The sequence below is a fragment of the Protofrankia sp. Cas3 genome (assembly GCF_963555955.1).
GTDB lineage: Bacteria > Actinomycetota > Actinomycetes > Frankiales > Frankiaceae > Protofrankia.
Map to the genome: position 1 here is coordinate 1 of NZ_CAUVXP010000034.1, position 41,098 is coordinate 41,098.

47 protein-coding genes are annotated in these 41,098 nt (G+C 66.4%); 44 read left to right on the forward strand and 3 right to left on the reverse strand.

Translation table 11 applies throughout. The features are described 5' to 3' along the window. The 6 genes from rplK to U9983_RS09055 all read left to right on the forward strand — a co-directional run. Positions 1 to 386, forward strand: a 386-nt coding sequence (gene rplK, locus U9983_RS09030; RefSeq protein ID WP_322753585.1) for a 50S ribosomal protein L11, incomplete at its 5' end; no start/stop codon positions are given. 70 nt (positions 387 to 456) lie between these two features. Next, a complete protein-coding gene (rplA, locus tag U9983_RS09035; RefSeq protein ID WP_322747910.1) occupies positions 457 to 1,170 on the forward strand; it encodes a 50S ribosomal protein L1 in 714 nt (237 codons plus the stop codon). 334 nt (positions 1,171 to 1,504) lie between these two features. Continuing rightward, positions 1,505 to 2,143: a 50S ribosomal protein L10 gene (gene rplJ, locus U9983_RS09040; protein WP_322753586.1), complete on the forward strand. Its 639-nt coding sequence runs from the start codon at positions 1,505 to 1,507 to the stop codon at positions 2,141 to 2,143. 92 nt (positions 2,144 to 2,235) lie between these two features. Continuing rightward, positions 2,236 to 2,625, forward strand: coding sequence for a 50S ribosomal protein L7/L12 (gene rplL, locus U9983_RS09045; RefSeq protein ID WP_416211325.1), 390 nt, complete (start codon positions 2,236 to 2,238; stop codon positions 2,623 to 2,625). 813 nt (positions 2,626 to 3,438) lie between these two features. After that, positions 3,439 to 6,861, forward strand: coding sequence for a DNA-directed RNA polymerase subunit beta (gene rpoB / locus U9983_RS09050; protein ID WP_322753587.1), 3,423 nt, complete (start codon positions 3,439 to 3,441; stop codon positions 6,859 to 6,861). 294 nt (positions 6,862 to 7,155) lie between these two features. After that, the gene (locus tag U9983_RS09055; RefSeq protein WP_322753588.1) at positions 7,156 to 11,055 is read left to right on the forward strand and encodes a DNA-directed RNA polymerase subunit beta'; all 3,900 of its coding nucleotides are present in this window, start codon (positions 7,156 to 7,158) and stop codon (positions 11,053 to 11,055) included. Positions 11,056 to 11,269: 214 nt separating this feature from the next. Here the strand turns inward: U9983_RS09055 and U9983_RS09060 are convergent, their stop codons facing one another. Together U9983_RS09060 and U9983_RS09065 are read right to left on the reverse strand one after the other, a co-directional pair. Then, complete coding sequence (locus U9983_RS09060; protein ID WP_322753589.1) at positions 11,270 to 13,294, reverse strand: ABC transporter ATP-binding protein; 2,025 nt, start codon at positions 13,292 to 13,294, stop codon at positions 11,270 to 11,272. Positions 13,295 to 13,330: 36 nt separating this feature from the next. Then, positions 13,331 to 13,705: a hypothetical protein gene (locus tag U9983_RS09065; protein WP_322753590.1), complete on the reverse strand. Its 375-nt coding sequence runs from the start codon at positions 13,703 to 13,705 to the stop codon at positions 13,331 to 13,333. Positions 13,706 to 13,942: 237 nt separating this feature from the next. On the opposite strand from U9983_RS09065, the gene U9983_RS09070 reads away from it, so the two are divergent. From U9983_RS09070 to truA, 37 genes are all read left to right on the forward strand, one after another. Beyond that, on the forward strand, positions 13,943 to 15,046 hold the full coding sequence (locus U9983_RS09070) for an RsmB/NOP family class I SAM-dependent RNA methyltransferase (protein ID WP_322753591.1): 1,104 nt from the start codon (positions 13,943 to 13,945) through the stop codon (positions 15,044 to 15,046). Positions 15,047 to 15,383: 337 nt separating this feature from the next. Next, positions 15,384 to 15,758 carry a 30S ribosomal protein S12 gene (gene rpsL, locus U9983_RS09075; protein ID WP_322747152.1) on the forward strand — a complete coding sequence of 125 codons (375 nt, stop codon included), beginning with the start codon at positions 15,384 to 15,386 and terminating at the stop codon, positions 15,756 to 15,758. Then, the gene (gene rpsG / locus U9983_RS09080; RefSeq protein WP_322747153.1) at positions 15,758 to 16,228 is read left to right on the forward strand and encodes a 30S ribosomal protein S7; all 471 of its coding nucleotides are present in this window, start codon (positions 15,758 to 15,760) and stop codon (positions 16,226 to 16,228) included. The genes rpsL and rpsG overlap by 1 nt, the downstream gene beginning before the upstream one ends. Before the next feature lie 5 nt (positions 16,229 to 16,233). Then, positions 16,234 to 18,330 (forward strand): elongation factor G, encoded by a 2,097-nt coding sequence (gene fusA, locus U9983_RS09085; protein ID WP_322753592.1) that lies wholly within the window; start codon positions 16,234 to 16,236, stop codon positions 18,328 to 18,330. A 97-nt stretch (positions 18,331 to 18,427) separates the two neighbouring features. After that, positions 18,428 to 19,621, forward strand: a complete 1,194-nt coding sequence (tuf, locus tag U9983_RS09090) for an elongation factor Tu (RefSeq protein WP_131748559.1) — start codon at positions 18,428 to 18,430, stop codon at positions 19,619 to 19,621. Between the two features lie 165 nt (positions 19,622 to 19,786). Next, positions 19,787 to 20,095 carry a 30S ribosomal protein S10 gene (rpsJ, locus tag U9983_RS09095; protein WP_322747155.1) on the forward strand — a complete coding sequence of 103 codons (309 nt, stop codon included), beginning with the start codon at positions 19,787 to 19,789 and terminating at the stop codon, positions 20,093 to 20,095. Between the two features lie 16 nt (positions 20,096 to 20,111). Further along, positions 20,112 to 20,867 (forward strand): 50S ribosomal protein L3, encoded by a 756-nt coding sequence (gene rplC / locus U9983_RS09100; protein ID WP_322747156.1) that lies wholly within the window; start codon positions 20,112 to 20,114, stop codon positions 20,865 to 20,867. Beyond that, complete coding sequence (gene rplD, locus U9983_RS09105) at positions 20,864 to 21,691, forward strand: 50S ribosomal protein L4 (RefSeq protein ID WP_322753593.1); 828 nt, start codon at positions 20,864 to 20,866, stop codon at positions 21,689 to 21,691. The genes rplC and rplD overlap by 4 nt, the downstream gene beginning before the upstream one ends. Next, on the forward strand, positions 21,688 to 21,984 hold the full coding sequence (gene rplW, locus U9983_RS09110; protein WP_322747158.1) for a 50S ribosomal protein L23: 297 nt from the start codon (positions 21,688 to 21,690) through the stop codon (positions 21,982 to 21,984). Before rplD ends, rplW begins: the two co-directional genes overlap by 4 nt. Positions 21,985 to 22,060: 76 nt before the next feature. Next, a complete protein-coding gene (rplB, locus tag U9983_RS09115; protein ID WP_322753594.1) occupies positions 22,061 to 22,894 on the forward strand; it encodes a 50S ribosomal protein L2 in 834 nt (277 codons plus the stop codon). 71 nt (positions 22,895 to 22,965) lie between these two features. After that, a complete protein-coding gene (gene rpsS / locus U9983_RS09120; RefSeq protein WP_322747160.1) occupies positions 22,966 to 23,247 on the forward strand; it encodes a 30S ribosomal protein S19 in 282 nt (93 codons plus the stop codon). Further along, on the forward strand, positions 23,240 to 23,677 hold the full coding sequence (gene rplV / locus U9983_RS09125) for a 50S ribosomal protein L22 (RefSeq protein ID WP_322753595.1): 438 nt from the start codon (positions 23,240 to 23,242) through the stop codon (positions 23,675 to 23,677). Before rpsS ends, rplV begins: the two co-directional genes overlap by 8 nt. Next, entirely contained in the window at positions 23,677 to 24,819 is a 1,143-nt protein-coding gene (gene rpsC, locus U9983_RS09130; protein ID WP_416211326.1) for a 30S ribosomal protein S3, read from the forward strand. The genes rplV and rpsC overlap by 1 nt, the downstream gene beginning before the upstream one ends. Before the next feature lie 4 nt (positions 24,820 to 24,823). Beyond that, complete coding sequence (gene rplP / locus U9983_RS09135) at positions 24,824 to 25,240, forward strand: 50S ribosomal protein L16 (RefSeq protein WP_322747161.1); 417 nt, start codon at positions 24,824 to 24,826, stop codon at positions 25,238 to 25,240. Next, positions 25,240 to 25,539 carry a 50S ribosomal protein L29 gene (gene rpmC / locus U9983_RS09140; protein ID WP_322747162.1) on the forward strand — a complete coding sequence of 100 codons (300 nt, stop codon included), beginning with the start codon at positions 25,240 to 25,242 and terminating at the stop codon, positions 25,537 to 25,539. The genes rplP and rpmC overlap by 1 nt, the downstream gene beginning before the upstream one ends. A gap of 5 nt (positions 25,540 to 25,544) precedes the next feature. Next, positions 25,545 to 25,907, forward strand: a complete 363-nt coding sequence (gene rpsQ / locus U9983_RS09145) for a 30S ribosomal protein S17 (protein WP_416211327.1) — start codon at positions 25,545 to 25,547, stop codon at positions 25,905 to 25,907. A gap of 130 nt (positions 25,908 to 26,037) precedes the next feature. After that, a complete protein-coding gene (gene rplN, locus U9983_RS09150) occupies positions 26,038 to 26,406 on the forward strand; it encodes a 50S ribosomal protein L14 (protein WP_131748536.1) in 369 nt (122 codons plus the stop codon). 11 nt (positions 26,407 to 26,417) lie between these two features. After that, entirely contained in the window at positions 26,418 to 26,735 is a 318-nt protein-coding gene (gene rplX, locus U9983_RS09155) for a 50S ribosomal protein L24 (RefSeq protein ID WP_322753596.1), read from the forward strand. Between the two features lie 8 nt (positions 26,736 to 26,743). Next, positions 26,744 to 27,328: a 50S ribosomal protein L5 gene (gene rplE / locus U9983_RS09160; protein ID WP_322747164.1), complete on the forward strand. Its 585-nt coding sequence runs from the start codon at positions 26,744 to 26,746 to the stop codon at positions 27,326 to 27,328. Positions 27,329 to 27,394: 66 nt separating this feature from the next. Further along, positions 27,395 to 27,580 (forward strand): type Z 30S ribosomal protein S14, encoded by a 186-nt coding sequence (locus U9983_RS09165; RefSeq protein ID WP_322747165.1) that lies wholly within the window; start codon positions 27,395 to 27,397, stop codon positions 27,578 to 27,580. 96 nt (positions 27,581 to 27,676) lie between these two features. Further along, positions 27,677 to 28,084, forward strand: coding sequence for a 30S ribosomal protein S8 (rpsH, locus tag U9983_RS09170; RefSeq protein WP_322747166.1), 408 nt, complete (start codon positions 27,677 to 27,679; stop codon positions 28,082 to 28,084). A gap of 11 nt (positions 28,085 to 28,095) precedes the next feature. Next, entirely contained in the window at positions 28,096 to 28,632 is a 537-nt protein-coding gene (rplF, locus tag U9983_RS09175; RefSeq protein ID WP_322747167.1) for a 50S ribosomal protein L6, read from the forward strand. Between the two features lie 11 nt (positions 28,633 to 28,643). After that, complete coding sequence (gene rplR, locus U9983_RS09180) at positions 28,644 to 29,012, forward strand: 50S ribosomal protein L18 (RefSeq protein WP_322747168.1); 369 nt, start codon at positions 28,644 to 28,646, stop codon at positions 29,010 to 29,012. A 49-nt stretch (positions 29,013 to 29,061) separates the two neighbouring features. Continuing rightward, a complete protein-coding gene (gene rpsE / locus U9983_RS09185) occupies positions 29,062 to 29,670 on the forward strand; it encodes a 30S ribosomal protein S5 (RefSeq protein WP_322753597.1) in 609 nt (202 codons plus the stop codon). Then, a complete protein-coding gene (gene rpmD, locus U9983_RS09190; RefSeq protein ID WP_322753607.1) occupies positions 29,670 to 29,855 on the forward strand; it encodes a 50S ribosomal protein L30 in 186 nt (61 codons plus the stop codon). Before rpsE ends, rpmD begins: the two co-directional genes overlap by 1 nt. Then, positions 29,852 to 30,346, forward strand: a complete 495-nt coding sequence (gene rplO, locus U9983_RS09195) for a 50S ribosomal protein L15 (RefSeq protein WP_322747171.1) — start codon at positions 29,852 to 29,854, stop codon at positions 30,344 to 30,346. The genes rpmD and rplO overlap by 4 nt, the downstream gene beginning before the upstream one ends. A gap of 399 nt (positions 30,347 to 30,745) precedes the next feature. Continuing rightward, positions 30,746 to 32,038: a preprotein translocase subunit SecY gene (secY, locus tag U9983_RS09200; RefSeq protein WP_322753598.1), complete on the forward strand. Its 1,293-nt coding sequence runs from the start codon at positions 30,746 to 30,748 to the stop codon at positions 32,036 to 32,038. Further along, the gene (locus U9983_RS09205; protein WP_322753599.1) at positions 32,038 to 32,691 is read left to right on the forward strand and encodes an adenylate kinase; all 654 of its coding nucleotides are present in this window, start codon (positions 32,038 to 32,040) and stop codon (positions 32,689 to 32,691) included. Before secY ends, U9983_RS09205 begins: the two co-directional genes overlap by 1 nt. A 403-nt stretch (positions 32,692 to 33,094) precedes the next feature. Next, positions 33,095 to 33,928: a type I methionyl aminopeptidase gene (map, locus tag U9983_RS09210; protein WP_322753600.1), complete on the forward strand. Its 834-nt coding sequence runs from the start codon at positions 33,095 to 33,097 to the stop codon at positions 33,926 to 33,928. A 162-nt stretch (positions 33,929 to 34,090) separates the two neighbouring features. After that, positions 34,091 to 34,312 carry a translation initiation factor IF-1 gene (gene infA, locus U9983_RS09215; protein WP_006541558.1) on the forward strand — a complete coding sequence of 74 codons (222 nt, stop codon included), beginning with the start codon at positions 34,091 to 34,093 and terminating at the stop codon, positions 34,310 to 34,312. Between the two features lie 113 nt (positions 34,313 to 34,425). After that, entirely contained in the window at positions 34,426 to 34,539 is a 114-nt protein-coding gene (gene rpmJ, locus U9983_RS09220) for a 50S ribosomal protein L36 (RefSeq protein WP_322747174.1), read from the forward strand. A gap of 189 nt (positions 34,540 to 34,728) precedes the next feature. Further along, positions 34,729 to 35,109 carry a 30S ribosomal protein S13 gene (gene rpsM, locus U9983_RS09225; protein WP_322747175.1) on the forward strand — a complete coding sequence of 127 codons (381 nt, stop codon included), beginning with the start codon at positions 34,729 to 34,731 and terminating at the stop codon, positions 35,107 to 35,109. Positions 35,110 to 35,199: 90 nt separating this feature from the next. Further along, positions 35,200 to 35,604 (forward strand): 30S ribosomal protein S11, encoded by a 405-nt coding sequence (gene rpsK, locus U9983_RS09230; protein WP_013875088.1) that lies wholly within the window; start codon positions 35,200 to 35,202, stop codon positions 35,602 to 35,604. A 177-nt stretch (positions 35,605 to 35,781) separates the two neighbouring features. Beyond that, complete coding sequence (gene rpsD / locus U9983_RS09235; protein WP_322747176.1) at positions 35,782 to 36,408, forward strand: 30S ribosomal protein S4; 627 nt, start codon at positions 35,782 to 35,784, stop codon at positions 36,406 to 36,408. A 120-nt stretch (positions 36,409 to 36,528) separates the two neighbouring features. Further along, positions 36,529 to 37,578, forward strand: a complete 1,050-nt coding sequence (locus U9983_RS09240; protein WP_322747177.1) for a DNA-directed RNA polymerase subunit alpha — start codon at positions 36,529 to 36,531, stop codon at positions 37,576 to 37,578. 65 nt (positions 37,579 to 37,643) lie between these two features. Continuing rightward, on the forward strand, positions 37,644 to 38,297 hold the full coding sequence (gene rplQ / locus U9983_RS09245) for a 50S ribosomal protein L17 (protein ID WP_322753601.1): 654 nt from the start codon (positions 37,644 to 37,646) through the stop codon (positions 38,295 to 38,297). A gap of 328 nt (positions 38,298 to 38,625) precedes the next feature. After that, complete coding sequence (gene truA, locus U9983_RS09250; protein ID WP_322753602.1) at positions 38,626 to 39,456, forward strand: tRNA pseudouridine(38-40) synthase TruA; 831 nt, start codon at positions 38,626 to 38,628, stop codon at positions 39,454 to 39,456. Positions 39,457 to 39,513: 57 nt separating this feature from the next. On the opposite strand, the gene U9983_RS09255 is transcribed toward truA, so the two are convergent. Beyond that, positions 39,514 to 40,617 (reverse strand): hypothetical protein, encoded by a 1,104-nt coding sequence (locus tag U9983_RS09255; protein ID WP_322753603.1) that lies wholly within the window; start codon positions 40,615 to 40,617, stop codon positions 39,514 to 39,516. A 258-nt stretch (positions 40,618 to 40,875) separates the two neighbouring features. Between U9983_RS09255 and rplM the strand changes: the two genes are divergently transcribed. Beyond that, positions 40,876 to 41,098: 50S ribosomal protein L13 (gene rplM, locus U9983_RS09260; RefSeq protein ID WP_322753604.1), on the forward strand; the 223-nt coding region annotated here is incomplete at its 3' end.

Here is a 41,098-nt window from a genome sequence, read left to right on the forward strand (position 1 = left end):
ACGCCGGTGTGGCGACACCCGCACCTCCGGTGGGCCCGGCGCTCGGCCAGCACGGCGTCAACATCATGGAGTTCTGCAAGCAGTACAACGCGGCCACCGAGTCACAGCGTGGGAATGTCGTCCCGGTCGAGATCACCGTGTACGACGACCGTTCCTTCACCTTTGTCACCAAGACCCCGCCGGCGGCACGGCTCATCCTCAAGGCCGCTGGAATCGAGAAGGGCAGCGGTGTTCCGCACCGCACCAAGGTGGCGAACCTCACCGCGGAGCAGATCCGCCAGATCGCCCAGACCAAGCTGCCCGACCTCAATGCGACCACCCTGGACGCCGCCGAGAAGATCATTGCCGGGACCGCGCGGTCCATGGGCATAACCGTCAGCGGCTGACCGCCAAGGCCGGAACGACTGTGGGAGGGCGCCCGTCCGGGCTGCCCGCCATGACCACAAGGAGACACACATGAAGCGCAGCAAGGCATACCGGGCCGCCTTCGAGAAGATCGAAGCGGACCGCCTGTACACGCCGCTGGAGGCCGTTGCGCTGGCCCGGGAGACGTCCACCACCAAGTACGCCGCGACGGTCGAGGTCGCGCTGCGCCTGGGTGTCGATCCGCGCAAGGCCGACCAGATGGTCCGCGGCACCGTGAACCTGCCGCACGGAACCGGCAAGTCCCCGCGGGTTGCGGTTTTCGCCGTCGGCGAGAAGGCTGACGAGGCCGCCGCGGCGGGTGCGGATATCGTCGGCAGCGACGATCTCGTGCAGCGGATCCAGGAAGGATTCCTGGACTTCGACGCGACGGTCGCGACGCCCGACCAGATGGCGAAGGTCGGCCGTATCGCCCGGATCCTGGGGCCACGCGGACTCATGCCGAACCCCAAGACCGGAACCGTCACCCTTGACATCGCCAAGGCCGTCCGCGACATCAAGGGCGGAAAGATCAACTTTCGGGTGGACAAGCAGGGCAACCTGCATATCGTGATCGGAAAGACCGCTTTCACCGATGAGCAGTTGATCGAGAACTACGGTGTCGCGTTGGACGAGATCGTCCGGGTGAAGCCGTCGGCGTCCAAGGGTCGCTATCTGAGGAAGATCACGTTGACGACGACGATGGGTCCGGGAATCCCGGTCGATCCCAGCCGTACCCGTAACCTTCTCGAGGATGCCACAGTCTGATCTTTCCGGCGGGTCGCGGTCCGGGGCTCCGGGTGTTCGGGGCTCCAGACACCCGGACCTTCGTGGTAGCCGCTTGGCGGCCCGTCGGTCCGTGTCTGGTCGTTGCGTGTACTATCTGACAAGAACCAAACCGAAGACCGCTGGTCGTCGTCCCGTTCCGGGGCGACCGAAGGTCCGGTATGACCGGGCGGCCCGCGCAGGTGAGGGAGCGTTGCCCCGGGGCTGGCGGCTAGCCGCGTACTCCCCGGTACTTCAGCCCCGTGCGCCTGCGCCGGGGCGTTTGTCGTTATCCGGCATCTTTCGGGCGACTGGCCAGACCCCATGAAGGAGCCCGATGGCGAAGCCGGAAAAGGTCGCCGCGGTAACAGAGATCGTAGACTCGTTCCGGGGCGCGTCCGCGGCGGTACTCACCGAGTACCGCGGGTTGACGGTGAGCCAGCTCACCGAGCTACGCCGTTCGCTGGGCGAGGGCACCGAGTACGCCGTGGTGAAGAACACCCTGACCAGGATTGCCGCCGCGCAGGCGGGCGTCACGGGTCTGGACGAACTCCTGGTCGGCCCGACAGCGGTCGCGTTCGTCACCGGCGACCCGGTCGAGGCGGCCAAGAGCCTGCGTGACTTCGCCCGCGCCAATCCCGCCCTGATCGTCAAGGGTGGGGTCGTCGAGGGCCGGTCGATGTCGGCAGACGACATCCGCAAGCTCGCCGATCTCGAGTCCCGCGAGGTGCTGCTCGCCAAGCTCGCCGGTGCGCTGAACGGGTCGCTGGCCCAGGCGGTCCGCCTGTTCGCGGCGCCGCTGTCCCAGGCGGCTCGCCTGGCCGAGGCATTGCGTGCCAAGCGGGAGGCCGAGCTGCCCGCGTCCGAAGCCCCCCTGCCGCAGGCGTCGGCCACAGACGGACCGGCCACAGACGGACCGGCCACAGACGGACCGGCCACAGACGGACCCACCGCGGCGGCGCCGAGCGCCGAATAGAGCTGTCCGTCCAGCCCTACACCAGATACTCCAAACCAGTTCCCGGTACCCGCCACGGGCGGCGTGCCATCACAACCGGAAGGACCGCCACGATGGCGAAGCTGTCGACCGTCGAGCTGCTGGACGCGTTCAAGGAAATGACGCTGCTGGAGCTGTCGGAGTTTGTGAAGCAGTTCGAGGACACCTTCGGGGTGACCGCGGCAGCCCCGGTCGCGATCGCCGTTGCCGGCGGTGCCGGTTCGGCCGCTGAGACGCCGGCCGTCGAGGAACAGGACGAGTTCGACGTCATCCTCACCGCTGTGGGCGACAAGAAGATCCAGGTCATCAAGGAGGTCCGCGCGCTGACCAGTCTGGGCCTGAAGGAGGCCAAGGACCTCGTCGACGGCGCACCGAAGCCGGTCCTGGAGAAGGCCACCAAGGAAGCCGCGGAGAAGGCCAAGGCCGCGCTTGAGGGTGCCGGGGCGACGGTCACCGTCAAGTAGCGACGGGGTCACCGTCAAGTAGGCACTGATCGGTCGGGCCGCCGCTCGTCAACGGACAAGGCGGGCAACGGCGGTCCGACCGGTTGCCGGGGCCCCTCCGGCAGGCCGCTGGCAAGCCCGTCCCTCGGGAGTCTGTCGTCGGCCGAGTGCGCGGTGCCACGCCAGTTCCGTGGCTGTTACGGTGAGCTGCTGCGGTGCCATGTTGTTAGGGTGCGGCATGCGGTCTTCCGGTTGGGGTTGACGACCTCACCCGGGACGGAGTTCCATCATCGGGAAGCGGTGAGACATACCTGTCGAGCAGCCTTGCCAGCAGTGCGGCCATCGGCTACACTGCTCGTTTGGGCTGCCCTTTCGTCGTGCGCTTGCGTTTCCTTCGGGTACGCGACGATCCGGCCCCGCGCGCAACCGCGTCCCGTGGCGCGGCCGTCCAGACGTAAGGACCGAGGTAATCCGAGCGAGACCGTTGACCGCAACCTGCCACCGAACCGCCGCCACGTCGCCAGCCTGGGATGACCCTCCCACACAGGTGTCCTCCTTCGGAAGATGTCGTGACGGACTACTCGTCGACGCCCGTGTCGCGTCTGCCCGCACCGTGTCGCGTCTGCCCGCACCGTGGGGCAGCAGCGCGTTCCGTTGGACTACCCCCGCCGACACTCCGCACAACCGTAGCGAGACACTGATCACCCGACCACCCTTCGCCGGATTGTTCGAGGAGGCCGAGGGCAACGTGAGAAGAATCATGATCGCGTTGTCGGCGGCCCAAGGACGCATGAGCACCGCCAGCCCGACGATCAGGCCACCGGAAGGACCACCTTGGCCGCCTCGCCTAACTCCTCCCGCATCTCGTTCGCAAAGATCATCGAACCTCTCGAGGTCCCCGATCTTCTCGCCCTGCAGACCCAGTCCTTTGACTGGCTGATCGGCAATGAGGCGTGGGCGGAACGGGTCCAGGAAGCCATCGACGCCGGTCGTGACGACGTACCCGTCACGTCGGGTCTCGAAGAGGTCTTCGAGGAGATTTCTCCTATCGAAGACTTTTCGGGTTCGATGTCACTGTCGTTCCGCGACCACCGTTTCGAACCGCCGAAGTACTCCGTCGAGGAGTGCAAGGACAAGGATATGACGTACTCGGCCCCGATGTTCGTGACGGCCGAGTTCACCAACAACAACACCGGTGAGATCAAGAGCCAGACGGTGTTCATGGGCGACTTTCCGCTCATGACTCCGAAGGGCACCTTTGTCATCAACGGGACCGAGCGGGTTGTCGTCAGCCAGCTCGTGCGTTCGCCCGGTGTGTACTTCGAGAAGACCATCGACAAGGTGTCGGACAAGGACCTGTTCTCCTGCAAGGTCATCCCGTCCCGGGGCGCCTGGCTGGAGTTCGAGGTCGACAAGCGGGACACCGTCGGTGTGCGTATCGACCGCAAGCGCCGCCAGTCGGTGACCGTGCTGCTCAAGGCGCTCGGTTGGGACGAGGCGCGCATCCTCGAGCGCTTCGGTGATTTTCCGTCGATGCGAGTGACGCTGGAAAAGGACCACACATCCAGCCAGGACGACGCGCTGCTCGACATTTACCGCAAGCTCCGGCCGGGTGAGCCGCCGACACGCGAGTCGGCCCAGACGCTGCTGGAGAACCTCTTCTTCAACCCGAAGCGTTACGACCTGGCGAAGGTCGGCCGCTACAAGGTGAACAAGAAGCTCGGCGTCGACGTCCCGCACGACGTGGGCGTGCTCACCGAGGATGACGTCGTCCGCACGATCGAATATGTCGTGCAGCTGCATGCGGGCAAGGACAAGTCATATGACGTGGATGACATCGACCACTTCGGTAACCGTCGGTTGCGTACGGTCGGCGAGCTGATCCAGAATCAGGTGCGGCTCGGTCTCGCCCGGATGGAGCGGGTCGTCCGGGAACGGATGACCACCCAGGACGTCGAGGCGATCACTCCCCAGACGCTCATCAACATCCGGCCGGTCGTCGCCTCCATCAAGGAGTTCTTCGGCACCAGCCAGTTGTCCCAGTTCATGGACCAGACCAACCCGTTGGCGGGCCTTACCCACAAGCGGCGCCTGTCCGCGCTCGGCCCCGGTGGTCTGTCCCGGGAACGGGCCGGCTTCGAGGTCCGCGACGTCCACCCCAGCCACTATGGCCGGATGTGCCCGATCGAGACGCCGGAAGGCCCGAACATCGGTCTGATCGGTTCGCTGTCGACGTTCGCGCGGGTCAATCCGTTCGGCTTCGTCGAGACGCCCTATCGCAAGGTCGTGGCCGGTCGGGTCACAGACAAGATCGACTACCTCACCGCGGATGAGGAGGACAGGCACGTCATCGCGCAGGCGAACGCGCCGCTGACCGGCGACGGTTCGTTCGCCGAGCACCGCGTCCTGGTGCGCCGCAAGGGCGGCGAGGTCGAGTTCATCCCGCCGGACGAGGTCGACTACATGGACGTCTCGCCGCGCCAGATGGTGTCGGTGGCCACAGCCATGATTCCGTTCCTTGAGCACGACGACGCCAACCGCGCCCTGATGGGCTCGAACATGCAGCGCCAGTCCGTCCCGCTGCTGCGCAGCGAGGCGCCGCTGGTCGGTACCGGCATGGAGGCCCGCGCGGCCAAGGATGCCGGCGACGTGGTCGTCTGCACACAGTCCGGCGTCGTCGAGGACCTGTCCGCCGACTACATCACCGTGATGCACGACGACGGTACCCGGCGTACCTACCGGATGGCGAAGTTCCGCCGGTCCAACCAGGGGACGTGCATCAACCAGAAGCCGATCGTCGACGAGGGTGACCGCGTCCTGGCCGGTCAGGTCATCGCGGACGGCCCGTGCACCGACAACGGCGAGATGGCGTTGGGCAAGAACCTCCTGGTGGCGTTCATGCCCTGGGAGGGGCACAACTACGAGGACGCGATCATCCTCTCCCAGCGGCTCGTCCAGGACGACGTGCTGTCCTCGATCCACATCGAGGAGCACGAGGTCGACGCCCGTGACACCAAGCTCGGCCCCGAGGAGATCACCCGGGACATCCCGAACGTCGCCGAGGAGGTCCTGGCCGACCTCGACGAGCGCGGGATCATCCGGATCGGCGCTGAGGTCTCGCCCGGTGACGTGCTGGTCGGGAAGGTCACGCCGAAGGGCGAGACCGAGCTGACCCCGGAGGAGCGGCTGCTACGCGCGATCTTCGGTGAGAAGGCCCGGGAGGTCCGCGACACCTCGCTGAAGGTGCCGCACGGCGAGTCCGGCAAGGTCATCGGGGTTCGGGTCTTCGCCCGCGAGGACGGCGACGAGCTGCCGCCCGGGGTGAACGAGCTCGTCCGCGTGTACGTCGCCCAGAAGCGCAAGATCACCGATGGTGACAAGCTGGCCGGCCGGCACGGAAACAAGGGCGTCATCGCGAAGATCCTTCCTGCCGAGGACATGCCGTTCCTCTCGGACGGCACTCCGGTGGACGTCGTGCTCAACCCGCACGGTGTCCCGCGCCGTATGAACATCGGCCAGATCCTGGAGACCCATCTCGGTTGGGTGGCCAAGACCGGCTGGCAGGTTGACGACGGCGTCGAGGACTGGAAGGAGCGCCTGCGTGGTATCGGCGCGCATCAGGCCCCGCCCGACACCAACGTGGCGACGCCGGTGTTCGACGGCGCCCGGGAGGAGGAGATCACCGGTCTGCTCGCCTCGACGCTGGCCAACCGTGACGGTGACCGGCTGATCGGCTCCAGCGGCAAGGCGCGGCTCTTCGACGGCCGGACGGGCGAGCCGTATCCGTACCCGGTGGCGGTCGGCTACATCTACATCCTCAAGTTGCTGCACCTGGTCGACGACAAGATCCACGCACGGTCGACCGGCCCGTACTCCATGATCACACAACAGCCGCTGGGTGGTAAGGCGCAGTTCGGTGGACAGCGCTTCGGTGAGATGGAGGTGTGGGCGTTGGAAGCGTACGGTGCCGCCTACGCCCTCCAGGAGTTGCTGACCATCAAGTCTGACGACGTCCTGGGCCGTGTCAAGGTCTACGAGGCCATCGTCAAGGGCGAGAACATTCCCGAACCCGGCATTCCGGAGTCCTTCAAGGTCCTCATCAAGGAAATGCAGTCACTGTGTCTGAACGTGGAGGTTCTCTCCAGTGACGGTGTCTCCATTGAAATGCGCGACACCGATGAGGATGTCTTCCGTGCCGCGGAAGAGCTCGGTATCGATCTGTCCCGGCGTGAGCCGAGCAGCGTTGAGGAGGTCTGACGACTAGTCGGCCGAGGGGCGCGCAAGCATGGCTCCACCTGCGCGCCCGCAGGCCCCCAAGGGAACCTGATGACCGCCGGCTGTGCGGATCGACGGTGCTACCAGTGGTCGTGACTCGCAGTTGGTGATCAGAAACCCGCCGGGTCACGGCGTCCGGTAGCCCGGATGCACTGATCGTTTCCCGGCGTCCCGCCGACCTTGGAATAACTGACGGCAGAAGCCCCCCGTCGCCGCCATTACTCGCAATGCCCGCCGGCGATGGGGGGGCAGCCAGACGGCAGAGAGAGAAGACACGTGCTCGACGTCAACTTCTTCGACGAGCTGCGCATCGGCCTCGCCACGGCAGACGACATCCGCCAGTGGTCACACGGTGAGGTCAAGAAGCCGGAGACAATCAACTACCGCACCCTGAAGCCGGAAAAGGACGGACTCTTCTGCGAGAAGATCTTCGGTCCGACCCGGGACTGGGAGTGCTACTGCGGCAAGTACAAGCGCGTTCGCTTCAAGGGCATCATCTGTGAGCGCTGCGGTGTCGAGGTCACTCGCGCCAAGGTGCGTCGTGAGCGGATGGGTCACATCGAGCTGGCCGCGCCGGTAACCCACATCTGGTACTTCAAGGGTGTGCCGAGCCGGCTCGGCTACCTGCTCGACCTTGCGCCGAAGGACCTTGAAAAGGTCATCTACTTCGCCGCGTACATGATTACCAATGTGGACGTCGAGGCGCGTCACCGCGACCTGCCCACCCTCGAGGCGCGGATCTCCGTCGAGAAGCAGCATCTCGAGGACAAGAAGAACGCCGACGTCGAGACGCGGCAGAAGAAGCTTGAGGCGGACCTCGCGCAGCTGGAGGCCGAGGGCGCCAAGGGCGACGCCCGGCGCAAGGTCCGGGAGGCGGCTGAGCGCGAGATGCGCCAGATCCGCGACCGCGTCCAGCGCAAGATTGATGATCTTGGGCGGGTGTTCGACCGCTTCAAGGGCATGAAGGTCCAGGATCTCGAGCCGGACGAGCTGCTCTACCGCGAACTGCGGGACCGCTTCGGGCAGTACTTCGAAGGCGGCATGGGTGCCGAGGCACTGCAGCGCAGGCTCGTCGACTTCGACCTGGCCGCGGAGGCCGAATCACTGCGGGAGACGATCCGCAGTGGCAAGGGGCAGAAGAAGGCCCGGGCGCTGAAGCGTCTCAAGGTGGTCTCGGCGTTCCTGAACACCCGCAACTCCCCGAACGGGATGGTGCTCGACTGCGTTCCGGTCATTCCGCCGGACCTGCGCCCGATGGTGCAGCTCGACGGTGGTCGGTTCGCGACATCCGACCTCAACGACCTCTACCGTCGGGTGATCAACCGTAACAACCGGCTCAAGAGGCTGCTCGACCTCGGCGCCCCTGAGATCATCGTCAACAACGAGAAGCGGATGCTGCAGGAGGCCGTCGACGCGCTGTTCGACAACGGCCGCCGTGGCCGGCCGGTCACCGGCCCGGGTAACCGCCCGCTCAAGTCGTTGTCGGACATGCTCAAGGGCAAGCAGGGGCGCTTCCGCCAGAACCTGCTCGGTAAGCGGGTCGACTACTCCGGCCGTTCTGTCATCGTCGTCGGGCCGCAGCTGAAGCTGCACCAGTGCGGTCTGCCCAAGCAGATGGCGCTCGAACTGTTCAAGCCGTTCGTGATGAAGCGGCTGGTCGATCTCAACCACGCGCAGAACATCAAGTCTGCCAAGCGGATGGTGGAGCGGGCCCGTCCGGTCGTCTGGGATGTGCTCGAAGAGGTCATCACCGAGCATCCGGTGCTGCTCAACCGGGCACCGACCCTGCACCGGCTTGGTATCCAGGCGTTCGAGCCACAGCTGGTCGAAGGCAAGGCCATCCAGATCCACCCGCTGGTCTGCACCGCGTTCAACGCGGACTTCGACGGTGACCAGATGGCTGTGCACCTGCCGTTGTCCGCGGAGGCGCAGGCCGAGGCGCGCATCCTGATGCTGTCGAGCAACAACATCCTGTCGCCGGCATCCGGGCGTCCGCTGGCCATGCCGAGCCTTGACATGGTCACCGGGGTGTTCCACCTCAGCCGGCTGGCCGAGGGCGCGATCGGCGAGGGTAGGGCGTTCTCCAGCGTGGCCGAGGCGCAGATGGCCTTTGACGCGCGGGAGATCGCACTGCAGGCGAAGATCAAGGTTCGGCTGCGCGACACCACCCCGCCGCTCGACTGGACTCCGCCGTCGGACTGGGTCAGCAGTGAACCGTTCACGCTGGAGACCACGTTCGGTCGCTGCCTGCTCAACGAGGCGCTTCCGGTGGGGTACCCGTTCCTCAACTACATGATGAACAAGAAGGCCCAGGCCGTGATCGTCAACGACCTGGCCGAGCGCTACCCGAAGATCCAGGTGGCCGCCACGCTGGATGCGCTCAAGAGCGCCGGCTTCTACTGGGCCACCCGGTCCGGGGTGACCGTGGCGATCGAGGACGTCGTTGCGCCGCCGAACAAGAAGCAGATTCTCGACGAGTACGAGCAGCGCGCGGAGCGGGTGCAGAAGCAGTTCGACCGGGGCTTCCTGTCCGACGACGAGCGCCGTGGCGAACTTGTGCAGATCTGGAACGAGGCGACTGGCAAGGTCGCCGAGGCGATGGAGGCGAACTTCCCGCCGACCAACCCGGTCGCGGTGCTGGTCAACTCCGGGGCCGCCGGAAACATGATGCAGATCCGGCAGCTCGCCGGCATGCGTGGGCTGGTCGCCAACCCGAAGGGTGAGATCATCCCGCGCCCGATCAAGGCCAACTTCCGTGAGGGCCTGAGCGTGGTGGAGTACTTCATCTCCACGCACGGCGCCCGTAAGGGTCTGGCCGACACGGCGCTGCGAACCGCTGACTCAGGGTATCTGACACGGCGGCTGGTCGACGTCAGCCAGGATGTCATCGTCCGCGAGGACGACTGCGGCACCGAGCGCGGCATCGGCACTCGTATCGCCCGCAAGGGAGCGGACGGAGCGCTCGTCCGTGACCGTTACGCCGAGACCGCGGCCTACGCGCGGACGCTCGCATCCGATGCGGTGAACGCCGCGGGCGATGTTGTGGTGCCCGCCGGCACCGACCTCGGCGATGTGGTCATCGGGCAGATCATCGATGCCGGCATCGAATCGGTGAAGGTGCGCTCCGCGCTCACCTGCGCCGCTCGGATGGGTGTGTGCGCACAGTGCTACGGCCGGTCGCTGGCGACCGGAAAGCTCGTGGACGTCGGCGAGGCCGTGGGTATCGTGGCGGCCCAGTCGATCGGTGAGCCGGGCACCCAGCTGACCATGCGTACCTTCCACAGCGGTGGCGTCGCCACCGGTGACGACATCACTCAGGGTCTACCGCGTGTGGTCGAGCTCTTCGAGGCCCGTTCCCCCAAGGGCAAGGCTCCGATCAGCGAGGTCGCCGGCCGGGTGCGCATCGAGGAGACCGAGAAGACGCTCAAGATCGTCGTTGTGCCCGACGACGGTGGCGAGGAGATCGCCTACCCGGTGTCGCGTCGTTCGCGTCTGAAGGTCGAGGAAGGCCAACACATCGGAGTCGGCCAGAAGATCGTCGATGGCGCCGTCGACCCGCACGAGGTGCTGCGCATCCTCGGCCCGCGCCAGGTGCAGCTGCACCTGGTCGACCAGGTCCAGGAGGTGTACCGCTCGCAGGGTGTGTCCATCCACGACAAGCACATTGAAATCATCATCCGCCAGATGCTCAAGCGGGTGAACGTGCTGGAGTCGGGCGAGACCACGCTCCTGCCCGGTGAGCTGGTCGAGCGGGCGCGTTTCGAAGAGGAGAACCGTCGGGTGGTCGAGTCCGGCGGCCAGCCGGCATCGGCCCGTCCGGTCCTCATGGGCATCACCAAGGCCTCGCTCGCGACCGAGTCGTGGCTGTCGGCGGCGTCCTTCCAGGAGACCACGCGGGTGCTCACCGATGCGGCGATCAACGCCCGGTCGGACTCGCTGGTCGGGCTGAAGGAGAACGTCATCATCGGCAAGCTCATCCCGGCGGGTACCGGCATCTCCCGGTACCGCAACATCCGGGTCGAGCCGACCGAGGAGGCGCGGGCGTCCATGTACTCGGTGGGTGGTGGCTACGAGGAGGGCGCGACCGTCGAGTACGGAGCGTTCGGTACCGGTAGTGGTCAGGCCGTGCCTTTGGATGACTTCGACTACCGCAGTACAGGCGGGGAGTACAGGTAGGCGGGGAGTACCGGTGGGCAGTGAGTACCGGTAGGCAGTGAGTACCGGTAGGCAGCGTGGGGAACCCGGGTAGCCGTCCAGGCCTATCCGGGTTCCCGGGAACCGCCGGTGTGGGTTCCGGCCCGCCACGACCGACAAGCGGCCCGTGTGGTCATGTCCGCAGGGACACGATCACACGGGCCGCTTGTCGTGCCAGCTTGGGTGGGGCCGCCGGTCAGCCTACGGTCCGGGGCGCGCCGTGGCCGTTTTCTCGTCTGGGCATCCGCCCCACCCGGCCACGGCTCAGCTGGGCGTAGATTCCACCGGTTGTGATCAGCCGGTCATGCGGGCCGGCCTCAACCACGGTGCCCTTTTCCATCACGTAGATACGGTCGGCGGCGACGGTCATCGTCATCCGATGGGCGACGATCAGACAGCTGCGATCGGCGAGAAGACGTTCGAACGACGTCCGGAGCTTTTCCTCGGTCAGCGCGTCCAGGTTTGACGTGGCTTCGTCGAGGATGACCGTCCGCGGGTTCTGGACCAGGACCCGGGCGATGGCCAGCCGCTGTCGTTCCCCACCGGAGATCTCATAGCCGTCGCACCCGAGTGGGGTGTGGATCCCGTCCGGCAGGGACCGGACGAGGGAGACGAGACCGGTCGCCTCGAGTGCGGCCCAGAGTTCGTCCGCGGTCGCCGACGGATTCCCGAACCTGAGGTTCTCGGCGATGGTGCGGCGTTGGGTGAACGCTTCCTGGGAGACAAAGCCGACCGCGGCTCGCGCCTGTTCGGCGGTGAGTTCCGCGACGTCCCGCCCGCCCAGCAGAACCCGCCCGGCGGTGGGCGTGAGCAGGCCGCTCGCGAGGTAGCAGAGCGTCGTTTTGCCCGCGCCGCTGAATCCGACGACGGCAACCATCTCGCTTTTGCGCACGACGATGTCCACTGAGCGGACGGCCCAGGTGGGTACCGGCATGTCCGGGGCATAGGAGTACGAGACGTTCGCCAGGACGAGATCGCCGTGAACGGGCGGACGGGGAACGCTCGCCGGTTCTGACACCACCGGTTCGGCTTGCGACACGGTTTCTTCCGGTGGCCGCGGTCGATCGATCATAGCCAGTGGCCGAACGTTGCTGCGGTCCGTAACGCGAGGGAGATCCAGTGGAATGTCAAGGAAAGCCAGAATGCGAACGAGGGAGGACTCGCCGTCAAACAACCGGGTGCGCAGGTCCGCGAATCCGGTGATTGAACGAAAGGCCAGCAGCAGCACGCTGAGGAAGGCCACGAAGGTGCCGGCCGTCATTATCTGTTCCAGGGAGAGCCATACCCCGAGCCCGATCGCGGTCATGGTCGTCAGCACCGAGCTGCCCGCGGAGGTGAGCTGCAGACGGGCGAACACCTGGACACGGGTGCGGAGCGCTGTCGCGATGGCGGAGTCCAGTCGTTCGAACTCCTCCTGGCCGACGCCCTGCGCACGGAACGCACGCAGGTGCAGCGCTCCCGCCGGCCCGGTCAGCTCGATGACGTGATCGACCATCCGGGTATGCCGCTCGGCTTCCACCCGGCTGATCTCCCGGACGCGTGCGCGAATGCGCCGCAGCAGGATGAGGGGAATCACACCGATCGCGGCAACCGCGAACGCGAGCCGCCACTCCAGCAGGAAGGCCACCACACCTGCGACGACGAGTTCGACCGCCATCGTCGCGACGGCAGGCAGACAGACGGCGCCGGCGATCTGTACCTTGGCCGTATCAATGGTGAAGAGGGTGACGACGTCCCCGTGCCGGGTCCGCATGAAGCGGGGGAACGGCAGGGAAACAGCGTGCTCGTGCAGGTCGTGGCGGATCCGGCAGGCCAGCCGTTCGCTGAGGTAGCCGATCAGTATGTACTGCAGGGTGGCTACGACGGCGCTGAGCACAAAAGCGCCGAGGATGAGGAGAACGGGGAGAAGTATTCCGCTCGTCCGTAGCTGGAGCAGCCAGTCGTCAATCAGGTCGCGAATTGCGAACGGGGCCATGGCCAGGGCCGTCGCGCCGAGCACCGAGAGCCCGGCGTGCGCCATGGCCGCTCTGTTCTGATCCCTGATGAAATGCTCGATCCGAGCGGCGTCGGGGTTCCCGGTAAGCCAGGAGAACAGACGCCCGTACAGCCACGAGACAGTCGCGAATGTCTTGCGCAGGGCCGTCTTCACCGAGGTCTGCTGATGGTTCGGTTTCCCGAGCCATCCGCTGGCCTCGGAGGGCGACCGGCGAGATTCTGTCATCTTGTGAACCGCTTGCCTGATGTTTCGGTTCGGTAATCAGCCGTCGCTGCGCTGAATGTCTGCGAGCCCGACAGGTGTATGATCGTCATCGTGGTGCTCGACGGCGTCGTCGATGGTGGTCTCATCGGTACCGGCGTCAGCCGTGGTGCCATTGCCGGCCGGCCCCGGGGTCGGGGCTGCTGCTGAGCGCCCACCGCCGGTGCGGATACTCAGCATCTCCCGACCGACGGTGTTACCGTCGCGGTCCGCCGGGGAGCGGGTGACCAGCGATGCGAGGATCGGCCTCTCAACGGCTTCAGCCGCGCTGAAAACGGAAATCTCCACGTCCTCGGATACCTCGATAACCAGCCCGAAGGCACTTGACGGGCTGATTTCCTGATTGTGGTCGAGATGCCGGAGAGAAGTAGGCATGATTCCTCCATCGTAGTCATCCGAACTGACGGTGACGAAATCGAAGTTATCGGGGCGGGGATTAGCCGGCAAGCATCCAACATCATGACTCGGCTCACACCTTCGGTAGTGCGCGGGTAATCAGTCTCGAAGGTGACACATAGGGAGTGGCCCAGGGCTCGATATCGTTGAGGATTTGTTCGTCAGCGCAGCCGGTCGAACGATTTGATGCGGTGTCGGGAAACGTGACCGCGGATTGTGGCCGACGACGCCGGCTGCCGCCGGATTATCCAGCGCATCGACCACATCAACCGCATCCAGCGCATCGACTGCATCGACCGCATTCGCCAGGTGGGCGGGTTCGGTAGCGTGTCACCGGTGGCCGGGGGTGCGCGGGTCGGTGGAGGAAGCCGGAAACGAACGCTGTTCGTCCGGCGGCTGAGTGAGATCCTGGACATGGCCGAGTCCGAGGTTGTCGCGCGCCTGTCCCTCGACCGGCGGACCGGGGTCCGGGTGAACCGGTTGTCGCCCCTGGGCCCAGCCGAGGTCCGCCGTGCCATCGCCGCGCTCGGGCTCACCCTCGAGCCGCTCGGCTGGTGCCCCGACGGATACCTCCTCGGCGGTGAGAAGCGGGTCCTGTCCGCCTCGGAGATCTTCACCGGTGGCCACGCCTACATCCAGAACATCTCCAGCCTCGTGCCCGCGCTCGCCCTCGATCCGGCGCCGGGGGAGGCAATCATCGACCTGTGTGCGGCGCCCGGCGGCAAGACGGCGCACATCGCCGCACTGGTCGACAATGACGCGAGCCTGTGGGCGAACGACGGCATCCGGCCCCGGCTGGACAAGCTGCGCGAGGTGACGCAGCAGTTCCACGTCCGGCTCGCCGCCGCCACCTGTCACCCGGCCCAGTACGCGGACAAGTTCGTCGAGGGGCGGTTCGACCGGGTTCTGCTGGACGCCCAGTGCACCGGCGAGGGTCTGGTCGACCTACGTGACCCCGCCACGCTGCGGTACTGGAGCGAGGAACGGGTGACGAACTATGGCTGGCTGCAGCGCAAGATGTTGGTCGCGGCCTGTCGCCTGTTGCGCCCCGGCGGCATCCTCGTCTACTCGACGTGCACGTTCGGGCCGGAGGAGAACGAGGCTCCGCTGAGCTACCTGTTGCGCCACCACCCCGTGCAGGTGTGCCCGATCGAGGTCGACATCGACGGCTGGGCGCCGGGCGCATGGCGGCCGGGCCTGCGGCACTGGCGCTCGGAGACGTTTGATCCGGCGCTCGCCGGCGCCCGCCGGATCCTCCCGGGCAAGGATTTCGAGGGCTTTTTCGTCTGCAAGCTGCAGAAGCTGCCGTCCGCCGGCTAGTGGTTCCGCCCCGGGGGGCGGTGGTTCCGCCACCATCGGAGACCCCCGATTCGACACATCGGTTGCCGGTTCGGTAGTCTCGCCTTCTGCGGCGCTGTGCGCTGCACGTTTGACCTGTGTCTTGTGCCATCCAGTGGCGCTGTGGCCCGTCCTGCCGGGCCGGCGGCGACTTCGGACGGCCCGGCCCCACCTCAGGTGGACGGGCGCAATCCCATGGCAGACCGCTCGGGTTTCCCGACGGTTTTCCGAGGGGGTGCGACACACCCGACCGCGTGGGTCGGACACAGCTGACATATCGGCAGGTACCGGCAGGGACGGAAGAGGAACGGGAGCGGCGTTGCCGACGATCCAGCAGTTGGTCCGCAAGGGCCGGCAGGACAAGGTCGAGAAGACCAAGACCCCGGCACTCAAGGGGAGCCCGCAGCGTCGTGGCGTGTGCACCCGTGTCTACACGACCACGCCCAAGAAGCCGAACTCGGCGCTTCGCAAGGTCGCCCGTGTCCGGCTCCACAGCGGGATGGAGGTCACCGCCTACATCCCGGGGGTGGGGCACAACCTGCAGGAGCACTCGATCGTCCTGGTCCGCGGCGGCCGGGTGAAGGACCTTCCGGGCGTCCGCTACAAGATTGTCCGCGGGACGCTGGACACCCAGGGCGTCCGCAACCGCAAGCAGGGGCGCAGCAAGTACGGAGCGAAGAAGGAGAAGGCCTGATGCCACGCAAGGGCCCGGCTCCCAAGCATCCCGTCGTCGTCGATCCGGTCTACGGCTCACCGCTGGTGACAGCGCTGGTCAACAAGGTTCTCCTGAGCGGCAAGAAGTCGCTGGCCGAGCGGATCGTCTACGGCGCGCTCGAGGGTGCTCGGGAAAAGACCGGTAACGATCCAGTGGTCACGCTCAAGCGTGCCCTCGACAACGTCAAGCCGACGCTGGAGGTGCGCAGCCGCCGGGTCGGTGGTGCCACCTACCAGGTGCCGGTCGAGGTGCGCTCGAGCCGGAGCACGACCCTCGCGCTTCGCTGGCTGGTGGGCTATGCCCGGCAGCGGCGTGAGAAGACCATGACCGAGCGCCTCATGAACGAGCTGATCGACGCGAGTAACGGTCTCGGCGCGAGCGTGAAGCGGCGTGAGGACACCCACAAGATGGCGGAGTCCAACAAGGCCTTCGCCCACTACCGCTGGTAACCGATATGTCTGCTGACGTACCTACCGCGCTGGCCACGACCCGCAACATCGGGATCATGGCCCATATTGACGCGGGTAAGACCACGACCACCGAGCGGATCCTTTTCTACACCGGCGTCAACTACAAGATCGGCGAAGTCCACGATGGCGGTGCCACCATGGACTGGATGGAGCAGGAGCAGGAGCGGGGGATCACCATCACCTCCGCCGCCACCACCTGTACGTGGCGCGACAACATCATCAACATCATCGACACCCCGGGGCACGTCGACTTCACGGTCGAGGTGGAGCGCTCGCTGCGGGTCCTCGACGGTGCGGTCGCGGTCTTCGACGCCGTAGCCGGAGTCGAGCCGCAGAGCGAGACCGTCTGGCGCCAGGCTGACCGCTACAACGTCCCGCGGATCGCGTTCGTCAACAAGATGGACCGGGTCGGCGCCGAGTTCCACCGCTGCGTCGACATGATGGTCGACCGGCTCGCCGCGACCCCGGCTGTCATCCAGCTCCCGTGGGGCGTCGAGGCCGACTTCAAGGGTGTCATCGACCTGGTCGCGATGAAGGGCCTGCTCTGGCACACCGAGGACAAGGGCGCCTCCTACGAGATCGTCGACATCCCGCGTGACCATGCTGAGGCTGCTCAGGAGTGGCGGGACAAGCTGGTCGAGACCGTCGCCGAGAACGACGACAGCCTGATGGAGCTGTACCTCGAGGGCCAGGTGCCCAGCGAGGAGCAGCTGCGGGCGGCGCTGCGCCGGGCGACCCTGGTCGGTTCGGTGAACCCGGTCCTGTGCGGATCGGCGTTCAAGAACAAGGGCGTGCAGCCGATGCTGGACGCCGTTGTCGACTTCCTGCCGAGCCCGGTGGACATCGGTGTCACGGTCGGGCACGCGATGGGTCGCGAGGAGACCGAGGTCTCGCGTGCACCGGATGAGAACGAACCGTTCTCCGCGCTCGCTTTTAAGATCATGACCGACCCCTACGTGGGGAAGTTGACCTATATCCGGGTCTACTCGGGCCGGCTCACCGCCGGATCGCCGGTGCTGAACTCGACCAAGGATCGCAAGGAGCGGATCGGCCGCATCCTGCAGATGCACGCCAACCACCGCGAGGATCGCGAAGGTGTCGGTGCCGGTCAGATCGTCGCCGTGGTCGGCCTGAAGAACACGACCACCGGCGACACGCTCTGCGACCCGAACGCCCCGATCATCCTGGAGTCGATGACGTTCCCGGCGCCGGTCATCAGCGTCGCGATCGAGCCGAAGACCAAGGCCGACCAGCAGAAGCTGGGTACGGCCATCGGCCGCCTCGCCGAGGAGGATCCGACCTTCCAGGTCCGGACCGACGACGAGACCGGTCAGACGATCATCGCGGGTATGGGTGAGCTGCATCTCGACGTGCTCGTCGACCGGATGCGCCGCGAGTTCGGTGTCACAGCCAACGTGGGCAAGCCGCAGGTCGCCTACCGGGAGACCATCCGCCGCAAGGTCGAGAAGGTCGACTACACGCACAAGAAGCAGACCGGCGGTTCGGGGCAGTACGCCCGGGTGATCATCGATCTCGAGCCCTCCGGCGGTGACGGCGGTGGCTACGAGTTCGCGAACAAGGTCAGCGGCGGTCGTATTCCACGCGAGTACATCCCGTCCGTCGACGCCGGGTGCCAGGAGGCGATGGAGTTCGGTGTCCTTGCCGGTTACCCCCTCGTCGATGTGAAGGTCACCCTGACCGACGGTCAGTACCACGATGTCGACTCGTCCGAACTCGCCTTCAAGATCGCCGGTTCGATGGCGTTCAAAGAGGCGGCCCGCAAGGCCGACCCGGTCCTGCTCGAGCCGGTGATGGCGGTCGAGGTCACCACACCCGAGGACTACATGGGTGATGTGATCGGCGACCTGAACTCACGGCGCGGGCAGATCCAGGCCATGGACGAACGGTCCGGCGCACGCATCGTGAGGGCGACCGTCCCATTGTCGGAGATGTTCGGCTATGTCGGAGACCTGCGGTCGAAGACATCCGGCCGGGCCTCCTACTCGATGCAGTTCGACTCCTACGCCGAGGTCCCGGCGGGGGTTGCCAAGGAAATCATCGCGAAAGCACGCGGGGAGTGACGGGTGGCCGGGGCGGGGCGCACCTGCGCCGTCCCGGGCCTGACACGACCACGATCATCAGCACGGCACGACACCACCCGTCCTTGGAGGGACACCCGTGGCGAAGCAGAAGTTCGAGCGGAACAAGCCGCATGTCAACATCGGCACCATCGGTCACATCGACCATGGCAAGACCACGCTGACCGCGGCTATCACCAAGGTCCTGCACGACGCACACCCGGAGCTGAACCCCTTCACGCCGTTCGACCAGATCGACAAGGCGCCGGAGGAGAAGGCCCGCGGTATCACGATCTCGATCGCCCACGTCGAGTATCAGACCGACAACCGGCATTACGCCCATGTCGACTGTCCCGGTCATGCCGACTACATCAAGAACATGATCACGGGTGCCGCCCAGATGGACGGCGCGATCCTGGTCGTGTCGGCGACCGACGGCCCGATGCCGCAGACCAAGGAGCACGTGCTGCTCGCCCGCCAGGTCGGCGTGCCCTACATCGTCGTGGCGCTGAACAAGGCCGACATGGTCGACGACGAGGAGATTCTCGAGCTTGTCGAGCTCGAGGTTCGCGAGCTGTTGAGCTCGTATGAGTTCCCGGGTGACGACGTTCCGGTGGTTCGCGTCTCGGCGCTCAAGGCGCTCGAGGGCGACAAGGAATGGGGCGCGAAGCTTCTGGAACTGATGCAGGCTGTCGACGACTCCATCCCGGAGCCGGAGCGCGACATCGACAAGCCCTTCCTCATGCCGATCGAGGACGTCTTCACAATCACCGGACGTGGCACGGTTGTCACCGGTCGTGTGGAGCGAGGTGTCGTCAAGGTCAGCGAGACCGTCGAGATCGTCGGTATCCGGCCGGATGTCACCACGACGACCGTCACCGGTGTCGAGATGTTCCGCAAGCTGCTCGACGAGGGGCGTGCCGGTGACAACGTCGGCCTGCTTCTGCGTGGTGTGAAGCGCGAGGACGTCGAGCGTGGCCAGGTTGTCACCAAGCCGAAGTCGATCACGCCGCACACCAACTTCGAGGCGCAGGTCTACATCCTCAGCAAGGACGAGGGTGGTCGCCACACGCCGTTCTTCAACAACTACCGCCCGCAGTTCTACTTCCGGACCACCGACGTGACCGGGGTCGTGACCCTCCCCGAGGGTACCGAAATGGTCATGCCGGGCGACAACACCGAGATGACGGTCGAGCTCATCCAGCCGATCGCCATGGAGGACGGCCTGCGCTTCGCCATCCGCGAAGGTGGCCGGACCGTCGGTGCCGGTCGAGTCACCAAGATTCTCAAGTAGTCGCCGCGAGCGGCGGGCCGCAGGCCCCGTGGGGTCTTCACGCCCGCCGCTCGCGCGGTGCACGGACGTGTCAACAAGCGGTACATCCGGCGGCAGCTCCGGCCGGGAACGGACCCTGCAGGGCCAGCGAGCCGGACGAGACAGACAGGACAGGCGAAGCCCACCATGGCGGCACAGAAGATCCGCATCCGGCTCAAGGCCTACGACCACGAGATCATCGACAGTTCGGCGCGAAAGATCGTCGAGACGGTGACGCGGACTGGTGCGCAGGTCGCGGGACCGGTGCCGCTGCCGACGGAGAAGAACATCTACTGCGTGATCCGGTCACCGCACAAGTACAAGGACAGTCGCGAGCACTTTGAGATGCGCACACACAAGCGGCTGATCGACATTCTTGACCCGACGCCGAAGACGGTCGACTCGCTGATGCGCCTCGATCTTCCAGCCGGTGTCGACATCGAGATCAAGCTTTAAAGGGGCCGGCGCAGTCATGCTCAATCGCAACTACAGGGGCCTGCTGGGCACCAAACTCGGGATGACCCAGGTATGGGACGCGAACAACCGCATCGTCCCGGTCACAGTGATCAAGGCTGGCCCGAACGTGGTGACGCAGATCAGGACGTCGGATTCGGACGGCTACTCGGCAGTCCAACTCGGTTACGGTGAGGTCGATCCCCGTCGGGTGACGCAGCCGCTGCGCGGTCACTTCGCGCGCGCCGGGGTGCCCCCGCGGCGCCACCTGGTGGAGCTGCGCACGGCGGACGCCGAGAAGTACCGGCCCGGCCAGGAGCTCACCGGCGAGGTCTTCACCGCCGGTGAAGTGGTGGATGTGACCGGGACATCCAAGGGTAAGGGCTTCGCCGGTGTGATGAAGCGGCACGGCTTCAAGGGTCTTGGCGCCGGCCACGGTGTCGAGCGCAAGCACCGCTCGCCGGGTTCGGTCGGCGGCTGTGCCACTCCCGGGCGCGTGTTCAAGGGCCTGCGGATGGCCGGGCGGATGGGGCACGAACGGGTCACCGTCCCGGGCCTGACCGTCCACGCGGTCGACACCGAACGCGGTTATCTACTGATCAAGGGTGCGGTGCCCGGCCCTGACGGGGGTCTGGTGCTCGTCCGCAGTGCGGCCAAGCGTCCCGCCCCTGCCGACTTCGAGCCCGCTGACTTCGAGCCCGTTACCGAGATGGCAGCGCAGCCACCCGCCACGGGCGACAGCGCTGTGACATCCAGCGAGGAGGTGTCGACATGAGCGCAGCGACGACGGCAGCGCGCACCCGGTCGCGGGGTTCCGCGGATGCCACCGCCGAGCCCGAGACCCGCACGATCGTTGTCCACGCCCCCGCCGGTGGCGAGGTCGGCAGCACAGCGCTGCCCGGGGCGGTGTTCGACATCGCATTGAACGTCCCGCTCATCCACCAGGTGGTGGTGGCTCAGCTCGCCGCGGCGCGCCAGGGCACCCACTCGACGCTGACCCGCGGCGAAGTCCGTGGCGGCGGTCGTAAGCCCTACCGGCAGAAGGGGACAGGACGGGCCCGCCAGGGCTCGCTGCGTGCCCCGCAGTTCACCGGCGGCGGTATCGTCCACGGCCCCAAGCCCCGCTCCTACGACCAGCGGACGCCCAAGAAGATGAAGGCCGCCGCGCTGCGCGGCGCCCTGTCCGACCGGGCGCGCAACAACCGGATCCACGTCGTGTCGTCTCTGGTCGCCGGTGAGACGCCGTCGACGAAGGCCGCGGTCACGGCGCTCCGGGCGATCGCGGACACCCGCCGGGTGCTGGTCGTGGCGGCCCGCGACGACGACGTCACCTGGAAGAGCCTGCGCAACGTCCCCGCCGTGCATCTGCTCGATCCCGGCCAGCTCAATACCTATGACGTGCTCGTAAGCGACGATGTCGTGTTCACGCAGGGCGCTCTGGTGACGTTCCTGGCCCGATCGCAGCCGCCGGCGGGGGAGCCCGAAGCGGGCATCCCGGCCGGCGACGCGGAGGCACCGGGAGTCCCGGAGTCGTTGACCCGCCCCGGTCACGACGCGGAAGCCGATGACGACGCGGAAGCCGAGGAGGAAGCCAAGTGATTCCCGATCCGCGTGACGTGATCATCAAGCCGGTCGTCTCCGAGAAGAGCTACGGCCTGCTGGACGAGAACGTCTACACGTTCATCGTGCGTCCGGATGCCAACAAGACTGCGATCAAGATTGCGGTCCAGCAGATATTCAACGTCCGGGTGCTGCGGGTGAACACCATCAACCGCTCGGGAAAGCGCAAGCGCACCAAGGGCGGTTGGGGCCAGCGGAAGTCCACCAAGCGGGCCATGGTCAGCCTGGCCCCCGGGGACGCCATCGAGATGTTCGGAGGCCCTGGTGCGTGACACGCAAGCCGACGAGAACACCGCCAGGCGCCCGCTGGGCCCGGCGCGCCGTAGCTCGGACACGGGTAGGTAGACAATGGGCATTCGCAGGTACAAGCCGACCACCCCCGGCCGCCGTGGCTCGAGCGTGGCCGACTTCGTCGAGGTCACTCGTGACCACCCGGAGAAGTCGCTGGTCCGCCCGCTGCACTCGAAGGGCGGTCGCAACGTCCACGGGCGCATCACCACGCGGCACCAGGGTGGCGGTCACAAGCGTGCGTACCGTCTGATCGACTTCAAGCGGGACAAGGACGGCGTGCCGGCCAAGGTCGCGCACATCGAGTACGACCCGAACCGGACGGCACGGATCGCCCTGCTGCACTACGCCGACGGCGAGAAGCGCTACATCCTCGCCCCGGTGAAGCTCAAGCAGGGTGACATGGTCAGCTCGGGCACGACGGCTGACATCAAGCCGGGTAATGCCCTTCCGTTGCGCAACATCCCGACCGGCACGGTGGTACATGCCATCGAACTGCGTCCCGGTGGCGGAGCGAAGATCGCGCGTAGCGCCGGTACAAGCGTGCAGCTGGTGGCCAAGGACGGTCCCTTCGCCCAACTGCGGATGCCCTCCGGCGAGATCCGCAATGTCGACGTCCGGTGCCGGGCGACGGTCGGCGAGGTGGGCAACGCCGAACAGAGCAACATCAACTGGGGCAAGGCCGGCCGAATGCGCTGGAAGGGCCGTCGTCCCACCGTCCGCGGTGTGGCGATGAACCCGGTCGACCACCCACATGGTGGTGGTGAGGGCAAGACCTCCGGCGGCCGTCATCCGGTGAACCCCAAGGGCCGCCCCGAGGGCCGCACCCGTGCCACCCGCAAGGCGAGCGACGCGCTGATCGTCCGTCGTCGGAAGCAGAACAGGCGGCGGTGATCATGATCAATCCCATTCGGTGTCAATCGACACATGACCATCGGTTCTGAGCAGGAAGGAGGAGACACGCCATGCCACGCAGTCTGAAAAAGGGCCCGTTCGTCGACGACCACCTGCTCAAGAAGGTGGACGTGCAGAATGCCAAGGGCACGAAGAACGTCATCAAGACCTGGTCGCGGCGTTCGACGGTGATCCCGGACATGCTCGGGCACACCATCGCCGTGCACGACGGCCGCAAGCACATCCCGGTGTTCATCACCGAGGGGATGGTCGGTCACAAGCTCGGCGAGTTCGCGCCGACGCGGACCTTCCGCGGTCACGTCAAGGAAGACCGGAGGTCACGCCGTGGCTGACGACCTCGTGGACGGCCTCACCCGGTCCGGTCTGGACGGGGCGAAGGCCTCGGCCCGCTATGTCCGGGTCTCGCCGACCAAGGCACGTCGGGTCGTCAACCTGGTCCGTGGCCGTTCCGCCCGCGAGGCCCTGGACATCCTTCGCTTCGCCCCACAGGCGGCCAGCGAGGACGTGTACAAGGTGGTCGCGAGCGCGGTCGCGAACGCCGAGCACAATCACGGGCTTGACCCGTCCACGCTCTGGGTGGGCGAGGTCTACGTCGACGAGGGCCCGACGCTCAAGCGCATCCGTCCGCGGGCGCAGGGTCGTGCCTACCGGATCCGGAAGCGGACCAGCCACATCACGGTCGTCGTTGAAAGCCGGGAACCGGTTTCGGTGACCCGCGGCGCGTCGACCGGCGCATCGCAGACTGCAAGGAGGGCCCGGTAGTGGGGCAGAAGGTCAACCCGCACGGGTTCCGACTCGGGATCACTTCGGAGTTCACCTCTCGTTGGTACGCCGACAAGCAGTACAAGGCGTATGTCGGCGAAGATGTGAAGATCCGTAAGATGATGTCCCGGGGCATGGAGCGTGCGGGAATCAGCCGGGTCGACATCGAGCGGACCCAGGGCCGGCTGCGGGTGGACATCCACACCGCCCGCCCGGGGATCGTCATCGGACGTCGCGGCGCCGAGGCCGACCGCATCCGCGGCGACCTTGAGAAGCTGACCGGCAAGCAGGTCCAGCTCAACATCCTTGAGGTGAAGAACCCTGAGGTCGACGCCCAGCTCGTCGCGCAGGGCGTGGCGGAGCAGCTGTCGAGCCGGGTCAGCTTCCGGCGGGCGATGCGCAAGGCCATGCAGTCGGCGATGAAGGGCGGCGCCAAAGGCATCCGGGTGCAGTGTTCCGGACGCCTCGGCGGGGCCGAGATGAGCCGCTCGGAGTTCTACCGCGAAGGCCGGGTGCCCCTGCACACGCTGCGCGCCGATATCGACTACGGGTTCTACGAGGCCCGGACCACCTTCGGCCGTATCGGCGTGAAGGTCTGGATCTACAAGGGTGACATCGTTCAGAGCCGTGCGGAGCGGGAGGCGCAGGAGGCACTTCAGCGCCAGCACCGCCGGGAGCGTCCGCGCCGTGGGCCGCGGTCGGGTTCGTCGGGTACCACCACCGGCGGCACCGAGGCCGGTCGTGCGGCAGCGCGGCAGGGTGAGCGGCGGGGGGGTCGTGGCAGCGGCGGCGACGCAGCGACGGCCGGCGGTACCGCTGCAGGCGGTGCTGGTAGTGCCGCTGCCGGCGGTGTCGGTGCGGCCGACGCCAGTCCCGCACCGACCGTCGCTGCCCCGAGCGCGCAGGCGGATGTCCCGGCGGCTCCGGTTTCGGCTCCGCCAGCAGCTCCGGCTCCGGCAGCTCCGGCTCCGACCCCGGCAGCTCCGGCTCCGACCCCGGCTGCTCCGGCAGCAGCTCCGGCTCCGACCCCGGCTCCGCCCCCGGTAGCAGCGCCGACCCCGGCTCCGCCCCCGGCAGCAGCGCCGGCCCCGGTCGATACCGCCGCGCCCGCGACGCAGGCTGCCCAGGAGACGGAGGGCTAGGACGATGTTGATTCCCCGCAAGGTCGCACACCGCAAGCAGCACCACCCCGATCGTGGTGGCGCGGCCAAGGGCGGCACCAAAATCGCGTTCGGCGAATTCGGCATCCAGGCGCTCGAGTCCGCCTATGTGACGAACCGGCAGATCGAGTCGGCGCGTATCGCGATGACGCGTCACATCCGCCGTGGTGGCAAGGTCTGGATCAACATCTACCCGGACCGGCCGCTGACCAAGAAGCCGGCCGAGACCCGGATGGGTTCCGGCAAGGGTTCACCGGAGTGGTGGATCGCCAACGTCAAGCCCGGACGCATGATGTTCGAGCTCTCGGGTGTGGCCGAGCCGGTCGCCCGGGAGGCGATGCGGCGTGCCATCCACAAGCTCCCGATGAAGTGCCGGTTCGTGACCCGCGAGGGAGGTGCCTGATGGTGACCGCGACCGCGGACGAACTGCGGGCACTGTCCGGGCAGGACCTGGTGGACAAGCTCCGCGAGGCCAAGGAGGAGTTGTTCAACCTCCGTTTTCAGGCGGCCACCGGCCAGCTCTCCAACAACCGTCGCCTGCAGGCCGTTCGGCGCGACATCGCGCGCATCTACACGGTGCTTCGGGAGCGTGAGCTCGGTCTTGTCGATGATCCTGATCTGATCGGAACCGGTGTGGTCGGAGCGGTTGACGGCATCGAGCCGTTGCAGGCAACGGCGGCAATACAGGTGGAACGGGCGTGAATGGGATGACAACGGACGGCACCCCGACGACAGGCAACCCCCCGGCGGAGGCGGCGCCTACCGCGCCGGCCGCCGTGCCGACTACTGCGCCGGCCGCCGCGTCGGGCGCGACCGCCGATCGCGGCTTCCGCAAGGTTCGTGAGGGCCTCGTGGTCAGCGAGAAGATGGCCAAGACCGTGGTCGTCGCGGTGGAGGACCGGGTTCAGCACCCGCTTTACGGCAAGACCATCAGGCGTACCAAGAAGGTCAAGGCACACGACGAGAACAGTACAAGCGGCGTCGGTGACCGGGTTCTGCTCATGGAGACCCGGCCGCTGTCAGCGACCAAGCGCTGGCGTGTGGTGGAAGTGCTGGAGAAGGCGAAGTAGATCGACCAGCCGATCGTGTACGACCGGCCGAAGGCGGCGTGATCATGTTCTGCGCGCCGCGGGAGGCCTTGGAAGGGTCTAGCGAGCCGGCCGCCGGCAGGCGGGCGCAGACGCAGTTCGGGAGCGGGAAGTGATCCAGCAGGAGTCGCGACTTCGGGTCGCCGACAACACGGGTGCCAGGGAACTGCTGTGCATTCGGGTACTCGGCGGTTCGGGGCGTCGTTATGCCGGTATCGGCGACATCATCGTCGGGACCGTGAAGGACGCCCTGCCCGGGGCCGGCGTCAAGCGTGGTGACGTGGTCAAGGCGGTCGTCGTACGCACTACCAAGGAGCGCCGGCGTCCCGACGGCTCCTACATCCGGTTCGACGAGAACGCCGCCGTGCTCATCCGGGACGGTGGCGATCCCCGGGGTACGCGCATCTTCGGCCCGGTTGGCCGGGAGCTGCGTGACAAGAAGTTCATGAAGATTATTTCGCTGGCGCCGGAGGTGCTGTGACCGTGGCCGGAATGAAGATCAGGAAGGGTGACACGGTCCAGATCGTGACCGGTAAGGACCGTGGTCTCAAGGGAAAGGTCATCAGGGCTTTTCCCGTTGAGGACAAGGTGATTGTCGAGGGTGCGAACAGGGTCACCCGGCACACCCGGGTGAACACCTCGGCCCGCGGCTCGCAGTCCGGCGGGATCGTGACCCAGGAAGCGCCCATCCACGTCAGCAACGTCATGATTGTGGATCCGTCCGACGGCCGTCCGACCAGGATCGGCTACCGCGTCAACGACGACGGTACGAAGGTGCGGATCTCCCGCCGCACCGGCACCGAACTGTAGGGATCGAAATGACTACTATCACCGAATCCCGAGTCACCGAACCCCGTCCGTTGCCACGGCTCAAGCTGCGGTATCGCGAGGAGATCGCGTCGGGCCTGCGTGAGCAGTTCCACTACCCGAACGTGATGCAGATTCCGACCGTGGTCAAGGTCGTGGTCAACATGGGTGTCGGCGACGCCGCCCGGGACGCGAAGCTCATCGACGGCGCGTTGCGGGACCTCACAGCGATCACCGGCCAGAAGCCGGCCGTTCGTCGGGCGAAGAAGTCCATCGCGCAGTTCAAGCTGCGGGAGGGCATGCCTATCGGGGCGAAGGTAACCCTGCGTGGTGACCGGATGTGGGAGTTTCTGGACCGGCTCGTGTCGGTAGCCCTCCCGCGTATCCGTGACTTCCGGGGCCTGTCACCGAAGCAGTTCGACGGATCCGGTAACTACACCTTCGGCGTGGTCGAACAGTCGATCTTTCATGAGATCGACATAGACCGTATCGACCGGGTCCGCGGCATGGACATCACGGTTGTCACGACCGCTACCAAGGACGACGAGGGCCGCGCGCTGCTTCGCGGGTTGGGCTTCCCCTTCAAGGAGAACTGATGGTAACCGGTGGTGCGATTGTGGTTTTCGCACCACCGGCGGCCAGAGAGAAGGCATGGCAGGCAGATGGCGAAGAAGGCATTGATTGAAAAGTCGATCCGCAAGCCGAAGTTCGGCGTGCGGGGCTACACCCGTTGCCAGCGATGCGGGCGGCCGCGGTCGGTTTACCGGACGTTCGGTCTGTGCAGGGTATGCCTACGGCAGATGGCGCACCGTGGAGAGCTTCCCGGGATCACCAAGAGCTCGTGGTAGCGGGAAAGCTCCGCTGCTGACCCACACCACCCACCGGTTCGCGGCAGGCCCCGGTCCGATATTCCGGGGAACCGCCACGAGGAAGGCTCCAGCCCCATGACGATGACAGATCCAATTGCGGACATGCTGACCCGTGTCCGCAATGCCAACCGCGCATACCACGATCAGGTGGTGATGCCGAACAGCAAGATCAAAACGCATATTGCCGAGATCCTCCAGCAGGAGGGTTACATCGCCGGATGGCACGTTGAGGAGCCGCCGGAAGGCGCCGTCGGCGCGTCCCTCGTCGTGGAGCTGAAGTACGGCCCGAACCGGGAGCGCTCCATCGCCGGAGTGAAGCGCATCAGTAAGCCGGGCCTGCGGGTCTACGCAAAGGCGACCAACCTGCCCAAGGTGCTCGGTGGCCTCGGCGTGGCGATCATCTCCACGTCATCGGGCCTGCTCACCGACAGGCAGGCCAACAAGCGCAGGGTAGGCGGGGAAGTCCTCGCCTACGTCTGGTAGGGGGTCGCGCGATGTCACGCATTGGACGGCTGCCGATCTCGGTGCCCAGCGGCGTGGATGTGTCCATGGACGGCTCGGCGATCGTCGTCAAGGGGCCCAAGGGGACTCTCAGTCATTCTGTAGTGGAGCCGATCACCGTCAGTGCACAGGACGGTCAACTGCTTGTCACCCGCCCGGACGACGAACGCCGGTCGCGGGCGTTGCACGGTCTGACCCGTTCGCTTGTGGCCAACATGGTCACCGGGGTCACCAGCGGATACTCGAAGGCGCTTGAGATCGTCGGCGTCGGTTACCGCGTTCAGGCTCGGGGCTCGGATCTGGAGTTCGCACTCGGTTTCAGCCACCCGGTCGCGGTGAAGGCACCGGAGGGCATCCGGTTCGAGGTGCAGTCGCCGACGCGTTTTGTCGTTCACGGGATCGACAAGCAGCAGGTCGGCGAGGTGGCAGCCAAGATCCGTCGGCTCCGCAAGCCAGACCCGTACAAGGGCAAGGGTGTGCGGTACCAGGGCGAAGTCGTCCGCCGCAAGGTCGGCAAGTCCGGGAAGTAGGGGAACGGATCATGGCTGTCAGTGTCAGCGCCCAGCGGCGTTCGGCGAAGCTTCGCCGGCACGTGCGGATTCGCAAGAAGATCGCGGGTACACCCGCCCGCCCGCGGCTCGTGGTCACGCGCTCGGCTCGTCACATCTATGCCCAGGTCATCGACGACAGCGCCGGCCACACCCTCGTGTCAGCGTCCACGCTGGACGTGTCGCTGCGTGCCACGGACGGCGACAAGACCGCACAGGCGAAGGCCGTCGGGCAACTCGTCGCCGAGCGTGCCCGGCAAGCGGGAATTGCCGCGGTGGTGTTCGATCGTGGTGGTCGGACCTACCACGGCCGGATAGCCGCGCTCGCGGACGCCGCCAGGGAAGGCGGGCTGGAGTTCTGATGCCCCGCCGTTGGACGCGCGGAAACTCAACGAACAGGGAGATGTACTGATGCCAGGCCAGCAGCGCCGCGGAGGCGGCTCCGGCGGCTCTGACCGTCGGGAACGCCGCGACCGCCAGGGCGGCGGTCCGGCGCAGGACAAGAACGCCTACATCGAGCGTGTCGTCGCCATCAACCGGGTGGCGAAGGTGGTCAAGGGCGGTCGGCGGTTCAGCTTCACCGCACTCGTCATCGTTGGTGACGCGGACGGCACTGTGGGTGTGGGCTACGGTAAGGCCAAGGAGGTGCCGGCCGCCATCGCCAAAGGCGTTGAGGAGGCCAAGAAGCACTTCTTCAAGGTGCCGCGGATCGGCTCGACGATTCCGCACCCGATCCAGGGCGAGGCTGCGGCCGGAGTCGTGTTGCTCAAGCCGGCCTCGCCGGGTACCGGCGTCATCGCCGGTGGCCCGGTACGCGCGGTGTTGGAGTGCGCGGGTGTTCACGACGTCCTGTCGAAGTCGCTGGGCTCGTCGAACCCGATCAACATCGTGCATGCCACCGTCGCGGCACTACGGGGTCTGATGCGTCCCGAGGAGATCGCGGCACGCCGCGGACTGCCGATCGAGGACGTTGCGCCGCCTGCGATGCTGCGGGCCCGGGCGGCCGGGGTCGGTGCGTGATGGCACGCTTGAAGATCACCCAGATCCGCTCCGATATCGGCGGGACGCGAAACCAGCGTGAGACCCTGCGGACCCTCGGGCTCCGTCGAATCAGAGCCACTACTGTCCGCGATGACCGTCCGGAAGTGCGCGGGATGATCGCAACTGTGACCCATCTCGTTACGGTCGAGGAGGTGGATGAATGAGCAACCTGACCAAGACATCCGAGGTGGAGACGGCGGATGCCGCCCGCGGCCGCGGCCTCAAGATTCACCACCTCAAGCCCGCACCGGGCGCCCACAAGGCCAAGATGCGCGTCGGTCGGGGTGAGGGCTCCAAGGGCAAGACCGCCGGTCGCGGTACGAAGGGGTCGAAGGCGCGCAAGCAGGTCCCGGTCCGCTTCGAGGGCGGCCAGATGCCGCTGCACATGCGCGTGCCCAAGCTCAAGGGGTTCAGGAACCGGTTCCGCAAGGAATACCAGGTTGTCAATGTCGCCACTCTCGCCGAGCTGTTCCCGGCGGGTGGTGAGATCAGCGTGGATGACCTGGTCGGTGCTGGTGCGGTGCGCCGCAATGCTCTCGTGAAGGTCCTGGGCGACGGGGAGATCGGCGTGGCCCTTAATGTGAGCGCCCACGCGTTTTCCACCAGCGCCCGGGAGAAGATCCTCGCTGTCGGCGGCAGCGTCGTCGAGCTCTGAGGCTGTGCGGCGCCCCGTGCGACGCGAAGCCCCGTCCGGCGCTTCGCGTCGCACGGGGCTTCCGGCGGCGGGGGGCCCGGTAGCCGGGGTGATGCATGATTGTTCCGTCTCTGGTTGCGTCCGACCCACAGTTTTGTAACGATAAGCTAGGTCTGTTCTGAATAATCCGAAAGGCCATGGGCCAGCTGGCGCCGCCACTGATCCCGGCGGTGACCGACGGTTGTGCCGGCTCCGGGATCGGCCGTGATGCCGGCGCGCTGGATGCCATCGCTGGCCCATGTCGGGACGAGTGGACCGTCTCTACTGTTACAGTCGGCACACCGTGCACCGCCGGTCCTATGTTCGGTCGGGACAGTCGTCCATCGAGTGCGTTTGCCGTGACGATCAGCAGGAGGAGTCGTGCTCACCGCCTTCACGCGGGCCTTCCGCACGCCTGACCTGCGTAAGAAGCTGCTCTTTACGTTCGGGATCATCGTCCTGTTCCGGATGGGCAGCGTGCTGCCGTCTCCGGGGATCTCAACCAGTGCGATCAACCAGTGCCTGTCCTCCGCGAGCGCCGACAGCCGCAACGTCTACTCGCTGATCAATCTTTTCAGTGGGGGCGCTCTTCTTCAGCTCTCCATCTTTGCGCTGGGGATCATGCCGTACATCACGGCGAGCATCATCATCCAGCTGCTGGTCGTGGTCATTCCGCGTCTCGAACAGCTGAAGAAGGAAGGCACGTCCGGCGAGCAGAAGCTCACGCAGTACACCCGTTATCTGACTATTTCCCTGGGGGTGCTACAGGCGACCGGCATCGTCGCGCTCGCCCGCAGCGGCAACCTCTTCCCCGGCTGTTCCACGCCGATCATCCCGAACACCAGCCTGTTCCGCATCGCGGTCATCGTCATCACCATGACCGCGGGCACCGCCGTCATCATGTGGCTTGGCGAATTGATCACGAGCCGCGGCGTCGGCAACGGAATGTCCCTGTTGATTTTCACGTCGATCGCGGCCGCACTGCCGTCGCAGGGAACGCGGATTCTCCAGGTGGCCGGCGGTGTCGTCTTCACCCTGATTTGTCTGCTGGGTCTGGCGATCGTCGTGTTCGTGGTGTTTGTCGAGCAGTCACAGCGCCGGATCCCGGTGCAGTACGCCAAGCGGCTGATCGGCCGCAGGATGTACGGCGGTACCTCGACCTATCTGCCAATCAAGGTCAACCAGGCCGGCGTCATACCTGTGATCTTCGCGTCGTCCCTGCTCCAGCTTCCGCAGCTGCTCGGTCAGGTCTGGGACAACAGGACCTTCCAGGATTTCGAACAGCGCTACCTGGCTCGTGGTGATCATCCACTCTATCTGATTATCTATGCCGGTCTGATCATTTTCTTCACCTACTTCTACGTGGCCATCACTTTCAACCCGACCGAGGTGGCGGACAACATGAAGAAGTACGGCGGTTTCATCCCTGGAATTCGGCCCGGCCGGCCGACCGCGGAGTACCTCGATCGGGTCCTGTCGAGGATCACCCTCCCGGGTTCGCTCTTCCTCGGCGTCATCACGGTGCTGCCGCTGGCGCTGCTGAACCTCACCAAGCAGCAACCGTTCCCCTTCGCCGGCACCTCGGTACTGATCATTGTGGGGGTGGGGCTGGAGACCGTCAAACAGATCGAAAGCCAGCTCATGCTCCGCAACTACGAAGGTTTCCTGCGGTAGTGCGCCTCGTACTGGTCGGACCGCCGGGTGCGGGCAAGGGCACCCAGGCCGCGTTCATCGCCCAGGCGCGGTCGATCCCCAAGATCTCAACGGGAGACATCTTCCGGGCGAACGTCCGAGAGGGCACTGACCTCGGCGTGCTCGCGAAGCGGTACATGGATGCGGGTGATCTCGTTCCTGATGAGGTCACCATCGGGATGGTCCGAAATCGGCTCGCCGAGGAGGACGCCGCCAAGGGCTTCCTGCTTGATGGGTTCCCGCGCAACGTGCCTCAGGCCGAGGTCCTGGGGCAGCTGCTCGAGGGAATGGGTACGCGCCTGGATGTCGTCCTGGAACTCGTCGTCGACGACGATGAGGTGGTGCGGCGGCTGTCCGGGCGGCGGACCTGCCGTAACTGTGGGCACATCTGGCATGTGGACTTCGATCCACCCGCGGCGGAGGGCGTCTGCGATCGCTGCGGCGGTGAGCTGTTCCAGCGTGACGACGACCGTTCCGAGACCGTGCGCCACCGGCTGGAGGTGTACGCCGAACAGACCTCACCTCTGGTGGCCTACTACGCGGCAAAGGGCCTGCTGATCGGTCTCGACGCCACCGGCCCGGTGGACAACGTCACCGATCGTGCGTTGGACGCCCTGCGTCACTATGCCAGCTAGGGTCTGTCGCTCGGATGTTGATGAGTGCGTACGGTGATGGGGCGGTGATGGGGCGGGGGCGGTTGGCGGTGCCGGCGCTCTCGGTCGCGGCGCCCGTAGGCGGCGCCGTGCCGATTCGGCAGGCAGACTTGGGCGGGACCGCGGTTTCGGGTCACCCGGCCGAAGGGTACGCGATCATGGTTTTCGCGTGACCGGAGGCCGCAGGTAGACATGGCCGAAGGGTATGCGATCATGGTTTTCGCGTGACCGGAGGCCGCAGGTAGACATGGCCGAAGGGTATGCGATCATGGTTTTCGCGTGACCGGAGGCCGCAGGTAGACATGGCCGAAGGTAGTGCGATCATGGTTTTGTCGCACAGCCGGAGGCCTCGAACAGACCAGGGATACGGACCGGGGCGACGAGCGTGGCGCGACGAGAGCATGTCCAGATCAAGACCGATGGTGAGATCGCTAAAATGCGGGTGGCGGGACTTGTCGTCGCGCGCACCCTGGCGAAGCTGCGTGCGGCCGTCGAACCGGGTGTCAGCACCGCTGATCTCGATGCCGTCGCCGAGAAGGCCATCCGCGACGAGGGTGCCATCCCATCCTTCAAGGGCTACCAGGGCTTTCCGGCGACGATCTGCACGTCGGTCAACAACGAGGTCGTGCATGCCATCCCCCAGCGCAAGCGGGTGCTGCGCGAGGGAGATCTCATCTCGATCGACTGTGGCGCGATCGTGAACGGCTGGCACGGTGATGCCGCGATAACGGTGCCGGTCGGAGCGGTTGCGCAGAACCTCCTGGAGATGACCGAGGCGTGCGAGCAGGCACTGTGGCGAGGTCTGGCGGCTGCGCAGCTCGGGGGTAAACTCACCGACATCTCGGCGGCGGTGGAGCGTTACGTCCATCCACTCGGGTACGGCATCGTGGACCACTACGGCGGGCACGGGATCGGCACCGAAATGCACCAGCCACCCCACGTCCTCAACCATGGGCGACCGGGCCGCGGCATCCGGCTGGTCGAAGGGGTGGCACTCGCGATCGAACCGATGATCACGCTTGGTAGGCCGGACACAGCGGTGCTCGACGACGACTGGACGGTGGTCACCACCGACGGCTCGTTCGCCGCTCACACGGAACACACGGTCGCCGTCACATCGCGGGGGCCCTGGGTGCTGACCGAGCTCGATGGCGGCGTCGCGAAGTTCGCCGAGCTCGGTGTGGCCTGCGGCCAGCCGGCCCAGAGCTCCGCTGCCTGAGCGCAGCCCCGCACGGTGCTCGACCGTCCTGTTCGGTCGCACGGCAGAGCCAGGTTGGCTCTTGACGGATGGGCAACGTACACTTAGGAGCCGACGGTTAGTCGGGCGTTGACGTTCGTCTGTGTCCACCGTCGGACACCCGAGGGTAGGACAGCGGAGGACATGCCGAAGAAGGACGGGGCCATCGAGATCGAGGGCCGAGTTGTGGAGCCACTCCCGAACGCAATGTTCCGGGTTGAGCTTCAAAACGGTCATCGCGTTCTCGCCCACATCAGTGGCAAGATGCGTCAGCACTACATCCGAATCCTTCCGGAGGACCGGGTGGTCGTCGAGCTGTCCCCGTACGACCTGTCCCGGGGTCGGATCGTCTACCGCTACAAGTAAGCTCGCCTGGCCGACGGCGATGTGATGGTTGATCAGATCACTCGCCGGAGGCCGGGGATTCCCAGCCATCCGGACGCGCGCCCCAGCGGTTGCGCAAGGAGGTTCGTGCAGCCGTGAAGGTCAAACCAAGCGTCAAGAAGATGTGCGAGAAGTGCAAAGTGATCCGTCGCCATGGCCGGGTAATGGTCATTTGTGACAATCTGCGCCACAAGCAGCGTCAGGGCTGACGCCGTGGCCCGGTGGTCGGGAGCGATGCTTCGCGGCTACGGGGTGTTGGACATGCTCGTCAAAGCGTCACCGTGTCGTGTCAGACGGCACTCACCCCCGGTCGGAGGCCGGGGCCCGGTTCGACGGACAGCGCGCCGTGACGGGGTGGGGACGCTCAAGACCTCCGGTACAGGAAGGAAATACCTGGTATGGCACGCCTGTCAGGCGTAGACCTCCCGCGGGAGAAGCGGATCGAGGTTGGTCTCACCTACATTTTCGGGATCGGCCGGACCCGCTCACTGGAGACCCTCGCCGCCACCGGGGTCAACCCGGACACACGCGTTCGCGACCTCTCCGAGGAAGAGATCGTCAGCCTCCGGGAGTGGATCGACGCGCACTACCGGGTCGAGGGTGACCTGCACCGAGAGGTACGCCAGGACATCCGGCGAAAGATGGAAATCGGTTGCTACCAGGGCCTGCGGCACCGGCGGAACCTTCCCGTCCACGGGCAGCGGACCCACACCAATGCGCGTACCCGCAAGGGTCCACGCCGTGCCATCGCCGGCAAGAAGAAGGCCGGTAAGAAGTAGTAGTCAGCGGCTTTCGGTCGGTGTGACCACTGTCGGTCATCACCGTCGGGCACTGACCGACGACCTCGCAAACGGAGACCACGAGCACATATGCCGCCAAAGACGCGTGCCGCCGGGATCAAGAAGGTCCGGCGCAAGGAAAAGAAGAACGTCGCGCACGGCCACGCCCACATCAAGAGCACCTTCAACAACACGATCGTGTCGATCACGGACCCCAGCGGAAATGTGATCTCCTGGGCGAGTGCCGGGCACGTCGGGTTCAAGGGCTCCCGTAAGTCGACGCCGTTCGCCGCGCAGATGGCGGCGGAGAACGCCGCTCGCAAGGCGCAGGAGCACGGGATGCGCAAGGTGGACGTCTTCGTCAAGGGTCCGGGGTCGGGCCGGGAGACGGCGATCCGCTCCCTGCAGGCGGCTGGCCTTGAGGTCGGCGCCATCCAGGACGTGACCCCGACGCCTCACAACGGTTGTCGGCCGCCCAAACGACGTAGGGTCTGACCCGGTACATCAGGGCCCGCGGTGGCGCGAGGAATGCCTCGGTCGCGCTACCTCTGGCGGAGTTCGCGCCGGCAACACCAGGGCTGAGTGGTCACCAGGTGATCACTCAAGGCCTCCGGTGGCGCGACGAAACACATGATCGCGCCATCTCTGGCCGAAAAGGAGAGAAGGACAAGCATGGCCCGCTATACCGGCGCGGACTGCAAGCGCTGCCGCCGTGAGAAGACGAAGCTGTTCCTCAAGGGCAGCAAGTGCGAGTCACCCAAGTGCCCGATCGAGATCCGGCCGTATCCTCCGGGTGAGCACGGCCGTGGCCGCACCAAGGACTCCGAGTACCTGCTGCAGAAGCGTGAGAAGCAGAAGTGCGCACGCATCTACGGGATACTTGAGAAGCAGTTCCGCGGCTACTACGACGAGGCGAACCGCCGAACCGGCAAGACCGGCGACGAGCTGCTGAAGATCCTCGAGTCGAGGCTCGACAACGTTGTCTACCGGGCTGGCTTCGCACCGTCGCGTGACGCTGCCCGCCAGGCTGTGCGGCACGGGCACGTCGTGGTCAACGGTAGGAAGGTCGACATCCCGAGCTACCGGGTCAGCGAGAACGACATCGTCGAGATCGCGCCCAAGGCACGTGAGCTGACCCCCTTCATCATCGCGCGCGAGACGGCGGGCCAGCGCACTGTTCCGGCCTGGCTGGAGGTCATCCCGACCCAGCTGCGGGTGTTGGTGCACTCGCTGCCGGCCCGTCAGGTGATTGACACACAGGTCCAGGAGCAGCTGATCGTCGAACTGTACTCCAAGTAGCGTAGACTTCAACTTTTCGTTCGACATGGGTGGGGTGGACGGAGATCCCGCCCATGGGCTCCGTCCGGAGTCGAAGTCACGGCGTCATATGGCGGTCGCCGTGTTTGGAAGGATGTAACGATGCTCATCGCACAGCGCCCGACGCTGGCCGAGGAACCGATCTCCGAGTTCCGCTCGCGGTTCGTCATCGAACCGCTTGAGCCCGGGTTCGGTTACACCCTCGGTAACTCCCTTCGCCGTACTCTGCTGTCCTCGATTCCCGGTGCGGCGGTGACCAGCATCCGCATCGACGGGGTACTGCACGAGTTCTCCACGGTTCCAGGGGTGAAAGAGGACGTTACCGACCTGATCCTGAACCTGAAGGAACTGGTCGTGAGTTCCGAGAACGACGACCCCACCGTGATGTACCTGCGCAAGCAGGGCCCGGGCGTGGTCACGGCGGCAGACATCGCGCCGCCGGCCGGCGTCGAGGTACACAGCCTGGACCTGGTGCTGGCGACTCTCAACGAAAAGGGCAAGCTCGAGATCGAGCTGACCGTCGAGCGGGGGCGTGGCTATGTCAGCGCCACCCAGAACAAGCAGGCGGGCCAGGAGATCGGCCGGATCCCGGTCGACTCGATCTATTCTCCGGTTCTCAAGGTCACCTACAAGGTCGAGGCGACCCGTGTCGAGCAGCGGACCGACTTCGACCGACTGATCGTGGATGTCGAAACCAAGCAGTCGATCTCGCCGCGGGATGCGATGGCCAGCGCTGGCAAGACGCTCGTCGGTCTGTTCGGTCTCGCGCAGGAGCTGAACGCCGAGGCGGAGGGTGTCGACATCGGTCCTTCCGCGGCGGACGCCGCCCTTGCCGCGGATCTGGCGCTGCCGATCGAGGAGATGGATCTGACCGTCCGCTCCTACAACTGCCTCAAGCGCGAGGGCATTCACACGATCGGTGAGCTGGTGTCCCGCAGCGAGGCGGACCTGCTCGACATCCGCAACTTCGGCCAGAAGTCGATCGACGAAGTCAAGACGAAGCTTGCTGGGATGGGTCTGCAGCTCAAGGATTCCCCGCCGGGATTCGACCCGCGACAGGCAGTGGACACCTACGGTACCGACACCTACCACGCTCCGTTCAGCGATCCGACCGACGATGGTGCGGAGTTCGTCGAGACCGAGCAGTACTAGACACAACGGCACCTGTGGCGCCCGTAACACGCTGACGGACAGCGAAAGGAACGAGGAGCACTGTCATGCCCACGCCTTCCAAGGGCCCCCGGCTCGGCGGCAGTCCCGCACATGAGCGGCTGATGCTGGCCAACCTCGCCACCGCGCTGTTCGAGCACGGCGGTATCACCACGACGGAGACCAAGGCCAAGCGCCTGCGCCCGTACGCCGAGCGGCTGGTGACCTTTGCCAAGCGCGGCGATCTGGATTCGCGGCGCCGCGTGCTGCGGGTGGTCCGGGACAAGTCCGTCGTGCACGTTCTGTTCACCGAGATCGGCCCGCGCTATGCCGACCGCGACGGCGGTTATACCCGCATCGTGAAGCTCGGGCCCCGCAAGGGCGACAACGCCCCGCTGGCGCGCATCGAGCTCGTCGAGGCTATGACGGTCGCGCAGGAGGCGGTGGGCGAGGCCGAGCGGGCGCGCGGCAGTCGCTTCATCTCCCGGCGGCGGCCGACCGGTGCGACAGCGGAAGCCGCTGCGGATCTCGCGAAGGAGTCGCCGACCGCGGCCGCGGTGGCGGCGGAGGCGGAGGCCGCTGCGGGTGTAGCCGACGCCGAGCAGACACCGGCTGATGCGACCGATGTGGCTGATGTGGCGGCTACGTCCGATGCGGCTGCCACGGCCGATGCGGCTGCCACGGCCGCCGATGACGGGACCGGCGCCCCCACGGCGCAATAGAAGCGCCCGGCAACAGGTACGCGGGGTCGCGGGGCCGGGCGCGCGTGCACAGAATCAGAATCATGATCGTGTGTCCGTCGGCTCCCTGAGGCCTGTTCGGTTGATCATCGTCGGTATCGACTGGTGTTCACCGGACAGGCCCTGGCGATCTGCTCAGGAACCCCAGCTCGCGCGAGCCCACCATCCGCTGGAGGATGGTGGGCTTCGTGTTTCGCGTCACACCATGATCCTGGTGATCCCCGATGTCTTTCCCGCCACTTCGCATCCGGCAGGACAATGTGATCAACGGTGTGATTCAGAACTGTCCGACCGGAATCGTCAGGATGCCGTGAACGCCTCAGACGGGCTGCAGCGCCTGCGCCTCGACCTGGCCTATGACGGGACGCTGTTCGCGGGCTGGGCACGCCAGCCCGGACGGCGGACCGTGCAGGGTGATGTCGAAGACGCTCTGATGCGGGTCGCGCGGTTGCCCGCCGTCCGGCTCACGGTTGCCGGCCGGACCGATGCCGGCGTCCATGCGCGTGGCCAGGTGGCCCACGTTGACATTCCCGATGACGTCCCGCTCGGCGGGCTCGCTCGCCGACTCAACGGCGTGCTGGAGCGTTCCGTGCGGATCACGGGCCTCGCGCCGGCCCCGCCGGGGTTCGACGCCCGCTTCTCGGCGTTATCGCGGCGCTACGTCTACCGGATCGGGGACGCGCCGTACGGGGTCGACCCGCTACGCCGCCACGACACGTTGGCCTGGCCGCGCCCGCTGGACGCCGAGCGGATGCGGCACGCGGCCATCACACTGCTGGGTGAGCACGACTTCAGCGCCTTCTGCCGGCGTAGGGAGGGCGCGACCACCGTGCGGACGCTGCTGCGCCTTGACGTGGCACGGGTGCACGACGGCGTGGTGGCCGCCGACGTGGAGGCGGATGCCTTCTGCCACTCGATGGTCAGGGCATTGGTGGGGGCGCTGCTCGCCGTGGGGGAGGGCCGCCGTCCCCGGGAGTGGGCCGCGCGGGTCCTCGTGCGAGGTGTCCGCGACCCGGCGGTGACCGTGGTTGCGCCGCATGGCCTGACCCTCGTCGAGGTCCGCTACCCTCCTGACACCGATCTCGCCGCTCGTGCGGCGGTGACCCGGGCAGTCCGGGTCCCCACGACCTCGTCCGGCTAACCGGTCGCTCTAAGTGGTCGGTGGCGACCACTTAGGCCAAAGGGTACGCGACGATCGTCAGTGCGGCCCGTGGCCGGTGAGGCCGCGTCGAAAGATCGGCTCGGTGGCAAGTAGCGCGAGATCGTGGCTGGCGGTGCTCAACGCGGGGTCAGCAGCTGCTCCCTGGCTACCGTCGGTGTAGGCGAGCTGCAGCACGATCAGGTAATGGCCGCTGACCCGCGCGTTCCGCCACGAGTTGTCGCCGGTCGGATTCGTGACCACCGCGCCGGGCAGAGCGTCCGCCGGCACCGCCACGGCCGGTACGCCACCCTGGCCGGCAGCGACCACGCTTGCCGCCTTCGCAGCGGTAGTCGCCTCGTCGAGAACGAGAACGGACACCGCTGCCAGCACCCGGCGTCCGGACGTCTCCGATTCACTCAGATACACCGCGTGGACGAGCTGCCGGCACCGGTCGCCGGGCAGCGCGGTAGCGAGTTCACCGGTGAGACCCGGGCACCCGACCTCCAGCGTGGATGCGAGCCGCCGGTAGGAACGAAGATCGAGAGTGGCACGGTCGGCGGCGAAGAACTCGCTGGCTGTGACCGGGTCGGAATCCGTCCGCGCGCTTTCGATGAAACCGGGGCCGACCAGCCCCGGGCCTGCCGTTGCCACCGGCGGTGAGGCCCGCCGGCTGCTGCGGCTGTCATGCTTGGCGACGATGGCGACAGAGGCGATCACCAGGGCAGCCACAATGCCCGCCACTGTGATCAACCTAGCGATGTAACCCCGGGTCACGGGACGAACGGGGGCCGGCGGGCGGCGCGCATCATCCTGCGCGTCCAGATCCTGCGCGTCCAGATCCTGGATAGGCACCAACGCGCCGTCGGTTGCCGCAGCCGATGTGGCCGGGGGCGCTGAGTCCATTGCTGCCGGTCCGGTTGTTGCCGGTCCGGTTGCTGCCGGTCCGGTTGCTGCCGGCCCGGGGATTGCCGGATCCGGCATGCCCGGATCCGGGACGGAGCTGCCGGCGTCGGGGGTCCATACCGGCCTGCGGATCGAGGACGGCAATCCACGCAGCGGGCCGAACAGCGGGTCGTCGGCGGGCGGGGCCCACAGATCGCCGGGATGTTCGAGGGCGTCCCCCGAAACGCCGGGTGAACGCTCTGGCGGTTTCTCATCCACCTGCCGCAGACTACGGCGTGCTCGGTGGATCTTCATCGGCTGCCGATCAGTTCGCAGACCTCGCCGGCCGGCTGCGTCGTCCGCCTGGTAACCTCAAGGACTAGCCGGCCAAAGGCGATGCGATCAGCGGTCTTTTCGCGTCATCGGCGGCCTCGGAGGACCTAACGCTCATGACGGGTTGCGAGATCCAGGCGTCAAGCGGCGTGAGCGGCCCGACGGCACAATCGAACGCATCCGCTGACAAGAAAAGGCAGACCTGTGCGCACGTACCAGCCCAAGCCCACGGACATCCAGCAAGCCTGGCATGTCATCGATGCCACGGACGTGGTGCTCGGCAGGCTGGCCAGCCAGGCCGCTCAACTGCTGCGAGGCAAGCACAAGCCGACATTCGCGCCGCACATCGACACCGGTGACTTCGTCATCGTCGTGAACGCGGGCAAGGTCGCCCTGAGTGGTAACAAGCGCGAGCAGGCCCAGTATC

What these genes read in the sequence shown, in the direction of transcription:
- rplB (WP_322753594.1), top strand. Translation starts at nt 22,061, where the DNA reads ATGGGCATTCGCAGGTACAAGCCGACCACCCCCGGCCGCCGTGGCTCG.
- U9983_RS09165 (WP_322747165.1), top strand. Translation starts at nt 27,395, where the DNA reads ATGGCGAAGAAGGCATTGATTGAAAAGTCGATCCGCAAGCCGAAGTTC.
- fusA (WP_322753592.1), top strand. Translation starts at nt 16,234, where the DNA reads ATGTCTGCTGACGTACCTACCGCGCTGGCCACGACCCGCAACATCGGG.
- rplC (WP_322747156.1), top strand. Translation starts at nt 20,112, where the DNA reads ATGCTCAATCGCAACTACAGGGGCCTGCTGGGCACCAAACTCGGGATG.
- rplF (WP_322747167.1), top strand. Translation starts at nt 28,096, where the DNA reads ATGTCACGCATTGGACGGCTGCCGATCTCGGTGCCCAGCGGCGTGGAT.
- rplR (WP_322747168.1), top strand. Translation starts at nt 28,644, where the DNA reads ATGGCTGTCAGTGTCAGCGCCCAGCGGCGTTCGGCGAAGCTTCGCCGG.
- rpmD (WP_322753607.1), top strand. Translation starts at nt 29,670, where the DNA reads ATGGCACGCTTGAAGATCACCCAGATCCGCTCCGATATCGGCGGGACG.
- rpmC (WP_322747162.1), top strand. Translation starts at nt 25,240, where the DNA reads ATGGTGACCGCGACCGCGGACGAACTGCGGGCACTGTCCGGGCAGGAC.
- rplE (WP_322747164.1), top strand. Translation starts at nt 26,744, where the DNA reads ATGACTACTATCACCGAATCCCGAGTCACCGAACCCCGTCCGTTGCCA.
- rplP (WP_322747161.1), top strand. Translation starts at nt 24,824, where the DNA reads ATGTTGATTCCCCGCAAGGTCGCACACCGCAAGCAGCACCACCCCGAT.
- rpsQ (WP_416211327.1), top strand. Translation starts at nt 25,545, where the DNA reads ATGACAACGGACGGCACCCCGACGACAGGCAACCCCCCGGCGGAGGCG.
- U9983_RS09065 (WP_322753590.1), bottom strand. Translation starts at nt 13,705, where the DNA reads ATGCCTACTTCTCTCCGGCATCTCGACCACAATCAGGAAATCAGCCCG.
- rpsJ (WP_322747155.1), top strand. Translation starts at nt 19,787, where the DNA reads ATGGCGGCACAGAAGATCCGCATCCGGCTCAAGGCCTACGACCACGAG.
- rpsG (WP_322747153.1), top strand. Translation starts at nt 15,758, where the DNA reads ATGCCACGCAAGGGCCCGGCTCCCAAGCATCCCGTCGTCGTCGATCCG.
- infA (WP_006541558.1), top strand. Translation starts at nt 34,091, where the DNA reads ATGCCGAAGAAGGACGGGGCCATCGAGATCGAGGGCCGAGTTGTGGAG.
- rpsS (WP_322747160.1), top strand. Translation starts at nt 22,966, where the DNA reads ATGCCACGCAGTCTGAAAAAGGGCCCGTTCGTCGACGACCACCTGCTC.
- rpsM (WP_322747175.1), top strand. Translation starts at nt 34,729, where the DNA reads ATGGCACGCCTGTCAGGCGTAGACCTCCCGCGGGAGAAGCGGATCGAG.
- rplO (WP_322747171.1), top strand. Translation starts at nt 29,852, where the DNA reads ATGAGCAACCTGACCAAGACATCCGAGGTGGAGACGGCGGATGCCGCC.
- rplQ (WP_322753601.1), top strand. Translation starts at nt 37,644, where the DNA reads ATGCCCACGCCTTCCAAGGGCCCCCGGCTCGGCGGCAGTCCCGCACAT.
- U9983_RS09240 (WP_322747177.1), top strand. Translation starts at nt 36,529, where the DNA reads ATGCTCATCGCACAGCGCCCGACGCTGGCCGAGGAACCGATCTCCGAG.
- rpsH (WP_322747166.1), top strand. Translation starts at nt 27,677, where the DNA reads ATGACGATGACAGATCCAATTGCGGACATGCTGACCCGTGTCCGCAAT.
- rpsK (WP_013875088.1), top strand. Translation starts at nt 35,200, where the DNA reads ATGCCGCCAAAGACGCGTGCCGCCGGGATCAAGAAGGTCCGGCGCAAG.
- rplL (WP_416211325.1), top strand. Translation starts at nt 2,236, where the DNA reads ATGGCGAAGCTGTCGACCGTCGAGCTGCTGGACGCGTTCAAGGAAATG.
- rplJ (WP_322753586.1), top strand. Translation starts at nt 1,505, where the DNA reads ATGGCGAAGCCGGAAAAGGTCGCCGCGGTAACAGAGATCGTAGACTCG.
- rpsD (WP_322747176.1), top strand. Translation starts at nt 35,782, where the DNA reads ATGGCCCGCTATACCGGCGCGGACTGCAAGCGCTGCCGCCGTGAGAAG.
- rplD (WP_322753593.1), top strand. Translation starts at nt 20,864, where the DNA reads ATGAGCGCAGCGACGACGGCAGCGCGCACCCGGTCGCGGGGTTCCGCG.
- rplA (WP_322747910.1), top strand. Translation starts at nt 457, where the DNA reads ATGAAGCGCAGCAAGGCATACCGGGCCGCCTTCGAGAAGATCGAAGCG.
- rplX (WP_322753596.1), top strand. Translation starts at nt 26,418, where the DNA reads ATGAAGATCAGGAAGGGTGACACGGTCCAGATCGTGACCGGTAAGGAC.
- U9983_RS09060 (WP_322753589.1), bottom strand. Translation starts at nt 13,294, where the DNA reads ATGACAGAATCTCGCCGGTCGCCCTCCGAGGCCAGCGGATGGCTCGGG.
- rpsE (WP_322753597.1), top strand. Translation starts at nt 29,062, where the DNA reads ATGCCAGGCCAGCAGCGCCGCGGAGGCGGCTCCGGCGGCTCTGACCGT.